Raw genomic sequence first — 47,295 nt, forward strand, 5'->3', positions numbered from 1 at the left:
ATATGCAGAAGCTCGGCGGTCTCGCCGGCTTTCACATCGCCCTTGGAATACATGATGATCCCGCAGGCGACCGAGCAATAGGGGCAGGTGTTGCGTGTTTCCGTGGTCGTGGCCAGCTTGAAGGCGCGCACATGCGCCTGTTCCGCCGCCTCGGCCCCGCCGAAGCCCATGGCCCCAAGCGACGTTGCCGCAACCCCCGCACCCGCAAGCCGTAGGAAGCCGCGGCGCGAAAGGTCGATGTTCATAAGACCCCTCCTGCTGCCTGTCATGAATAAGATAGGTACGAGCGGAGTTTGCTGACCGGGCGGTCAAAAGTCAAGGTGGGCAGGTGTTCCCGCCAGACGCCACCATTGTAGACGGAAGTTAAAGCAAGGTAAAATTATCCTTTAGAAACATAATTATGTCGTGCTTGAGCGCTTACAGCCTTCATGCGACTGAACGATCACTTTCATAATGAGGGACGTGATGTTCAAGCCGACTTTCCTAGCCTGCGCCATCTTGTCGGTCGCAGGATGCGCGACGATTAGCCGTGGATCAAACGACACACTGGTGGTGAATTCCACACCTTCCGGTGCCCAGGTGAAGATGAGCGACGGGCAGACATGCAACAACACGCCCTGTACCTTCAAGGTGCCTCGCAAGTCCGAACTTAACGTCTTGATCACCAAGCAGGGCTGCAAGCATCAGCAGATCCGCGTGACCAACAAGGTCGCGCCCGGCGGAAGTGCGGCCATGGCCGGAAACGTCTTCGTCGGCGGGATCATCGGTGCGGGCGTCGATGCGGACAGCGGCGCGATGCTGGATCTGGTGCCCAACCCGGTCGAGGTGACTCTGGACTGCCGCTGAGGCTGCGGAACAGGCCGCAGCGCGAACGTCTCGTGGTCCGATGCCATTCTGGTGCGCGGCGAGGGACTCGAACCCCCACGCCGAAGCGGTTGGACCTAAACCAACTGCGTCTACCAATTCCGCCAGCCGCGCACGCCGCAAGCCTTACGGCAGGACGGGCGGGGTGGTCAACGGGTCATCGCAATCGCGATCTGCGCCGCCAGGCGGGCGTTGTTCAGCACCAGTTCGATGTTGGATGCCAGCGAGCGCCCTTCGGTGATCTCGAAGATGCGCTGCAAAAGGAAGGGCGTGACCTGCTTGGCGGCGATCTGCCGGGCCTCGGACTCGGCCAGGGCCTGCTCGATCACGGGGGTGATTTCCTCGTGGGCGATCTCGGCCTCGGGCGGGATCGGGTTGGCGACAAGCTGGCCGCCCTTTAGGCCAAGACGCGCGCGCATGGCGGCAGCGGCGGCGATCTGGTCTGCGCTGTCCATGCGCAGGGGCGCCTTGATGCCGCTGGACCGTGACCAGAAGGCGGGCAGTTCGTCCTGGCCGTAGGCGATGACGGGCACGCCCAGGGTTTCAAGCACCTCCCAGGTCTTGGGCAGGTCAAGGATCGCCTTGGCCCCGGCGGCCACGACCGTCACCGGGGTCTGCGCCAGTTCCTGCAGGTCGGCCGAGATGTCGAAGCTGCTTTCCGCGCCGCGATGCACGCCGCCGATGCCGCCGGTGGCAAAGACCCGGATGCCCGCCAGATGCGCGCAGATCATGGTGGCGGCGACGGTGGTGGCGCCGGTGCGGCCGTTGGCCAGGCAGACGGCCAGGTCCGCGCGCGACAGCTTCATGGCTTCGTCGGACGGCGTCTGCGCCAGGATTTCAAGCGCCTGGTCCGTCAGGCCCACATGGATCTGACCGCCCATCACGGCAATCGTGGCAGGCACCGCGCCGTTGTCGCGGATCACCTGTTCCACCTGCCGGGCCATCTCCAGGTTCTGCGGATAAGGCATCCCGTGGGTGATGATCGTCGATTCAAGCGCGACCACGGGGCGGCCCGCCGCAAGAGCGGCTTCGACTTCGGGCGAGAAGGTGAGGGGGGCGGTCATGGCCGGTGTCATGGGACGTCCTTTCCAGAAACATGCGCGGCGGCGGCGTCCACCGCCTGCCGCAGGGCCGCGTCGCGCGGCAGGTGGTTCAGTTCGGCGGCAAGATGCGCCGCAAGAAAGCAGTCGCCCGCGCCGGTGACGCGGGCCACGGTCACGGCGGGGGGCGTGACCGTCAGGGTGGGTGCCCCCGCCATCGCCTCGGCCACGGCATGGGGACCATCGGTCACCAGCACGCGGGCCGCGCCGCGCGCGACCACGGCCTGCGCGGCGGTCGCGGCGTCGGGGCAGGCGCGGCCGGCCAGGATCTCGGCCTCGAGGCGGTTCAGGTAGAAGCAGCCGCGCCGGGCGGCGATCAGGGGCTCCAGCCGCTCGGCCTTGCCGGGGCTGGCGGGGACGACGCGCAGGTCGGCGGCGGCCAGGCGGGGGTCGCGGGCGACGAAGGCCAGCAGATCCTCGGTCAGGTTCCCGTCCAGCACGACCGGCGCGGTCCAACCGGACAGCGCGCCGTCCAGCGGGTCGAGGATCGCGGTGCCGGCGTCCTCCAGGCTGTGGACATCGGCGATGGCGGCGATCAGCCCCTCGCTGTCCTCGATCCCCATATAGGTGTCGGTGGGCAGGCCGGTGTCGCGGGCCAGTTGGTCGGTCAGCACGCCCAGCCGGCGGGCCTGGGCCACCAGGGCCTCGCCCTCGGGGTCGCGGCCGACGGCGGACAGGACGGCAGGGCGCAGGCCCCAGCGGGCCAGGGCCACCGCGACGTTCAGCGCCACGCCGCCGGGAATGTGGCGGATGCGGCCGGGCACGTCGGCGCCCGGCGCCATGCGGCGGGGCGCACGGCCGATCACGTCCCACAGCATCGCGCCGATGCACAGGATGTCGGGGCGCGGGGTATCCGGCACGGTGGTCATTCCTTGGTCCAGTCCTGCATCTCGGCTTCCAGGAAGCGTTCGAAGTCGTCGAGGTCGATCGGGTCGAACTGCCCGAAGCCCTGCATCCAGACCGAGGCCGCGCGCATCCCGTCCGGATCCAGCTTGCACCAGGTGATCCGGCCGCGCCGTTCCTGCCGGATCAGGCCCGCCGCCGCAAGCACCGACAGATGCTTGGAGACGGCGGCAAGGCTCATGTCGAAGGGCGCGGCGACGTCGCTGACGGCCATGTCGTCCTCGAGCAGCATCGACAGGACCCGGCGCCGCGTCGGGTCGGCCAGGGCCGCGAAGATCAGGTCCAGCCGGTCGGGCAAGGGGGCGTTCATCGGGTATCCAGGCTGGGGAAGGGGCCGCAATGGTCAACTGTGCGGTTGAATAATGTCGCGTCGGAACTGCGAACACAACCCGCAACCCGAAAACGGGGAAATCAGATTAGGAAGGTTTTTCAGTCGTTTGGGAGGGCGGGACAGTTGCTTGACTTGGGGGGTGAACCACCCTAGACAGCCGCCAACCGATGACGGGGGCGTGAAACATGGCCGAGGAGCCCCGGAGCGACGCGAACAGAGAGGCGGATGCCGCCCGTTTGCGCGACCTGGAGCGGCGGCTGGCGGAGAAGACCCCCAGGCCCGATGGTCCCGGACCAATGGGCAAGTATGAACAGGCAAACCTTGCCTGGCGCATGGTGATCGAGCTCGTGTCCGGCCTGGGGCTGGGTTTCGGGATCGGATACGGACTGGACTATCTGTTCGGCACGACGCCGGTCCTGATGGTCCTGTTCATCTTCTTTGGCCTGGCGGCCGGCATCAAGACGATGATGCGCACCGCGGGCGAGCTTAACCGAAGCTCTGGCACGCCGCCAGAGAGCGACAAGAGGGACTGATCGTGGCGACCGAAGCGCATGGCGAAGCAACCGGCCTGTCTTTCCACCCGATGGACCAGTTCATCGTCCGCCCGCTGTTCGGCGACGGAGAGGTCCACTGGTACACCCCCACCAACGTCACCCTGTGGATGTTCCTGATCGTCGCCGCCACCCTGGCGCTGCTGGTGATGGGATCGCGCGGCCGGGCGATCGTGCCGACGCGCGGCCAGTCCGTCGCGGAACTGGCCTATGGCATGGTCCACAAGATGATCGCCGACATCGCGGGCAAGGACGGGCTGAAGTACTTCCCCTATGTCATGACGCTGTTCATGTTCATCGTCTTTGCAAACCTGCTGGGCCTGCTGCCTCTGGCCTTCACCGTGACCTCGCATATCGCGGTGACGGGCGTTCTGGCCGCGGCCGTCATCATCGGCGTCACCGTGATCGGCTTTGTCAAGAACGGCGTGCATTTCCTTGACCTGTTCTGGATCCGCTCGGCCCCCTTGGCCGTCCGTCCGATCCTGGCCGTGATCGAGGTCATCAGCTATTTCGTGCGCCCGCTGAGCCTGTCCATCCGACTGGCCGGCAACATGATCGCCGGTCACGCGGTCATCAAGGTCTTCGCCGGTTTCGCGGCCATCGCGGCGGTCGCGCCCGTCGCCGTCGTCGCCGTGGTCGGCATGTACGCCTTCGAGGTGCTGGTCGCCTTCGTGCAGGCCTATGTGTTCACCATCCTGACCTGCGTCTATCTCAAGGATGCGCTGCACCCGTCGCACTAGGCGGCGCGCAGCCTGGGGCGGCGCGTGTTCATGCGCCGCCGTCTTTCAACCCGAATTCCAAACTTCCAACCGCAAGGAGCATCATCATGGAAGGCAATATCGGAGAACTGGGCCAGTACATCGGCGTCGGCCTGACCGCATTCGGCATGGGCTTCGCCGCCCTTGGTGTGGGCAACGTCGCCGGCAACTTCCTGTCGGGCGCCCTGCGCAACCCGTCGGCCGCCGCCGGCCAGACCGCCACGCTGTTCATCGGCATGGCTTTTGCCGAAGCCCTGGGGATCTTCTCGTTCCTGGTCGCGCTTCTGCTGATGTTCGCAGTCTGATCCCTTTCATCCTTGCGGCGGGGTGGGGCTTCGGCCCCATCCCTTCGTGACCTGACAAGGCCAAGGGGTAGGACATGATCAGCCTGTTGCAAGAGGCCGTCACCATCGCGGCCGACGAACATACCGAAAGCGTGGCAAGTTCCGTCGCGCATGGCGAGGTCGAGACGGCGACGGGCCTGCCCCAGCTGGACGTCACGACTTTCGCGAACCAGATTTTCTGGCTCATCATCACCTTGCTGGTGCTGTATTGGGTCGTGGCCAAGATCGCCCTTCCGCGCATCGGCTCGGTCCTGTCGGACCGCCAGGGCGCGATGACGGGCGACCTGATGGCCGCCGAGGAATTCAAGCTGAAGGCCAAGGAGGCCGAGGCTGCCTATGACAAGGCCCTGGCGGATGCCCGGTCCGAGGCGAGCAAGATCGTCGCGGCGAACCGCGCCGAGATCCAGAAGGAACTGGACGCGGCCATCGCCCATGCCGATGCCGAGATCGCGGCGCGCACCGCCGAATCGGAAAAGCGCATCCGCGAGATCCGCGATTCAGCCGACGCCAACGCCCGTGAGGTCGCCCGCGACGTCACGGCCGAACTGGTCCGCAGCTTTGGCGGGACCGTCGATCAGGCTGCGGTCGATCAGGCCGTGGACAGCCGCATGAAAGGGGCCTTGCAATGAAACGTCTTGCCGTCATTGCTGCGGCCGCCGCCCTGGCTGCCGGTCCTGCCGCCGCCGCCACGGGGTCGTTCTTTTCGCTTCGGAACACGAACTTCATCGTTCTGATCGCGTTCCTGGTCTTTGTCGGCGTCCTGGTCTACTTCAAGGTTCCGGCCAAGATCGGCGCCCTGCTGGACCAGCGGGCCGCGGGCATCCGCCGCGACCTGGACGAGGCCAAGCGCCTGCGCGAGGAAGCGCAGGAGATCTATGCCAGCTATGAACGCCGTCAGCGCGACGTGGCGACCCAGGCTGACCAGATCGTCGCCAATGCCAAGCGCGAGGCCGAAGCCCAAGCGGCAAAATCCAAGGCCGACCTGAAGTCGTCGATCGAGCGTCGCCTGAAGGCCGCCGAGGACCAGATCGCCAGTGCCGAAAACGACGCGGTGCGGGCCGTCCGCGACCGCGCGGTGCAGGCGGCCGTCGCCGCGGCATCCGCGCTGCTGGCGCAGCAGGTGGGTGCGGGTCAGCGTTCCGCCGGGATCGACGAAGCCATCGACGAAGTGGCGCGCCGGTTGAACTGACAAGGGCGCGTCTTCAAGGACGCGGCCACATCATCGGACAGTGATAGAAAAGCCCCCGTCGCGTGAAGCGGCGGGGGTTTTTCCTTGGCGTCGGGCGGTTCAGTTGGTCGGGCGGATCAGGATCTCGACCCGGCGGTTCTGCGCGCGGCCGGCGGCGGTGTCGTTCGAGGCAACCGGCTGGTTGAAGCCCGCGCCCGTCGCGACCAAGCGCGAGGACGAGACGCCGGCGGCAGACAGGATGCCCGCGACCGACTGCGCGCGGCGCTGCGACAGGTCCATGTTCAATGCGGCGCTGCCAGTGTTGTCGGTATGGCCCACGACCTCGACCCGGCTGTTCGGATACTGGTTCAGGTTGCGCGCGACCGCGTAAAGGTCGTTCTGCGCGGCGCCCGAGACGGCAGCCGAGCCGGTGGCGAAGAGGATCCCCTCGGGCATCACGACCTGCAGGTAGGAGCCGCGGTTGATGACCTGGATGTTCGGGTTAGACAGCGACTGCTGCAGCGCCTGGGCCTGGCGGTCCAGGATATTGCCCGCGACGGCGCCCGCCGCCGCGCCCAGGATCGCGCCGCGTGCGGCGTCCCGGCCTTCGTTGTTGCTGTCGCTGTCGCGCGTCGCGCCCAAGACGGCGCCCACGGCAGCGCCTGCAAGCGCGCCCTGCTGGGTGCGGCTCATGCCGGAACCCATGCCGGTGCCGTCGGTGGGCGCGCAGGCGCCGAGGGCGACAAGGCCCGACACGGCAAGAATGGTGGTGACGCGAAGGTTCATGGGTTTCCCTTTCCTGGTCTTGCGACATTGATATCGCGGCAGATTCTCGGTTGCCGCTCAACGCGCCGAAGCTGGCCCAGTTCCGCCGGAAAGGAAAGTCACGGCTGCGTGGAAGCTGCTGGACCGGCGGGACAATCGCCTTGCATTGCAGCGGGCTTGCATTGGCGGGCGGGCGCAGTCAAAAGCGGGGCGTCATGGTCCAGCCCCGCCGTCTTGCCCAGCCCTTGCCCTTTGCCCAGCAGGTCGCGATCTTCTCGCGCCTGGCAAGCGCCAATCCGCAGCCGGTGACCGAGCTGGAGTTTTCCAATCCCTTCACGCTGGTCGTGGCCGTCGCCCTGTCGGCGCAGGCGACCGATGTGGGGGTGAACAAGGCCACGCGCGGGCTGTTCGCCATCGCCGACACGCCGGAGAAGATGCTGGATCTGGGCCTTGAGGGCGTGACCGAGCATATCAAGACCATCGGGTTGTTCCGCCAGAAGGCCAAGAACGTCATCGCCCTGTCGCGCATCCTGGTCGAGGAATTCGGCGGCGAGGTGCCCGACAGCCGCGCGGCCCTGATGCGACTGCCAGGCGTGGGTCGCAAGACCGCGAATGTGGTGCTGAACAGCGCCTTCGGCCATCCGGCGCAGGCGGTCGATACCCATATCTTCCGCGTCGGCAACCGCACCCGCATCGCGCCCGGCCGCGACGTGGACGAGGTCGAGCGCGCCATCGAGGACAACGTGCCCGCCCGGTTCCAGGACAACGCCCATCACTGGCTGATCCTGCACGGCCGATACATCTGCCAGGCCCGCCGCCCGCGCTGCGCGGTCTGCCCCATCTACGACCTGTGCCCATACGAGGAGAAGACCGCATGACCACCCCCTATGTGATCGGCATCGGAAATGCGGTGATGGACGTGATCTCGCCGGTGGCCGAGGACCGGCTGGCGGCGCTTGGCGTGCAGAAGGGGATCATGCAGCTGATCGAGCGCGAGCGGTCGGAATACCTGATGGCCGCGCAGGCGGACGATCACGGGCCGGGGCGCGCGCAGTCGAAGCTGGTGCCGGGCGGGTCGGTCGCGAACACGCTGGCGGGCATCGGGATGCTTGGGCTGCGCACGGCCTTCATCGGGCGGGTGGCGAATGACGCGCTGGGCCTGTCCTATGCCGAGCAGACCGAGGCGGCGGGGACGGTCTTCGTCAATCCGCCGGTCGTGGGGGACCAGTTGCCGACGTCCCGCAGCATCATCCTGGTGACGCCCGACGGCGAGCGGTCGATGAACACCTATCTGGGGATCTCGGCCGAACTTGGGCCGGAGGACGTGAACCCGTCGGTTTTCCAGGGTGCGGGCTGGCTGTTCCTGGAAGGATACCTGTTCGACAAGCCCAAGGGGAAAGAGGCTTTCCTGAAGGCCGCGAAATCCTGCCACGAGGCGGGCGGGCAGGCGGGTATCGCATTGTCGGACCCGTTCTGCGTGGACCGTCACCGCGAGGATTTCCGGCGGCTTGTGGCAGGGCCGATGGATTACGTGATCGGGAACGTCCACGAATGGACTTCGCTTTATCAGGTCACGGATCTGGAGGAGGCCTTGCGGCTGGCCCAGGCCGACTGCGGCACGGTGATCTGCACGCGGTCGGGCGAGGATGCGATCCTTAGCCGCAACGGGGAACGTGTGACGGCGCCCGTCCACCGCCTTGTGCCCGTCGACGCGACGGGCGCGGGGGACCAGTTCGCGGCGGGGCTGTTGTATGGCCTTGCCGTTGGGGCGCCGCTGGCGGTGGCGGGCCGGATGGGCTGCATCGCGGCGGCCGAGGTGATCGGCCATGTCGGCCCGCGCCCCGAGCGTGACCTGCGGGCGGATTTCCGGGCCGAGGGGCTGATCTGAGGCTTTGCGTCCCGCGGCGGCCGGGGGACTTCACGTCCCCCGGACCCCCTGTGGGATATGTGGCCCAGGATGAATGGCGCCGGTGTGAAAGCCCCGGCGTTGCGCGGATCTGCTGGCGCGTGTATCAGGGCCGCAACGAATTTGCAGCTTGAAGGACATTGCGGATGCGCAGGGTTGTAGTCACCGGAATGGGCATGGTCACGCCGCTGGCCTGCGGTGTCGAGGCGACGTGGGAGCGTTTGCTGGCCGGGCAGTCCGGCGCCGGGCGGATCACGCGGTTCGATCCAAAGGATGTCGTGACGAAATATGCCTGCGAGATCCCCTTCGGCGACGGCAGCGACGGAACGTTCAACCCCGATGACTGGATGGAGCCGAAGGATCGGCGCAAGGTCGATGACTTCATCCTGTATGGCATGGCCGCAGCCGAGCAGGCGGTGAAGGATTCCGGCTGGGAGCCGCAGACCGAGGAGGATCGCGAACGGACCGGCGTCATGATCGGGTCGGGGATCGGCGGGCTGACCTCGATCGCGGAAACGGCGGTGCTGATCAAGGAACGCGGGCCGAAGCGGGTGTCGCCCTTCTTCATTCCCGGCGCGCTGATCAACCTGGTGTCCGGGCAGGTGTCCATCCGCTTTGGCTACAAGGGGCCGAACCATGCGGTGGTGACGGCCTGTTCCACGGGCGCGCATGCGATCGGCGATGCGGCGCGGCTGATCATGCTGGGTGATGCGGACGTGATGGTCGCGGGCGGCGCGGAAAGCCCCATCAGCGAGATCGGGATCGCGGGCTTCAACGCCTGCAAGGCCCTGTCCACCAAGCGCGACAACGACCCGCAATCGGCCAGCCGCCCTTACGACATCGACCGCGACGGCTTTGTCATGGGCGAGGGCGCGGGTTGCCTGGTGCTGGAGGAATACGAGCACGCAAAGGCGCGGGGTGCGAAGATCTATGCCGAAGTGCTGGGATATGGCCTGTCGGGCGACGCGTATCACATCACGGCGCCCAGCGAGGATGGCGACGGCGGCTTCCGGGCGATGCGGAACGCGCTGAAGAATGCCGGGCTTGAGGCGTCGGACATCGACTATATCAACGCGCACGGCACCAGCACGATGGCCGACACGATCGAACTGGGCGCGGTCGAACGCCTGCTGGGCGATCACGCGCCGAATGCGGTGATGTCATCGACGAAATCCAGCATCGGGCATCTGCTGGGAGCCGCCGGCGCGGTCGAGGCGATCTTCTGCGTGCTGGCGATCCGCGACGGCATCTGCCCGCCAACCATCAACCTGGACAATCCGGCGGTCCAGCCGAGGCTTGACCTGGCGGCCAATGCAGCCGTTCGGCGCAAGGTGGATGTGGCCTTGTCCAACAGCTTCGGCTTTGGCGGCACCAATGCCAGCCTTGTGCTGCGGGCGGTCAAGGAATGATCTGGCGCAACATCGCCTCGAACTTCCTGACGCTGCTGATCGTGCTTTTGATCGCGGCGGCGGCCGCGGTGGCCTGGGGCAAGCACCAGTTCACCGGGCCGGGGCCAAGTGCGGTGGCGCAATGCGTGCAGGTGACGCCGGGCGCTAGCCTGAACGCCGTCAGCCAGCAGCTGGCCGAGCAGGGGGCGATCAGCAATTCCTATGTCTTCCGCGCAGGCGCCGATTACATGGACAAAGCGCGCGACCTGAAGTTCGGCAGCTATCTGGTGCCGCCGGGCGCCAGCATGGAGGAGATCGTCGGCGTCATCACGGCGGGCGGGCCTTCCACCTGCGGGACCGAGGTGATCGTGCGCGTGGGCGTGCGGGAAAACACCGTGCTGCTGCGCGACATGAACCCCGATACCGGCGCCTTCGAGGAGATGGCGCGCTTCAACCCCGCCACCGAAACCGCCCCCGAGGCAATCATCGCCGCTGTCGACAAGCCCGGTGCGCGGCTGCGCGTCGCGATGGCCGAGGGGGTGACAAGCTGGCAGGTGGTCGAGGCGCTTAAGGCCGCGACCTTCATGACCGGTGAGGTCGAGGAAGTGCCCGCCGAGGGCAGCCTGGCCCCCGACACCTATGAGGTCGAGAAGGGCGCCAGCCGCAGCGCGCTGCTGGCCGAGATGGCGCAGCGGCAATCCGCGATCCTTGCCGCCGAATGGGAGGCGCGGCCCTTCGGCCTGCCCTATGAGACGCCCGAGGAGGCGCTGATCATGGCCTCGATCGTCGAGAAGGAGACGGGCGTGGCGGATGAGCGTCCGCAGGTCGCCAGCGTCTTCGTCAACCGGCTGGAACAGGGGATGCGGCTGGAAACCGACCCGACGGTGATCTATGGCATCACCAATGGCGAAGGGGTGCTGGACCGGGGGCTGCGGCGGTCGGAACTGGCCGCGACGACGCCCTATAACACCTATCGCGTCGACGGGCTGCCGCCCACGCCGATTGCCAATCCGGGCCGGGCCGCGATCAGGGCGGCGCTGAACCCGGACACGACCGATTACCTGTTCTTCGTGGCGGACGGGACGGGCGGGCACACCTTCTCTCGGACCCTGGCCGAGCATAATGCGGCCGTGGCCCGCTGGCGCGAGATCGAGCGCCAGCAGGGCGGCGACGTGACCAGCCCGGTCCAGGGCGACGGCTGAGTCGCAAGCCGTTCAAAGGGTTTGACAAAGCCCGTCCCCTTGCGCAGGCTGATCGCAAGGGGCGGGCTTTTTCCATGGCGTGATCCCGCGCCGGCCGTCGCCTTTCAGGAGATTGTGCCATGAAACTGTCCGACATGTTCTCGACCCTGGCGGAGAATGCCCGCACCTATGAAAAGCGCGTGGCGGAATGGCAGGACGAAATGACCTCGCGCAATGACGAGATGATGAACAGCGCCCGCAAGTGGCAGGAAACGGCCATGCAGCGCCAGGACGAGATGAACCGGCAGATGCGCGGCTACTTCGAGGAAGCGGGCGAGAATGTCCGCAACCAGTGGCAGGCGATGCAATCCGCTTGGGAAGACCAGTTCCAGAAGATGCGCGAAAAGGGCGAGGAGATGCGCGCCGCTGCGATGAAATCGGGCAACCTGCCGGAATGGGCCGAGGCCTATGCCGCGCAGATGGTGGGCTTTGCCCAGAAGATGCAGGACGAGGCCGCCAATGCCATCGCCGCCGCCACGGAAGCCCGGGGCAAGAGCAAGGGAAAAGGCAGCCGCGACGCCTGAGAGGCGAATCCTGTTGCATCGATCCCGCCCCTTCGTTGGGCCAGACGACGGGGCCTGATGTCGAGGTGTTGCAGGGGGTGTTGCATCGGTCAACCCTTTGTTCGGGATCGTTAAACGTCCCTGTTGCGTGCGCCCTTGGGTTTAGCGATTGACTTACCGAACGCCCTGAAGTAGAACATTTACATGCTGGGAAAAGTGGGCAAGCGGCCGGGGGGCGACCTCTAGGGCCGCTTTTTCAGTTTTCGGCTCGTGCGGACAGGACACGAGGCGGGACAGTTTGCATGAACGATATGGAATGGCGCGGGATCGCTGATCCCGAAGGACCGTTCGCGGCCGGGGAAGCCCTGCCGCGGGGGGGCGTGAAGCCGGTTGCGAGTGCGGAGGCAGCGATGGATCCACATGAGGCCATCGCCGTCGCTGAAGGGTTGTTCTGGTCCTATGTCAAGGATCTCAAGCGTCACGAGGCCGCATTGGAGGCCCGGCAGAGCGGGGCCGTGGACCCGGCCGAGCTGAAGGAAGCCATGCAAACCGCGAAGGTCGTCCGCGAGGCGGTCGGCCTTCTGATGGCGGAAAGGAACAGGGTTGACAAGTTACGCAAGGATATCGCCGGAGGGGTCGGGGGCGGAAGCCTCGACCTTGGCCAGGCACGAGATGAGATCGGGCGCCGCCTGGCTTGCCTCCGCCGCGCCGGAGGACGTTGACGCATTCCTGGGCGGGCTGTCGGAGAACGCACTGATGGCGCTGCCCTGGCTGTTCGAGTTCTGGGCCCTGCCGCACCAGTTGCCCCCCGAGGGTGACTGGAAGACCTGGGTGATCATGGGCGGGCGCGGCGCGGGCAAGACCCGCGCCGGGTCCGAATGGGTGCGGCGGATGGTCGAGGGGCCGACCGCCGCCGCACCGGGGAAATGCCATCGCGTGGCGCTGGTGGGCGAAACCTTTGACCAGGTGCGCGAGGTGATGGTGTTCGGCGAAAGCGGGATCCTTGCCTGTTCGCCCCCCGACCGGCGGCCTGTCTGGGAAGCCGGGCGCAGGCGGCTGGTCTGGGCCAATGGCGCGACCGCCACGGTTTATTCCGCGCATGAGCCCGAGGCGCTGCGCGGGCCGCAGTTCGACGCGGCCTGGGCGGACGAGCTTGCCAAGTGGAAGAAGTCCGAGGATGTCTGGGACATGCTGCAATTCGCGCTGCGGCTCGGCGAGCATCCCCAGCAGGTCGTGACCACCACCCCGCGAAATGTGGGCGTGCTGAAGCGGATCCTGGGTAACGCCTCGACGGTCACGACCCATGCGCCCACGGATGCGAACCGCGCCTATCTGGCGGAGAGCTTTCTGGCCGAGGTGGCGTCACGCTATGGCGGGACGCGGCTGGGGCGGCAGGAGCTGGACGGGGTGCTGCTGGACGATGTCGAGGGCGCGCTGTGGACCACGGCGATGCTGGAAGGCGCCCGGATGGAACGCGCGCCGAAGCTGTCGCGCGTGGTCGTGGCGGTCGATCCGGCGGTGACGGCGGGCAAGGCCAGCGACGAATGCGGGATCGTGGTCGCGGGTGTCGTGGCCGAGGGCGAGCCGGGAAGCTGGACCGCCTATGTGCTGGAGGATGCCACGGTGAAGGGCGGGCCGCTGGATTGGGCGCGGGCCGCCATTGCCGCGATGGACCGCCACGGCGCCGAGCGACTGGTGGCCGAGGTGAACCAGGGCGGCGACCTGGTGGAAAGCGTGATCCGGCAGGTGGATCCCTTGGTCCCGTTCCGTGCCTTGAGGGCGGGCCGGGGCAAGGGGCTGCGGGCCGAGCCTGTGGCAGCGCTGTACGAGCAGGGGCGGGTCAAGCACCTGCGCGGGCTGGGCGCGCTGGAGGATCAGATGTGCCAGATGACGGTGCGCGGCTTTGAGGGGCGCGGGTCGCCTGACCGGCTGGATGCGTTGGTCTGGGCGATCCACGAATTGATGATCGAGCCGGGGGCAAGCTGGCGGCGGCCGCAGATGCGGCGGCTGTGAGGCAAGGCTGGGGGCTTCGCGCCCCCAGACCCCTGCGGGATATTTGGACCAAGATGAAAGGGCCGCCGTCTGGCGGCCCTTTTTCGTTGGCAAGGAGGCAAATGATGGCGTTTCGATTGTTTTCGCGGGAGGAGAAGCAGGCCCCCGCGCCGGAAAGAAAGGCCAGTGCGACGGGCCGGGTCGTGGCCTTTGCCAGCGGCGGCAGGACCGTCTGGTCGTCGCGGGACACGGCCAGCCTGACGCGCGGGGGCTTTGTCGGCAATCCGGTAGGCTTTCGCTGCGTCAAGCTGATCGCCGAGGCGGCGGCGGCGGTGCCTTTGGTCTGCGAGGATCGCGAGCGGCGCTATGACGTGCATCCGGTGCTGGATCTGCTGCGGCGACCCAATCCGGGGCAGGGCCGGGCGGAGCTGTTCGAGGCGTTGTTCGGGCAGATGCTGCTGTCGGGCAACGGCTATGTCGAGGCTGCGGGACTTGGGGCGCAAGGTCTGCCCGAGGAACTGCACGTCCTGCGGTCGGACCGGATGAGCATCGTTCCCGGCGCGGATGGTTGGCCCGTGGCCTATGACTATTCGGTCGGAGGGCGCAAGCATCGCTTTGACATGACCGGAAGTCCCGATCCGATCTGCCACATCAAGTCCTTCCACCCTCAGGATGACCATTACGGTCTGTCGCCCATGCAGGCGGCGGCGGTGGCGCTGGATGTGCATAACAGCGCGTCGGCCTGGTCCAAGGCGCTGCTGGACAACGCGGCGCGGCCTTCCGGGGCCATTGTCTACAAGGGCGTGGACGGGCAGGGCGTCCTGTCGCCCGAGCAATACGACCGGCTGGTGGGTGAAATCGAGATGAACCACCAGGGCGCGCGCAACGCGGGCCGCCCGATGCTGCTGGAAGGCGGGCTCGACTGGAAGCCGATGGGGTTCAGCCCCAGCGACATGGAGTTTCACGAGACCAAGCTGTCGGCGGCGCGAGAGATCGCCTTGGCCTTCGGCGTGCCGCCGATGCTGCTGGGGATCCCCGGCGACGCGACCTATGCCAATTATGCCGAAGCGCACCGGGCGTTCTATCGGTTGACGGTGTTGCCGCTGGCCACGCGGGTCGCGGCTTCTGTTGCCTGGTGGCTGTCCGAGCATCTGGGCGCCGAGGTCGATCTGCGCCCCGACCCCGACCGCATCCCGGCGCTTGCCGAGGAACGCGACCAGCAATGGAAGCGGATCGGCGAGGCGCTGTTCCTGACGGATGCGGAAAAGCGGGCGCTTCTGGGCCTGCCGCCCCTGGCCGGGGCGTGACCCTATGGAAGGGTCGCGTTTCGTCAAGGACGGCTTTGGCTGGCATGACCAGCGGTTCGAGGTCCAGGAGCGGATCATGGCGCTGCAGTTCGGCACCATGGAGAAGCGGCTGGAGCGGATCGAGGCGCTGATCGAGGGGCTGGAGCGGCGGCTGTGGATGACCGTCTATGGCGTCGTCGCGGTGATCCTGACGCAGGCGGTGCAGGGCATTCTGGAATTTGCGCCCAAAGGAGGCTGATGGATGGTTCCGGGACTTGAGGTGAAATTCGCGGGCGGTGCGCCCGTGCTGTCGGACGGGCAGGTGATCGAAGGCTATGCCAGCCTGTTTGGCCTGACCGATCAGGGCGGCGACGCGGTGGCGCCCGGGGCGTTCCAGGCGTCGCTGGCGCGGCTGGCGGCCAAGGGCGACAAGGTGCGGATGTTATGGCAGCACGACCCCGCCAAGCCCATTGGCGTCTGGGACGAGATCCGCGAAGACGAGAAGGGCCTGTGGGTCAAGGGCAGGCTTCTGCCCGAGGTGGCCCAGGCCCGCGAAGCCGCGGCACTGATCCAGGCGGGGGCCATCGACGGGTTGTCGATCGGCTATCGCACGATCCGCGCGGAACGTGACAAGCAAGGTCGCCGGGTGCTGGCCGAGGTCGAGTTGTGGGAGGTGTCCCTGGTCACCTTCCCGATGCTGCCCGAGGCCAAGGTCGGTTGCAAGGAGGCAGACGACCTACGCGAGGTGGCGGCGCTGTTCACGGCGGCAGCGGAAGCCTTGCGGAATTGAGATCGGCGGGTGCGTGCAGGCACGCATCCCAGGGTTTGGACTGCCAAGGCGGTCCGAAGGCAGGGGCGGCCAGAACGGGCGGCGACCCCGATCATCGTGATGAGGAGAAGATCATGACCGAGGTGAAAGCCGCGGAGGGTGGCGGCACGGCTGCCGACCTGAAGGGGGCCATTCTTGGGTTCGTCAGCGAACTCAAAGGCTTTCGTGACGACATTCAGAAGAAATTCACTGCACAGGAAGAGCGCATGAACATGCTTGATCGCAAGACCGCCATCCGTGGCCGCACCCCTCTGTCCGCCACCGCCGAGGTCGAGGTGCCCCACCAGAAGGCGTTCAACGCCTATCTTCGCAGCGGCGACGATGACGGCCTGCGCGGCCTTGTCATCGAGGAGAAGGGCCTGACGGTTGCCAGCGACGGCGGCTTCCTGGCGGCGCCGCAGGTTGCGGAAACGGTGCAGAACGTGCTGCGGTCGGGCGCGTCGCTGCGCAAGCTGGCAAACGTGGTGACGATCGAATCCGCCAGCTATGAGGTGCTGGTCGAGAAGGGCGAGACCGCCGCAGGCTGGGCCACCGAAACCGGTGCGCCCGAGACGGCGTCCGGCCAGATCGAGCGCATCTCGATCCCGCTGCACGAGCTTTCGGCCATGCCCAAGGCCAGCCAGCGTCTGCTGGACGACGCGGCATTCGATGTCGAGGCCTGGCTGGCCGAGCGTATCGCCGACAAGTTCGCCCGGTCCGAAGCCGCGGCCTTCATCACCGGCGACGGCGTGGCCAAGCCCAAGGGGATCATGGCCTATCCGACCGCGCCCAACGCCTCGGCAGGAGATGGCAAGATCGGCGTGATCGAGACCGGCACGATGGGCGGGTTCGACACGGGGGCCCCTGCGGATGCGCTGATCGACCTGATCTATGCCCTGGGGGCCGAATATCGGGTCAATGCCAGCTTCGTCATGAACTCGAAGACCGCCGCCGCCATCCGCAAGATGAAGGATGCCGACGGGCGCTTCCTGTGGACCGATGCGCTTGCCGCAGGGCAGACCCCGCAGCTGCTGGGCTATCCTGTCCTGATCAGCGAAGACATGCCCGACATCGGGACGGACGCCAAGGCCGTCGCCTTTGGCGACTTCCGCGCCGCCTATACGATTGTCGAACGTCCCGACCTGCGCGTCCTGCGTGACCCGTTCAGCGCCAAGCCGCATGTGCTGTTCTACGCGACCAAGCGCGTCGGCGGCGGCGTGACGGATTTCCGCGCCATCAAGCTGCTGCAGTTCGCCTGATCCCGGATCGCGGGACCAGGTGAGGGAAAGACCGCGCGCGGGTCGCTGGCCATTCCGGCTTTGCAACTGTCCGCGCGCGCTTATGGCCGGCGCGCGGGCGCGGTCTTTCCCGACTTGATGCGACGGCAAGGCCCAAGGGCGGCCTTGTCCCGGTGGATGACAAGCGGACAGCAGGACGGGAGGTTCGCGAGATGATGCTGATCGAGGAAACGGCGCCGGCAGCCGAGGCGCTGCCTGTCGCGGCGCTGCGCGAGCATCTGCGGCTTGGAACAGGGTTCGAGATTGCAGACGACACGGCGGAAGACATGGCCCTGGCAGGGTTCCTGCGGGCCGCGATCGCGACGATCGAGGCGCGGACCGGAAAGGTCCTGCTGACGCGGCGCTTCACGATGCAACTGGACGACTGGCGCGACCGGCTGGGCCAGACGCTGCCCCTGGCGCCCGTGACGCAGGTCGAGAAGGTCGAGATCGACGACGGCATGGGCACAGTGACTGAGGTTCCGCAGGAGAACTGGCGCCTTCTGCCGCACGGGCAGCGGCCGATGATCCTGCCGACCGGGGTGATCCTGCCGCATGTTCCCCGGCGTGGGACAGTCAGCGTGACCTTTGTCGCGGGCTTCGGCGATAGCTGGTCGCAGGTTCCGGCGGATCTGGCGCAGGCGGTTCTGATGCTGGCCGCGCGTTATTACGAGGATCGCGGACATGACGGCACGAAGGGCGGGATGCCCTTCGGGGTCAGCGCGCTGATCGAGCGCTGGCGTCAGGTCCGGACGCTGGCCGGGCGCGGCGGCCGCGAGGCACGGCGATGAGCGTGCCGAACCTGAATGTCCGGCTGGAACTGGAAGGCTCGGTTCGCCAGGGGGACGGAATGGGCGGATATCGCACCGTCTGGCAGCGGATCGGTACCCTGTGGGCCGAGATGAAGGCCGGCGCCGGCCAGGAACGCGGGGCCCAGGTCGCACCGGAAAGCGTGGTGTCCTGGCGGATCACGGTACGGGGCGCGAGGGCCGGTGATCCCCGGCGTCCTGCGGCTGGCCAGAGGATGCGGATGGGACAGCGCCTGTTCGTCATCGAAGCCGTGGCCGAGCGTGATGGGGCGGGCCATTGGCTGACCTGCTTTGCCCGAGAGGAGGCCCAGGCATGAGTTATGCAGCAAGCGTCGCCCTGCAGGGGGCGGTGTATCAGCATCTGCGTGCCGATGCGGCGCTGAGCGACCTGGTAGGCGATGCGATCTTCGACGCGATGCCTGTCGATGCGCCTTCGGGCGTCTTTGTCTCGCTTGGTCCCGAGGATGTGCGGGATGCCGGGGACATGACGGCGGCGGCGTCGCAGCACGATTTCGTCGTGTCGGTCCTGTCGGGCGCGGACCTGGGCGCGGGCTTTGCGGCGGTCAAGGCCGCAGCCGTGGCGGTGGCCGACGCCTTGGACCAGGCCCCCCTGGCGCTGAGCCGGGGGCGGCTGACGGGTTTGTGGTTCCAACGCGCAAGGGCGCGTCGGGTGGAAAACGGTGCTGCGCGGCGGGTCGATCTGACCTTCCGGGCGCGGATAGATCTGGGCTGAGGAGTAGAGCCAATGGCGGCACAGAATGGACGCGATCTTCTGATCAAGATGGACATGACCGGCGACGGGGCGTTCGAGACGATTGCCGGGCTGCGCGCCTCGCGCCTGTCGTTCAACGCCGAGACGGTCGATGTGACCAGCCTGGAAAGCGAAGGCGGCTGGCGCGAGCTTCTGGGCGGGGCCGGGGTCCGCAGCGCATCAATCTCGGGATCGGGCGTTTTCCGCGACGCCAATACCGACGGGCGGGCGCGCCAGATCTTCTTTGACGGAGAAGTGCCGCGCTTCCAGGTGGTGATCCCGGACTTCGGCACGGTGGAAGGCCCGTTCCAGATCACTGCGCTGGAATATGCCGGCAGCTATAACGGCGAGGCGACATATGAGGTGACGATGGCCTCGGCCGGGGCCTTGGCCTTCGTGGCGCTGCCATGACGAACCCGTTGCGCGGTGAGGTCGAGGTTGTGCTGGACGGCACGCCTTACGTCGCACGGCTGACATTGGGCGCCTTGGCCGAACTGGAACACGACCTGGGCGCAGACAGTCTGATGGCCATTGCCGCGCGCTTCGAGGCAGGCCGCTTCAGCAGCCGCGACGTGCTGGCGGTGCTGGTGGCGGGCCTTCGCGGCGGCGGCTGGCGCGGCACGGCGGCGGACCTTCTGACGGTCGAGATCGGCGGCGGTCCGGTCGCGGCGGGCCGTGCCGCGGCCGAGCTTCTGGCGCGGGCGTTCCGGATTGCGGCATGAGCGGGGGCCTGGACTGGCCCGGCCTGATGCGGGCCGGGATGCGCGGGCTGGGGCTGCGCCCGGACCAGTTCTGGGCGCTGACCCCTGCCGAACTGGCGCTGATGCTGGGCGTCGAGGCGGGGCCGCCCGCCATGACACGCGACCGGCTGGCGGAACTGGCCGCGCGCTTTCCCGACCGCCCGCGTGACACTTCTGGATAAGGGGCAAGGCTTATGGCCAACAAGGACGGTTTCACCACGACATTGGACGAGCTTGACCAAGGCTTCGGCCAGACCAGCCGCATGACCGCCTCATTCGAGGCAGAATTGGAGCGGCTGCGGCAATCCATGACGGTCACTGCCCGCGAGGTCGGCTCGCTCAGTTCCGGCATCGAGGGGGGGCTGCGACGGGCCTTCGACAACCTGATCTTCGACGGCGAGAAGCTGTCGGACGCGCTGAAGGGCATCGGGCGGTCGATTGCGGACACGGTCTTTTCCATGGCGATGAAGCCGGTCGAGAATGCGCTTGCCGGTTCCTTGGCCCAGGGGATCGGCGGAATGCTGTCGGGCGCGGTGCCCTTCGCCGATGGCGGGGCCTTCGTGCAGGGGCGCGTCATGCCCTTTGCCAAGGGCGGAGTCGTCAGCCAGCCTACGCATTTCCCGATGCGCGGCGCCACCGGCCTGATGGGCGAGGCTGGCCCCGAGGCGATCATGCCGCTGCGCCGCGGCGCGGACGGTCGGCTGGGCGTGGCGGCCGCAGGTGGCGGGTCGCGGGCGGTCAACGTGACGGTCAACGTCTCGACCCCCGATGTCGCGGGCTTCCAACGCAGCCAGTCGCAGATCGCGGCGCAACTGGGCCGGGTTCTGGCCCGCGGCGAACGCAACAGCTGAAACAGGGACGGCAATGGCATTTCACGAGGTAAGATTTCCCGCGAACCTGTCCTTCGGATCGGTGGGCGGGCCGGAACGACGCACCGAGATCGTCGCGCTTGCCAGCGGGTTCGAGGAACGCAACACGCCTTGGGCCCATGCACGGCGCCGCTATGACGCGGGGATGGGCCTGCGGTCGCTGGACGACCTGTCGGCCTTGGTTGCATTCTTCGAGGCGCGGGCGGGGCAGCTGCATGGGTTCCGCTGGAAGGACTGGTCCGACTACAAAAGCTGCCTTCCGTCGCGTGCGCCGTCCTTCGGCGATCAGGTCATTGCGAAGGGTGACGGCGCGACGAAAGTCTTTCAGCTGACCAAGACCTATTCATCTGGGCCTGGCCACTATACCCGGCCGATCAACAAGCCGGTCAAGGACAGCGTCCGCGCGGGAATCGGTGGCAGCGAAGTGTTCCTCGGCGCCCACTATCAGGTCGATCACGCCAAGGGGCTGATCACCTTCAGCGACGCCCCCGATCCAGGAGCCGAGGTAACAGCCGGCTATGATTTCGACGTTCCTGTCCGCTTCGATACCGACCGGATCGCCGTCTCGGTTGCGTCCTTCCAGGCAGGCGAGATGCCTGCGATCCCGGTGATCGAGGTGCGGGTATGACGGTCACGACAATCGCACGCGCCTGGATGGTGCGCCGTGGCGACGGGATGGTTCTGGGATTTACCGATCATGACGCCGCGCTGACCTTTGGCGGGATAACCTTCCGGCCCGATCACGGCATGTCGGCCCGCGCCCTGGTTCAGGCGACGGGACTGTCGGTCGACAATTCCGAGGCCGAAGGCGCGCTGTCTGATGATTCCATCACGGAGAAAGATGTCCTTGCAGGCCGGTGGGATGGTGCCGAGGTCAAGATGTGGGAAGTCGACTGGGCAGATGTCGCCCGCCGCCGCCTGGTCTTCGCCGGCAGCCTGGGCGAGATTGCTCGCTCGCAGGGCGCCTTCCGCGCCGAACTGCGCGGTCTGTCCGAGCCGCTTAACATGGCGCGCGGGCGTGTTTTCCATCCGCGCTGCTCGGCCCGGTTGGGCGACGGCCGCTGCAAGCTGGCGCTGACGGGTGAGACATTCGTGGCCGAGGCCCGGATCACAACCATCGAGGACGGGCGCATCCTGCGCTTTGCCAATTTTCCGGTCTACGAGGCCGGCTGGTTCGAAAGGGGCAGCCTGAATGTCCTGAGCGGCGAAGCCGATGGGCTGAGAGCCACGATCAAGAACGATACCGCATTGCCGGGCGGGCTGCGCGAGATCGAGTTGTGGCAGGGCCTGGGCATCACGCCGGCGGCAGCGGACCGGGTGCGGCTTGTGGCGGGCTGCGACAAGCGTGCCGCGACTTGCCGCGAGAAGTTCGGCAATTTTGTCAACTTCCGCGGCTTTCCGCATCTTCCGTCCGAGGATTGGATCATGGCGCCGCAAGCGGGATATCGTCATGGTTGAGGATGTGGTGAGCCTCGCGCGCGGGTGGATCGGCACGCCCTATCAGCACCAGGCCAGCACCAAGGGCGTCGCTTGCGACTGCCTGGGCCTGATCCGCGGCATCTGGCGTGAACGATACGGCGCCGAACCGGAGGCGCCGCCATCCTATACGCCTGACTGGGGCGAGGGCGGCGGACATGAAGTCCTGATGGAGGCCGCGCTGCGCCATCTTGTTCCCGTGGCGCGCGAAGATGCGATGCGGCCGGGGGACGTGCTGCTGTTCCGGATGCGCGCCGGAGCGGTTGCCAAGCACCTTGGCATCCTGTGCGAGGCGGGCGAGGCGCCGAGGTTCATCCATGCCTATAACGCGCATGGCGTCATCGACAGCCCGTTGACGACGCCCTGGCAGAACCGGATCGCTGGCCGGTTCCGTTTTCCCTGAATTCAGACTTAGGAGGCCATCATGGCGACCATCGTGCTGTCCGCCGTAGGCGCGTCGATTGGCGGAAGCTTCGGCGGCGCGGTTCTGGGCCTGTCGGGTGCCGTGATCGGCCGCGCGGTTGGTGCGACCGTTGGACGGGTCATCGACCAGCGGCTGCTGGGCAGCGGCTCGAAGGCCGTCGAAACCGGCCGGATCGACCGGCTGCGCCTGCAGACTGCGGGCGAGGGTGCGCCCATTCCTCGCATCTGGGGCCAGATGCGGCTGCCGGGGCACGTCATCTGGGCCTCGCCGCTTGAGGAGATTGCGCGGTCCGAGGATGCGGGCGGTGGCAAGGGAACGCCGCGGTCCACCGTCACCCAGATCAGCTATCGCCTGTCGGTGGCCCTTGCACTGTGCGAGGGCCGGATCCTGGGGGTCGGCCGCGTCTGGGCGGATGGTGAGGAAATCTCGGCGGATGACCTGAACATGCGCGTCTACAACGGCGACGAGGATCAGCGCCCTGACCCTGCAGTCGAAGCGCATGAGGGCGATATGGCGCCGGCCTATCGCGGGCTGGCCTATGTCGTGCTGGAAGACCTGAACCTCGAGGCCTGGGGCAACCGCATGCCGCAGCTAAGCTTTGAGGTCACGTCGCCTGCGCAGGACGGAAGCGGTCTGTGCCGCGATGTGCGGGCAGTGGCGCTGATTCCGGGCACCGGCGAGTATTCCTTGGCGACCACCGCGGTCAATCAGGATCTGGGCCTGGGCGAGTTGCGCACGACGAACGTCAACACGCCAATGGGCGGCACGGATTTCACGGCCTCGATGAACATCCTGGGGCGCGAACTGCCCAATGTCGGTTCGGTGTCGCTTGTTGTGTCCTGGTTCGGAAGCGACTTGCGGATCAACCGCTGCACGGTCCAGCCGAAGGTCGAGCAGAAGGAGATCGACGGGTCCGAGATGCCCTGGTCCGTCGCCGGGATCGACCGACAGGCTGCAGTCCAGGTCGCGCGGGTGAACGACCGGCCGATCTATGGCGGGACGCCTGCTGACCAATCGGTTGTCGAGGCCTTGCGGTCCATCGCCGCATCGGGGCGCAAGGCGGTGTTCTATCCTTTCATCCTGATGGAGCAACTGGCGGGCAATGGCCTGGCCGATCCCTATGGCGCGCAAGAACAGCCGGTCATGCCCTGGCGCGGCCGGGTCACCACGTCGCGTGCGCCGGGTCAGCCTGGATCCGTCGACGGGACGGCCGCTGCCCAGGCGGAGGTAGAGGCGTTCTTCGGAACGGCGGCGATCAGCGACTTCCGGCGAGAGGGTGACAAGGTCTCGTATCATGGCCCCGATCAGTGGTCCTATCGCCGCTTCATCCTGCATTACGCCCATCTTTCTGCGGCGGCCGGGGGCATCGACGCCTTCCTGATCGGGTCCGAAATGGTTGGCATGACCCAGATCCGGGGCGCAGGGAACAGCTATCCTGCCGTTCAGCAACTGTGCCGCCTGGCCGAAGATGTGCGCGCGATCCTGGGGCCTTCGGTCAAGATCGGCTATGCCGCCGACTGGTCCGAGTACTTTGGCCACCACCCCGGCGGCGGAGAGCTGTTCTTCCACCTCGATCCGCTTTGGTCGCATCCGGACATCGATTTCATCGGCATCGACAACTACATGCCGCTGTCCGACTGGCGCGACGGAGAGGATCATCTGGACGCGAAGTGGGGTCGCATCGGCAACCCCGAATACCTGGCGGGGAACGTCTGCGGCGGCGAGGGCTATGACTGGTATTACGCCAGCGATGCGGATCGGGACGCGCAGATCAGGACGCCGATTACCGACGGCGGCTATGACGAGGCCTGGGTCTGGCGCTACAAGGACCTGGCCGGGTGGTGGCAGAACCTGCATTACAACCGTCCGAAAGGCGTCCGCTCTCGTGAAGCGACGGGGTGGGTGCCCGGGTCGAAGCCGATCTGGTTCACCGAATATGGCTGCGCCGCATTGGACAAGGCCACGAACCAGCCGAACAAGTTCCTGGGCGCAATGAGTTCGGAAAGCACGTTGCCCCATTACTCCAATGGGCAGCGGGACGATGCGATCCAGGCGGCCTATATCCAGGCGGTGACCTCTTACTGGTCCAAGCCCGCCAACAATCCCGCACGGGCGGCTGGCGGCCGGATGGTGGTGCTGGACCGGGCGCATGTCTGGTGCTGGGACGCACGTCCTTACCCGGCCTTTCCGGGCAGGCCCGACCTTTGGTCGGACGGTCCGGCCTGGCAGAGGGGTCACTGGCTGAACGGGCGGGCCGGATCGGTCATGCTGGCCGCGGTCATAGCAGATATCTGCCGTGAGGCAGGCGTTTCCAACTTCGACGTAAGCGCCGTCACCGGCGTTGTTCGCGGCTTCCATGTCAACGGGGGTGAAACCGGCCGGGCCGCGCTGCAACCGATCCTGCTGGCGCATGGCATTGATGCGGTCGAACGCGACGGCTGCCTGTGCTTCATCCCGCGCGACGGGACGGTGAAGCGTGCCTTGGGGCGCGAGCATCTGGCGGTTGCAGACGAGGTTCGCGGTCTTGAAACCGTCCGGGCCGCGCAGGCGGAATTGTCGGGGCGGCTTCGGCTGACGCATGTCGAATCGGGCGGCGATTATGCCGCTGCCACAGCCGAAGCCAGCCTGGCCGACGCCCGGGGAGAAACCGTCAGCGACAGCGAGTTTCCGATGTCGCTGACCCGGGCTGAAGGCCGTGCCATCGCCGAGCGCTGGTTGGCCGAGTCAGTCGTGTCGCGTGACACGGCGCGCTTCGTCCTGCCGCCGTCCCAGGCCGATCTTGGCCCCGGCGACGTTGTCCTGATGGATGACGGCCGGGCCGAACCGAAGCGGTGGCGGATCGATCGGGCGGAAAGGGCGGGCGCCATTACGGTTGATGCCGTCCGTGTCGAGCCCGGCGTCTATCGCCAGGCCGCCGCGAACGAGGATGACGCCATTGTCACGCGCTACAGTCCGCCGCTGCCGGTCTGGTCGCTGTTCCTGGACCTTCCGCTTCTGAAAGGGGATGAGCAGCCCCATGCCCCCTATCTGGCGGCGACGGCAAAGCCTTGGCCGGGATCGGTCGTCGCCTATTCCTCGGTCGAGGACGAGGGAGGGTTCGAACTGAACACCACCTTGCGGCGCCGCGCCTTTATCGGCCGGACCGAAACGGTTCTGCATCGTGCCCGCGCTGGCGTGCTTGACCGAGGAGAGCCCTTGCGCATCCGCCTGAAGGACGGCGCCCTGCGGTCGGTCGGTCTGAAGGCTTTGCTGGCAGGAGGAAACGCCTTGGCCATCGGCGACGGGTCGCTGGAGAATTGGGAAGTCATCCAGTTCGCCAAGGCTGTCCCGGTCGAGAGAAACCTGTGGGAGATCAGCGACAGGTTGCGTGGCCAGGCTGGGACGGATGGAACCATGCCGGACGCCTGGCCGGAAGGCAGCATCGTCGTCTTGCTGGACGGAGCCGCGCAGCAGGTGAACCTGCCGCCATCGGCGAGGGGGCAAGACCGCTTCTGGCGGATCGGACCTGCGCGTCGGCCCTTCGACGATCCCAGCTATCGCGCGAAGACGACGCAGGTGCGGGGCATCGGGTTGAGGCCTTATGCGCCCTGTCACCTGCGGCTCGAGGGGCGGGCGGTCAGCTGGATCCGGCGCAGCCGCATCGATGGCGACGGCTGGGACGGGGCCGATATCCTCCTGGGCGAGGTTCAGGAGCGTTACCGGGTCCGCATCCTGCAAGGCGGCATCATCCGGCACGAGGCCGAGGTCGGGCGGCCCGACTATACACTGCCCGAGCAGGTTTGGGCTGATGCCCTTGCGGGTGGTGCTTTCACTGTGGCCGTAGCGCAGCTGTCCGACCAGTTCGGGCCCGGCCCCTTTGCCAGGAGGATTTTCAATGACCAATGAAACCATGCGCCTTCAGTTGCCTTTGCTTCAGCCTGCACAGGCCCAGAAGCATTTCACGGTGAACGAGGCGCTGATGCGCCTTGATGGCCTGACCAATGCGGTTCTGGAAAGCACGGTTGTCGCGTCACCGCCAGCGGCCGTGATCGATGGCCAATGCTGGTGGGTGCCGCAAGGGGCGACCGGCGCCTGGTCCGGCAAGGGGGGGCGAATTGCAGTCGGATCGAACGGCGGCTGGGTTTACGTCGCCCCGGCTCGCGGGATGCGGGCCTTTGTGGCTGATCGCGGGGTCGAGGCGATCTTTGACGGGCAGGGGTGGTTCATGGGCGCGGCCAGCTTTGGCCCGATGGGGTCGGGCCTTTCCTTCGGCATGGCCGAGGGCGAGGTGACGGTCGCGACGGGCGCAAGCTTCAACACCGGGATCGCCATTCCCGCCGGTTCCATGGTCATCGGGGCTGTGGCGCGTGTCACGCAGGCGCTGACCGGGACCCTGGCGACCTGGCGGCTTGGCACGGCTGATTCGACGAACCGCTTTGGCCAGGGCCTTGGCAAAGGGGCCGGATCCTGGGCACGCGGGATGCTGGGCGCGCCCATGACCTATTATGACAGCGCGAACCTGCTGATGACCGGCGAGGGGGGCGGCTTCACCGGCGGCAAGGTCAAGCTGGCCGTCCATTGGCTGCAGCTTCGCCTGCCGGACTGAGCGGCATCCTTTCACCTGCCGACCATTCGCGCTAAGAAGATCCCGAGACTGGTCTGGATCTGTGACATGAACATGCAAAGCAGCGGCAACAAGAACCTGGGACTGGATCGCGACGCGATCTGGTCGCAGCTGCGGGACGAGGCCCGGTCGGCGGTTCAGGACGAGCCGTTGCTGGGCGCGCTGATCCATGCGGGCCTTTTGCATCACCACAGCCTGGAAGGCGCCTTGGCCTATCGCTTTTCGCTCAAGCTCGCCAGCGGCGAGATGAGCGAGCAGATCCTGCGCGAGATCGCGGACCAGGCTTACCGGACTTCGCCCGAACTGGGGGATGCCGCGCGCGCCGATCTGATGGCGGTCTATGACCGCGATCCGGCCACGCATCGGTTGCTTCAGCCGATCCTGTTCTTCAAGGGGTTCCAAGCCCTGCAGGCCTATCGCATGGCGCATTGGCTGTGGCAGCAGGGGCGATGCGACATGGCCTATTTCGTCCAGATGCGCTGTTCGGAATGCTTTGGCGTGGACATCCATCCGGCGGCAATCATTGGCACCGGGGTGATGATCGACCATGCCCATTCCATCGTGATCGGGGAAACAGCGACTGTCGGCAATGACGTGTCGATGCTGCATTCCGTTACCCTTGGCGGGACAGGCAAGGAAGACGGGGATCGTCATCCGAAGATCGGGGACGGCGTGATGATCGGGGCAGGCGCGAAAGTGCTTGGCAATATCCGCGTCGGTCACCATTCGCGCATTGCGGCGGGTTCCGTCGTGCTGCACGAGGTTCCGTCATGCAAGACCGTTGCCGGGGTTCCTGCCCGTGTAATCGGCGACGCAGGCTGCCCCGAACCGTCGCAGAGCATGAACCAGTTGCTGGGCCTGGGGGAAGACTACCTTTGAGCCCAGTCGGCCGCGCCAGTGCCGCACAGGCCGTCCAACGTCGTTCCCGTTTCGCGCAGGCGTTCATCAAGGCCCCTCGCGATCCTGCCCACCAGCGAGAAGCCCTGGTAGATGAGGGCGGAGTAGATTTGGACGGCGCTGGCGCCGGCGCGGATCTTCTCCCACGCGTCATCCACCGAGGATACCCCCCCGACCCCGATGATCGGCACGGTGGCATCCGTGGCGCGGTACAGCTTTGCCAGGACGATGGTCGAGCGTTCGAACAGCGGGCGGCCGGACAATCCGCCGGCTTGGCCCGCATGGGGACCGGCAAGTCCTTCGCGCGAGAGGGTCGTGTTCGTCGCGATGATGCCGTCAACGCGGCAGTCGCTTGCGACCTTGGCAATGTCGCCAATCTCGGCGTCGGACAGGTCTGGCGCGATCTTCAGGAAGACCGGACGGTGAGACGGCAACCTGTCCCGCGCCTCGACGACGCCGCGCAGCAGGGCAGTCAGGGCATCGGCCCCCTGAAGGTCGCGCAGCCGCTCGGTATTCGGCGATGACACGTTGACGGTCAGGAAATCGGCCGAGGCTCCGGCGACGTCCACAACGGCCGCGAAATCTGCCGCCCGGTCCGCGCTGTCCTTGTTCGCCCCGATGTTCAGTCCCACCGGAATGCCCCGGGGTCGCCCGGCCAGCCGGGCGGCAATCACCTGCGCGCCATCGTTGTTGAAGCCGAAGCGATTGATGATCGCCCCGTTCGGCGTCAGGCGGAACAGGCGCGGCCGGGGGTTGCCGGGCTGGGGACGCGGGGTCGCGGCGCCCAGTTCGATGAAGCCGAAACCTGCGCGCATCAGGGGCGCAACGGCCTTGCCATTCTTGTCATACCCGGCGGCCAGCCCGATCGGATTGGCCAGTTCCAGTCCCGCCAGCCTCGTCCGCAGCCTTTCCGAGGTCACCGGCTGCCCCGGCAGAGGCACAAGTCCCGCCGAAAGCGCACGGATCGACAGGTCATGCGCGCGTTCGGGATCCAGGCGATGCAGGGCGGCCAGGCCAAATCTCTCGACTAGTTTCATTCCAGTGGTCCCGTCTCATGCCCGTTCGCACCACGGCGGATGATCCGCCACCAAGTGATGTCCTGCATGGCAAGCTGGCGGTAAAGATGCGGGAACAGGTCGCCGCCGCGCGACGGTTCCCAGCGAAGATCGTCGCCAAAAGCTGAAGCATCGCAGGCAAGCAGCATCAGATCGCCCTCGCACGCGAAGTGCTTGGAGAGCGTCGTGTCAAGCTGCGTAGCGGTCGAGAAATGCACGAAGCCGTCGGCCAAATCGACCGGCGCGCCCGCCGTCGCGCCGGCGGCTTGCAGATCGTCCCATTCCGCCGGGCGGAGAACCTTGTAGATCATCATGCGCGCATTTGCAGCGGGACCGGGTTCCGGGTCAAGCGGCGGCATCGTCATTTGACCCCCGCGGAAGCTTCGGCCAATCTTCCCCTCGTCCGACCCCGGGGAAGAAAGGAATCACCGATGTCTTGTCGTTTTCTGACCGCCGTTTCGGTAGCGGCACTGTTTGCGGGCGCAGCGCAGGCCGAAACGGTGCTGCATATCCTGCACACCAACGACCTGCACAGCCGGATCGAGGCGATCAACGCCTTTGACAGCACCTGCGATGCCGAGACCATCGCCGCCGGCGAGTGCTTTGGCGGCGTGGCCCGGGTTGCGGCCAAGGTCAAGGAACTGCGCGACAGGATCACCGCCGAGGGCGGCAACGTGATCGTCCTGGATGCGGGCGACCAGTACCAGGGGTCGCTGTTCTATACGACCTACAAGGGCAAGGACGTGGTCGAGTTCATGACCGCAATCGGTTATGACGCGATGGCGGTCGGCAACCACGAATTCGACGACGGTCCCGAGGGGCTGGCGATCCTTGCGGATGGGGTGGATTTCCCGGTCCTGTCCGGCAACCTCGACTTGTCGCAGTCTAATGTGCTCAACGGCAAGGTGGACGATGTCCTCACGTTGGACATCGGCGGCGAGAAGATTGGCATCGTCTCGGCCCTTGCAATGGACACGCCGGAAACCGCCTCGCCCGGCCCCAACGTGATCTTCCAGGACGACATCGAGAGCCTGAAGGCCGATGTGCAGGAACTGACCGACCAAGGCGTGAACAAGATCATCGCCCTGACCCATGTCGGCTACCTGCGCGACCAGGACTTCGCCCGCGAGGTGCCGGGTCTGGACGCGATCATCGGCGGGCATTCCCATACGCTTCTTGGTGACATGGAGGATGCCGAAGGTCCCTATCCCACAATGATCGCTGGGCCGGACGGGACCGAGGTTCCGGTCGCAACTGCCTATGCGTATTCGAAATATCTGGGACACCTTACGCTGACCTTTGATGACGAAGGTAAGCTGATCAAGGCCGAAGGTCAGCCGATCCTGCTGGACAACTCGGTCCCCGAGGATGAGGCCATCGCGGCTCGCGTCAAGGAAATGGCCGCCCCCATCGAGGAACTGCGCCAACAGGTCGTGGCCGAAACCTCGGCCCCCATCGACGGCGACCGCAACAGCTGCCGCGCCCGCGAATGCGAGATGGGCAACTTGGTGGCCGACGCCATGCTGGACCGCGTAAAGGACCAGGGCGTCACCATCGCCATCGCCAATGGCGGCGGCCTGCGCGCCTCGATCGATCAGGGGCCGGTGACGATGGGCGAGGTTTATACCGTCCTTCCGTTCCAGAACACGCTGGCGACCTTCCAGCTGAAGGGTGCTGACGTCATCGCTGCGCTTGAGAACGGGGCCAGCCAATACGAGGAAGCGGCAGGTCGCTTTGCGCAGGTTTCGGGCCTGAAATACACCGTCGATCCCGCTGCCGAGGCGGGCAGCCGCATCAGCGACGTGATGGTGATGGGCGATGGCGATTGGCAGCCAATCGATCCGGCGGCCACCTACGGCGTCGTGTCGAACAACTACATGCGCTCGGGCGGCGACGGCTATGACGTGTTCGCGACGAACGCCCAGAATGCTTATGACTTCGGGCCTGACCTGGCCGAGGTCGTCGCCGGCTATCTGGGTGCTCAGGACGGCGCATACGAACCTGCACTTGATGGGCGCATTACCGTCAAGTGAGCAGGAAGGCCGGAATGGCTGCCGCTGTCAGAGCGGCTCGACCAGGCGCCGCTTGCCCAGGTTGCGACGCTGCCGGTCGGCCAATTGCCGCGCCTCTCGCCCGCTAAGGAATCGGCGGGCAGGGGGCGTGGCTGCCCCGGAGGCAAGTTCCGGGAACAGTGCAAAGATCTCGCGCCGGGCCGCGTCGCTGACCGCATCCAGGGTTTGGGGGCCGGTAAACAGGCTTTCGGTCCAGGCGCCGTCGGACATGACGATCTCGTGCCGGTCGAACAGCAGGTGGAAATAGGTGACGCCGCCGGGCGGCACCGTCACCTCGATCCCGGGCAGGCCTACCAGGTGCTTCGCGGCGACCAGGATCTCGCCGTCATTGAATAATCGGTGGGCAATGCGCGAGCGGACCAGAATGCGATGCTGCGGCGATACGGCCAGGTCGCGGCAGGGACATCCCTCGCCAAGCGCGCCGGCGCGGATCAGGATGGGCCGCAGGTTTGGCCGCATTTCCAACCCCTCATCGGTTACATGTGCCCCCCCTTGCCACCGCAAAGACTGGAAGCCGTGGTCCCGTGTCAGGATCCGGTCCTCCGGGCGAAGCGTCTCGACCGGGCGCGGGCCGGTGTCCGTCTCGATCAGCGAGCCCAGGACAAAGCAGGCAACCTTGGGATAGGCGATCGAAGGATAGCTGCTTCCGAAGGACGGGACGCTCACCGCCTGGTAGGAATTGGACAGGCTGAAGCTGGGAGAGGTCCCGTCAGCCCGTGGCACGGGCATCAGCAGGACGGAATAGCGGCCCCCCATTTCGGCTCCGAACCCGCCCGAGACGAGCTTGCGGGGGAAAAGGACCCGGAACTGGTCAAAGGTGCCGTCTGGGTTCCTGGTCTGGCTTTGGATGAGGGTGCTAAGATGGAAGGCAAGCTGCGTTCCTGCCGGCGTCGGTTGCGGATCGTTGCCGAATGTGAAGGCGGCCGTCAGCGTCTGGCCGGTTTCGCCCGGCGTATAGCGCCCGCTTTCGAAACGATCGTCATCGTCGCTGATCGTGATCTTTGAAAGCGTCGCGCCCGGAAGGGGGATGGCCTTGCCTAGCAGGTTGGACCATGGCGCCTGTTCGTTCGCGCCCGAAGAAACCGAGGGAATGCGCTGCGCAAGTGTCAGCACCGTAAACTGGTAATCCATACGCCCGTCGCCCTGGCTTGATGACAGCCCGTCGTTCCGGGCTTTGGACGACCGGAAACACAGCCGTCCCCAAAGGCATAGCGGCCGATGGTTAACGAAGCGTTAACAAGTGTTGCGGGCTTTTCAGGGTTGCCAGGTCAGGAAATTCGCGATCAATCGCAGTCCGACGACCTGCGATTTCTCGGGGTGGAACTGCGTCCCAACGATGTTGTCGCGCCCGATGACTGCGGTGACGTGCCCGCCGTAATCCACATGCGCCAGCAGATGCGCGGGGTCCGCCACCTTGAACTGCCAGCTATGCACGAAATAGGCGTGATCCCCCGTCGCGATCCCTGCAAGCAGGGGGTGCGGCCTGTCGATCACCAGGTCGTTCCAGCCCATATGAGGCACCTTCAGGCCGGGCGAGGCGATGGCCTGGACCTCTCCCTTGATCCAGTCCAGTCCGGCGGTCTCGCGGTATTCGTGCCCGGTCGTCGCCAGCATCTGCATTCCCACGCAAATGCCCATGAAGGGCACGCCGCGCCCAAGCACGGCCTCGCGCAGCGCCTCGGCCATGCCGTCCACCTCTCCAAGCGCGGTGCGGCAGGCGGGGAAGGCGCCGTCGCCCGGCAGGACGATGCGGTCGGCGCGGGCCGCGACCTGCGGGTCCGCCGTCACGACGATCTCGGCCCCCACGTCACGCCCCATCAGCTGGAAGGCCTTTTCGGCGGAATGCAGGTTCCCGCTGTCATAGTCGATCAGCGCGACCCGCATCACAAAGCCCCCTTGGTCGATGGCAGGACGCCCGCCATGCGCGGATCGGGCTCGACCGCCTCGCGCAGGGCGCGGGCGACGGCCTTGAAGGCGGCCTCGGCGATGTGGTGGCTGTTGATGCCGTGGATGCGGTCCACATGCAGCGTGATCCCGCCATGCGTGGACAGGGCTTGGAAGAACTCTCGCACCAACTGGGTGTCGAAGCTGCCGATCTTCTCGGTCGGGAAATCGACGTTCCAGACCAGGAAGGGCCGCGCCGACAGGTCAAGCGCCGCCCGGACCAGCGAATCGTCCATCGCCAGCAGGAAGCTGCCATAACGCCGGATGCCCTTCTTGTCGCCAAGCGCGCGGACCAGGGCCTGGCCGATGGCGATGCCCGTATCTTCGACCGTGTGGTGATCGTCCACGTGCAGGTCGCCCTTGGCGCGGATCGTCAGGTCAATCAGCGAATGCCGCGACAACTGGTCCAGCATGTGGTCGAAGAAGCCAACGCCCGTCTGGTTGTCATAGACGCCGGTGCCGTCAAGGTTCAGCGCGACCTCGATCTGCGTCTCGGCGGTGGTGCGGGTGATGGTGGCTTCGCGCATGAGGGATCCTTTCGTCGCCCGCCTTATAGGGCGCGGCGTGCGGCGCGCCAAGTCGGCAGGCTTGTCATGAGGCAGGCGCAATGCCACAACCAAGGGGACGCCACGAAAGGACCGCCGATGAGCGATATCTCTGTCAGCGAACGCCGCCTCAGTGCCGCCCTGGACCGCATAGACCAGTTCCTTGACCGCGGCGGCGTGGTCGCCGCCGGCTCTGGCTCGGATCTCCGGGCCGAGCTTGAGGCGGCGCAGGCGCAGATCGATGCGCTGACCGAGCGTCTGGGACAGGATGACATGGCCGATCAGGCCGTCCGCCTTGCCGCGGCCAATGACGAGCTTGCGGCCGCCAACCGCGCGCTGATCGAAGCCGCGGCCGAAGGCAACAATGCGGTCGAGGCCGTGAGCCAGGCGCTGGAGGCCGAGATCGAGGCCCTGCGCGCCGCCCGCGCCGCCGAGGCTGCCCAGCTTGGTGCCCTGATGGCCGAGGTCGAGCGCCTGCTGGGCGGAGACTTGGCCACCAGCCCCACCGTCACCACCCCCGAGATCGCGGGCGATGCAGGAGGCGTGCCGGAAACCCGGGACGGCCACATGACCGAGGAGAACCGCTGATGGCCGAGGTCGATTTTACCATCGGGCACAAGGAATACCGTCTGGCCGCACAGGACGGCGAGGAAAGGCTGCTGCAGCGCGCCGCCGCCCTTCTGGACGCCGAGGCCCAGCACATCCTGGCGCAGGCGGGCCGCACGCCCGAGCCGCGCCTGCTGCTGCTCGCCGGGCTGATGCTGGCCGACAAGGTCGCCACATTGGAGGAACGGGCCGAAAAGGCCGAGCGTCACCTGAACCGCCTGCAAGCCAATCCCACGCGGGTCGAGGTTCCGGTGATTCCCTCGGACCTCAAGGAGGCGATGGCCGAACTGGCGGCGCGCGCCGAATCATTGGCCGACCGCCTGGAAGAGCAGGGCGGCTGTTAACTGCTTCTTAAAGACCGGCATGGCAGGATCGCGCCATGCGATGCCTTGTCCTTCTGCTGATCCTTGCCGCCTGCGCCAGCCCCTCGCCCCAGATGGCGGGGGCGGTGCGCCATGACATCCGCCTGCAAGGGATCGACTTCGCCATCTTCCACAAGGAAGACCGGGCCGAGGTGATCCGCATGACATTCGTGCCCCGCCCGAAGACGCGCAACATTCCCGCACTGATGGCCGAGGCAGTTGCCCGGACAACAGGCTGCGAGGTGATCGCCTTCAGCGGAAAGGCGCTGGCGCCTGGCGATACTGGGGTCGCGCGGTTCGACCTGGATTGCTGGAACGTCCTCAGCCCTCGCCCAGGAAGCTGACCAGGATCTGGGCGACCGCTTCCGGTGCGTCGGCGTGCAGCCAGTGGCCCGCGTCCTTCACGCGGATCACACGCGCTTGGGGAAAATGCTCGCGCAGCGCAGCTTGACCGGCCTCGGACAGGTAATCCGACCACTCGCCCGCGATTTCCAGCACGGGTCCGCTGAATCCGGCTTTCGGCAGATCCTCGGGCCAGCCCAGGATCTGCCCCATCTGGTCGCGCAGCGCGGGCAGGTTCAGCCTCCAGGCCTTGGGGTCCGACTTGAGGTCCAGCGATTGCAGCAGGAAAGCCCGCACGCCCGGATCGTCCACCCGTTCGGCCAGCATCGCATCGGCCGTGCTGCGACGATCGACGGCACTCAGATCAAGCGACTCTATCGCGTCGATCAGATGTTCCTGCGTATGGCCATAGGCCACCGGCGCGATGTCCATGATCGCCAGCTTGCGCACCATGTCGGGCCGGGTCAGCGCCAGCGCCATCGCGGCCTTGCCGCCCATCGAATGGCCCACGACATCGGCCTGTCCCCCCAGATCGGCGATGACATCGGCCAGGTCACCCGCCATCGTCACATAATCGTGGACGGCATCGTGGAAGCTGTCGCCGTGGTTGCGCATGTCCACGGTGACGACGGGGCGGGCATCGGACAGCCTGCGGGCCAGGGCGCCTAGGTTGCGCCCCTGGCCGAACAGGCCATGGGCCAGCAGGATGGGCAGGCCGACCTGCGGCCCGGTGATGGTGTGATTCAGTCTCATGCGGGCGATCCTAGATCGTCTGGTGCGCCTCTGCCAGTGCGGCTAGAGTGGCGCCATGACGCGACAAGCCACAAGCCCCGATGACATCCGCGACATGGCCGACGAGGTCGCCCGCCTGATCGCCGCCCGCTTTGGCGGGGCCCGCCGGGGCGAACGGCCTCCGCTGGGCGTGATGCTGCGCCGCCGGGGCGGGGCGCTGCCGCGCCGGTTGCGCAAGCAGGCCTGGATGCTGGCCCAGGCCGACCAGCAATCCGCCCAGCCCAAGATCGCCCGCCAGCTTGACCTGTCCCGCTTGTCGCGCGCCCATCAGGCGCTTATTGCCCATCTCCAGCCATTGGGAGAGTTTTCCCGCTGGCAGGGCCGGGCTCTTGGCTTTGCGGCCTCGGTCGCCTTTGGGCTTCTGGTGCTGGCCGCGGCCGTGATCTGGATCATGCTGCGTCGCGGATACCTATAAGCATTGCATTTTGTGCAACCGAGGGTTACGCGCACCGGGCTTGCATTTGCTGCAACGCAGCATAATGTTAGGGCCAACATCCGGGAGAAAGCGCGTATGACACAGAACGGAAATCTCCGCTATGCCGTTCTGGCCCTGGCGCTTGGTGCCTTCGCCATCGGCACCTCCGAGTTCGCGGCAATGGGTCTCTTGCCCTATTTCGCGGGCGATCTGGGCATTACCGAACCCCAGGCGGGCCATGTGATCAGCGCCTATGCCCTGGGTGTCGTGATCGGTGCGCCGTTGACGTCGGTCATGGGCGCGCGGCTGCCGCGCCGCCGGTATCTTGCTGCGCTTATGGCCTTCTACGGCGTGATGAACCTGCTGGCGGCGGTCCTGCCGGGCCTTGCCGCGCTGACGGGGATGCGCTTTCTGGCAGGCCTTCCGCATGGCGGGTTCCTGGGCGTGGCGATGCTCTATGCCGCCGACGCGCTGCCGCGCGAACATCGGGCGCGGGGGGCAGCGCAGGTGGCAATGGGCCTGACCATCGCCAATGTGGTGGGCGTCCCCCTGGCCGGCTGGATGGGCCAAAGCATCGGCTGGCGTTGGGGCTTTGCCTTGCCGGGCGTGATCGCGCTGTTGTCGGCCTGGCTGATCCTGAAGGTCGCGCCCCGTGTCGGCGGCGACCCGAATGCGCGGCCCTGGGACGAGCTTCAAGCCCTGCGCAACCCGCGCGTCTTGTGGCTGCTGGCCGTGGGCGCGATCGGCTTTGGCGGGTTCTTCGCCGTTTATGCCTTCCTGACCGCCGCGATGATCGCCACCACCCAGGCCCCTTCCTATGCGATCCCCCTGGCGCTTTGCGTCTTTGGCGTCGGCGGCACGCTTGGCACATGGGTCGCGGGCCGCATGACCGAACGGCTGGGCCAGATCCGCGCAGCCTATGTCAGCCTGGCGGCGATGGCCGTCACCCAGGGCTTTGCGTCCCTGGCCGTCGGGACTTGGCAGCTGATGGTGCTGTCCTCGTTCCTGCTGGCGGCGGGCGCGGGGCTGGTGATCCCGTTGCAGACGCGGCTGATGGATGTCGCGGGCCGGGCGCAGAACATGGCCGCGGCCATGAACCACGCGGCCTTCAACGCGGCCAATGCGCTGGGGCCGTTCCTGGCCGGCATGGCGCTGACGGCGGGTTGGGGCTGGGCCTCCAGCGGCTATGTCGGCATAGGGCTTACGGCTGCGGGGGCGGTGGTGCTGACGCTGGCAGTCTGGCATGATCGGGCAAGCGCGGCGGTGGCAGACTGCGCATGATCACCTGGCGCGAGGTCGAGGCGAACTCGCGCCGCCAGGTCACGAACAGCACGACCGCCGTTCCCAGCATCAGCGCCCATGATCCGGCCAGCCAGGTCAGCGATCCAAGCGCGAAGTAAACGCTGCGCAGGCCCGCGTTGAAGCTGCGCGCGGCGGTGATGTTCAGATCCGCCGCCTGCATGGCCCGGTCGCGCGTCATCGGATCGCCCGGATCGTTCGGAACCGCCGCCATCATGATCGCGCAATACCCGAACAGGCGATGCGCCCAGACGAATTTCAGGAAGGCGTTGACGACGAAGAACATCGTCACCAGCAGCTTCAATTCCCACAGGATGCCGCCCGCGCCCTCCAGGGCCAGCTCCTCGGCCAAGCCGCGCAACTGATCCGTGTTGCCGATCAGGGCAAGGATGCCGCCGGTGGCGATCATGCAGGCCGATGCGAAGAAGGCCGTCCCTTCGCGCAGGCTGGCAAGGATGTTGCCGTCGAAGATGCGCGGATCGCGGGTGATGAAATGCAGCATCCATTCCCGGCGGAACCGCATCATCAGCACCGAGACGGACGGCTTTCCTGCTGGCGGACGCTCGGTGAACCAGCCGATCCCGAACCAGATTGCGAACAGCAGGACAAGCGCCGCAAGATCGGGCAGCGACAGCGAGGCGGGCAGGGACAAAAGCAGATCCATGCCCTGTTCTAGCCCCGATCACAGGTGGTTGAAAAGGCCGGGGCAGGGGTCTTGAACGGCCCTGTTGCGGCCCTAAATCAACCTTGCCGACGGCCAGACAGGCGTCGGCGGACCGCCCGCCCGGTTACCGGGGGGCACAGACTACATCGCTTGTGAAGGATGTGACCAATGCGCAACTTTGACCTGACCCCGCTTTATCGTGCCTCGGTCGGCTTTGACCGTCTGGCCGACGTGATGGACCGCGCCCTGTCGTCCGATGTCTCGGCGCCGACCTATCCGCCCTACAACATCGAGAAGACCGGCGACGACGCTTATCGCATCTCGATCGCCGTGGCCGGCTTTGCCGCCGACGACCTGAACGTCGAGGTTCGTGACGGCGCCGTGATCGTTTCGGCCCGCAAGGCCGAGGAAAACGACGGCCGCACCTACCTGCATCGCGGCATCGCGACCCGCGCGTTCGAACGCAAATTTACCCTTGCCGATCACGTGCGCGTAGACGGCGCCAGCCATGTCGACGGGATGCTGCATATCGACCTGGTCCGCGAGATCCCCGAGGCGCTGAAGCCCCGCCGGATCGAGATCGCGAAATCCGCGGCCAAGGTCGAGCACCTGGACGCCTGAGGCACCCGGAAGGCTTCCGCTCCGTGAAGCCGAATGCCCGTCGGTCACCCGGCGGGCATTTCCTTTGCGTCCGCCCCTTGGCTGGCAGCGGATGCCAGCGGGAAAAACCGCTTGCCCTTGGCAGCATTTCAACCGTTATATCCGAACGGACATAACCGTCGGAGTTCGCCATGCCGTCCTTGCACGCGACATTGGTCACCTGCCTTGCCCTGGCGGTTTCGCCGCTTCCGGCGATTGCCGACGATGTGACGGTCTTCGCCGCCGCCAGCCTGACCGATGCCCTTGACCGCGTGGCTCGGGAATGGTCGGCCGAGACAGGGCAGACGGCCGTCATCTCCTATGCAGGCTCGCCGGTCTTGGCCAAGCAGATCGGGGAAGGCGCCCCTGCCGACATCTTCATCTCGGCCAGTCCAGACTGGATGGACGAACTCGAGGCCTCGGGCGACATCCGGCCCGACACCCGTCGCGACCTGCTGGGCAACAGCCTGGTGCTGATCGCGCACGGAGCAGCCAGGCCGGTGACGGTGGACAAGACGCTTGACCTGCCCGCGATGCTGGACGGCGGAAAGCTGTCCATGGCCATGGTCGACAGCGTTCCTGCGGGCATCTATGGCAAGGCGGCGCTGATCCAACTGGGCCTGTGGGACAAGGTCGCACCGATGGTCGCCCAGTCGGACAACGTGCGCACCGCCCTGGCCTTCGTCGCGCGGAACGAGGCGCCGTTGGGGATCGTCTATGCAACCGATGCGGCTGCCCAGGAGAACGTGACCGTCATTGGCACCTTTCCCGCAGGCAGCCACGACCCCATCATCTATCCGGCCGCGATCACGGCGCAATCGGACAGCGATCAGGCGGAGGCTTTCCTGGACTACCTGTCCTCGGCCCCCGCGCAGGCGATCTGGCGCGACTTCGGCTTCACCGTGCCTGAATGATCGAGGGCTTGGCGACCTCCCTCGGGCCTGCCGAATGGCAGGCGGTGCGGCTGTCCCTGCAGGTCGGGCTGGTCGCGACGCTTGGCAGCCTGCCGCTGGGCATCCTTGTCGCCTATGCCCTGGCCCGCTGGTCCTTCCCGGGCAGGCAGATGCTGAACGGGATCGTGCACCTGCCGCTGATCCTGCCTCCGGTCGTGACGGGCTATCTGCTGCTGGTGTTCTTCGGGCGGCGCGGGCCGGTGGGGCAGTTCCTGGACCAGTGGTTCGGGATCGTGCTGTCCTTCCGCTGGACCGGCGCCGCCCTGGCGGCCGCGATCATGGCCTTTCCGCTGATGGTGCGCGCCATCCGCCTTGCCGTCGAGGCCGTCGATCCCAAGCTGGAACAGGCCGCCGCGACACTTGGCGCCAACCCTGTCATGGTCTTCCTGACCGTCACCTTCCCGCTGATCCTGCCGGGCGTCGTCGCCGGTGCGATCCTTGCCTTTGCAAAGGCCATCGGAGAGTTCGGCGCGACGATCACCTTCGTGTCGAACATCCCGGGGCAGACGCAGACGCTGCCCTCGGCCATCTACGCCTTTCTTCAGGTGCCGGGGGGCGAGGAGGCGGCGGCGCGGCTGGTCATGATCTCGATCGGCATCGCCATGGCGGCGCTGCTGCTGTCGGAATACGTGGCGCGGCGGGTGGCGCGGCGGATGTCGGGCGCATGACGCTGCAAGTCCGTCTGTCGCACCGGTTTGTCGGCTTTGCCTTGGATGTTGACTTCCAGACGCCGCCGGGGCTGACGGTGCTGTTCGGCCCGTCGGGATCGGGCAAGACCACTGTCGTCAACGCCGTGGCGGGCTTGCTGCGTCCCGACAGCGGGCGGATCAGGGTGGGGGATTGGCTGCTGCTGGACAGCGCCGCCCGCCATGCCTTGCCGCCACACCGCCGCCGCCTGGGTTATGTCTTCCAGGAAGGGCGGCTGTTTCCCCACCTTTCGGTGCGCCAGAACCTGCTTTACGGCCGCTGGTTCGCCCCGCGCGGCGCGTCCGGTCCCGACCTGTCCCGCGTGGTCGATCTGCTGGGCATCGGCCCGCTTCTGGACCGCCGCCCCGGCGCCCTGTCGGGGGGAGAGAGGAGCCGCGTCGCCATTGGCCGCGCCCTTCTGGCCGCGCCGCGCCTGATCTTGGCCGACGAGCCACTGGCCGCCCTGGACGAAGCACGCAAGGCCGAGATCCTGCCCTATTTCGAGCGCCTGCGCGATGAAGGGGGCGTGCCGATCCTTTATGTCAGCCATGCCACGACCGAGGTCGCGCGCCTTGCCACGACGGTCGTCGCCCTGCGCGCGGGCCGGGTGGTCGCGGTCGGTCCGCCCGGGCAGGTGCTGGGCGATGCGGGGGCCATGGGGTCCGAGACGGCCTCGGTCCTGTCGGCAAGGGTGGCCGTGCATGACGACGACGGCCTGACGCGGCTGGAGACCGCGGGCGGGGCGGTTTTCGTGGCCCGCCTGGACGCCCTGGCCGGCACAAGGCTGCGCCTGCGGGTCGGGTCGCGCGACGTGATCCTGTCGCGCACCCGCCCCGAAGGGATCTCGGCCCTGAATGTCCTGCAAGGCCATATCGTGGATATCGCGCCCGAGGACGGCCCGAACGTCCAGGTATCGCTTGCCCTGGGTCCGGATCGCCTGACAGCCCGCATCACCCGCCGCTCGGCCACGCATATGTCCTTGGCTCCGGGTCAACCGTGTCACGCGATCCTCAAGGCCGTTGCCGTCGCGCCAGAGGATATGGGGCTGGCCTTGCCATCGGGGCAGGGGACTGGCCCATGAGGCAGCCATTGCAAGGCAGGATCGTCCGGCTGCGGTGGTAGGCCCGGAGGGACTCGAACCCCCAACCAAGGCGTTATGAGCGCCCTGCTCTAACCATTGAGCTACAGGCCCAGCAGCCCGTCCGGGTTAATCGCAGGCCGGCCCTCGGTCAAGCGCCGATCACCGTTGCCCCGGTGGGCGGGCTGCGCTATCGGGTCAGCAGCATTCAGCCGGGGGTCGCCATGACGAAGAACGGGATCAGCTATCGCGATGCGGGCGTCGACATCGACGCGGGCAATGCGCTTGTGGAACGCATCAAGCCCGCTGCCGCAGCGACTGCGCGTCCCGGCGTGATGGACGCGCTTGGCGGGTTCGGTGCGCTGTTCGACCTTCGTGCGGCGGGCTTTGACGACCCGGTTCTGGTCGCGGCCACGGACGGCGTCGGCACCAAGCTGCGCATCGCCATCGACACCGGCCACCTGGACGGCATCGGCCAGGATCTGGTCGCGATGTGCGTCAATGACCTGGTCTGCCAAGGGGCCGAGCCCCTGTTCTTCCTGGACTATTTCGCGACCGGCAAGCTTTCGGTGGACGAAGGCGCCCGCGTGGTGGAAAGCATCGCACGGGGCTGCAAGGCCGCGGGCTGCGCCCTGGTCGGGGGCGAGACGGCCGAGATGCCGGGCATGTATCACGACGGCGACTTCGACCTGGCCGGCTTCGCGGTCGGCGCCATGCAGCGCGGCACTGCCCTGCCTGCGGGCGTGATGGAAGGGGATGTGCTGCTGGGCCTGGCCTCGGACGGGGTGCATTCCAACGGCTATTCGCTTGTCCGCAAGGTCGCGGATCACGCGGGCCTCGGCTGGGACGCGGCCTCGCCTTTTGGTGACGGCACCCTGGGCGCGGCGCTGCTGGTGCCCACGCGGCTTTACGTCAAGTCCGCGCTTGCGGCGATCCGGGCGGGGGGCGTCCATGCCCTGGCCCATATCACCGGCGGCGGCATCACGGAAAACCTGCCGCGCGTTCTGCCCAAGGATCTGGGCGCGGACATCGACCTGTCGTCCTGGACCCTGCCGCCGGTCTTTCGCTGGCTGGCCCAGGCCGGCGGGATCGACCAGGCGGAAATGCTCAAGACCTTCAACAGCGGCATCGGCATGATCCTGTCGGTCGCGGCCGACCGCGCCGACGCGCTGGCCGGCCTGCTGTCCGGGCATGGCGAAACGGTTCATCGCCTTGGCCGCGTGACGGCAGGGCCGGGCGTTCGCTACAGCGGGCAGCTTGCGTGAAACGCGTTGCCATTCTGATCTCGGGCGGCGGGTCGAACATGGTCCGCCTGGTTCAGGACATGGGGGCGGGCGACCATCCGGCGCAGCCGGTCCTTGTCGCGTCGAACGATCCGGCGGCCGGTGGTCTTGCCAAGGCCGCGGCCCTGGGCGTTCCGACTGCCGCCGTGGATCACCGCGCATATCCGGGCGACCGCGCCGCCTTTGAAGCCGCGCTGCTGGAACCACTGCTGGATGCGCGCCCCGACATCATCTGCCTTGCGGGTTTCATGCGCATCCTGACGCCCGCCTTCATTGACCGTTTCGAGGGGCGGATGATCAACATCCATCCTTCTCTGTTGCCCAAATACCCAGGCCTGCACACCCACAAGCGCGCCATCGAGGCAGGGGATGCCGAGGCGGGCTGCACGGTCCACGAAGTCACCGGCGATCTGGACGCGGGCCCGATCCTAGGCCAGGCTCGCGTGGCTGTCGAACCCGGCGACACGCCGGAAAAGCTGGCGGCCCGCGTCCTGGAACGCGAACACCAGCTTTACCCGCTGATCCTGCGCCGCTTCGCGTCCGGCGCGCGCGAACGCTTCGACATCTAGCCCCAAAGCGCGGTCAGCGCCGCCACGGGATCCTCGGCCGTCCAGATCTCGGGTCCGATGGCGATGAAGTCGCTGACGGGCGACAATTGCTCCAGCAATTCGCGCGTGATCGCGCCTTCGGACACGACCGGCACCTCGATCATCTCGGACCACCACTGGAGCAGCTCCAGTTCCACCGGCTCGCCCCGATACAGCGCCGAGGCGCCAACCGGGCCGAAGCTGACGTAATCCGCGCCGGCCTCGCCTGCGTTCATCCCCTCGTGGCGCGAATTGCCGCAGAAGCAGCCGACGATGGCGTCCGCGCCCAGTTCCTTGCGGGCATAGCGAACGGCCTTCGCACCGTCGGTCAGATGCACCCCGTCCAGCCCGTGCCGCTGGGCCAGGGCCACATGATCGTCGATCACCACCGCCACGTCGCGCGCATGGGCGATTTCGCGCGCCAGATCGGCAAGGCGGCCCAACTCGTCCTCCTCGGCCCCGGCGCGGATGCGCAGGCAGGCCACCGGAAAGGCATCCATGACCGCCGCCAGTTGCGGGCCCAGTGTCGACGCCTGCGCACCGGCGGGCGTCATCAGGTAAAGCTGCGGGGCGTCGGGGGTGGCGTCGGGCATGGCGGAACTCCTTTATGTCGCAGATAGCGCAGCTTGCCGCCCGCCGCCATACGGACTATCTGCGCCCCATGCAAACCGAACGCCTGCCCGTCATCATCCTGGTCCGCCCGCAGATGGGCGAGAATATCGGCGCCGCCGCCCGCGCCATGCTCAATTTCGGTCTGACCGAGATGCGCATCGTCGATCCCCGCGACGGCTGGCCCAACCCGCGCGCCGTTGCCATGGCATCCGGTGCGGCGGGGCAGGTGCTGGATCGCGCCCGGATCTATCCGACCCTGGCCGAGGCGATGGAAGGCGTGGATTTCGCCTTTGCCACGACCGCGCGGGGCCGCGAACTGTCCAAGCCCGTGCATACCCCGGCAACGGCGATGGAGATGGCGCGCGCCCATGAAGGGCGCTGCGCGATCATCTTCGGACCCGAGCGCACCGGGCTGGAAAACGACGACGTTGCCCGCGCCAACGCCATCGTGACGGTGCCGGTGAACCCCGACTTTCCGTCGCTGAACCTGGCCCAGGCCGTCTTGCTGATGGGCTATGAATACGGGCGCGAGCTGCTGCCCGCCGAGCCTTCCCCCCATCACGGCCGCCCCGAGGCGATCCAGCCTGCCGACCGCCTCGAGATCGAGAAGCTGGGCGATCACTTCGAGGAAAGGCTGACCGAGGCGGGCTTCTTCTTTCCCGACACCAAGGCCGCGTCCATGCGGCTGAACCTGCGCAACATGTGGTCGCGGCTGGCGCTGACCCGGGGCGACGTGCGTGTCCTGCACGGGATCCTGCGGCAGTTGACCCGGCGCTGACCCCAACCTACCCTCCGCCCCACCTGAAGGAGCAAGCGATGGCCAAGCGCCCCGTCTTCGAGGAAGTCCTTGACCCCCACGCCAGCAGCCGCCCCGTGACAACGACCGGCATGATCGACGCGGCCCCCCGCGGCGCGCGGCGGGCGATCCGGGTCTGGCTGATGATCCTGTTCGTGATGGTCCTGGCGATGATCGCGCTTGGCGGCGCCACGCGCCTGACCGGATCGGGCCTGTCCATCACCGAATGGGCGCCCGTCACCGGCACGATCCCGCCCCTGAACGAGGCGGACTGGCAGGCAGAATTCGAGGCCTACAAGCAGATCCCCCAATATTCCCAGGTCAACCCGGACATGGATCTGGCAGGCTTCAAGGAAATCTATCTTTGGGAATGGGCGCACCGCTTGCTGGGCCGGCTGATCGGGCTGGTCTGGGCTGCAGGCTTCGTCTTCTTCCTGGCGACCCGGCGCATCCCCGTCGGCTGGACGCCGCGCCTGCTGGGCCTGGGGGCTCTTGGCGGGCTGCAGGGCGCCATCGGCTGGTGGATGGTCAGTTCCGGCCTGGTCGAGGGGATGACCCGCGTGGCATCCTATCGGCTGGCGACCCATCTGGGCCTGGCCTTCGTGATCCTGGGCCTGATCACCTGGTATGTCCTGCTGCTGGGCCGGTCCGAGGCCGATCTGCTGCGCGCCCGCCGCGCGGGGGAACCCAAGCTGTTTTCCATGTCAACCGGCCTGATGCACCTGGCCTTCGTGCAGATCCTGATCGGCGCGCTTGTCGCGGGCATCGACGCGGGCCGCACCTATACCGGATGGCCCACCATGGGCGGCGAATGGATCCCCGCGTTGATCTGGGATCCGGTGCTTGGCTGGCGCAACTTCTTCGAAAATCCCGCCCTTGTGCAATTCGTCCACCGGATGGTGGGCTATCTGCTGGCGATCTTCGCGGTCGTGGTCTGGCTGCGCGCGCGGCGTTCGCCCCATCCGGTCACGCGAGGCGCCTTCACGGCGATGATCGTGGCGGTGGCGGTGCAGGTGGCGCTTGGCATCATGAACGTGATCCATGCCTCGCCCTTGGGTCTGGCGCTGACGCACCAGTTGGGCGCGGTCGTCCTGTTCGCGCTGATCATCCGGGCGCGCCACCACGCGCGCTTTCCGCATGAAACTTCGGTCAGGGGGACCATCCGATGACGGCGATCAACGACCTGCTTGCCTTCCAGCGCCAGACCGAAGCGCTGTCCTCGGTCGCCGAACGCCTTGGCTGGGACCAGGAAACCGTGATGCCGCGCGGCGCGGTCGAGCAGCGGGCCGAGGAGATGGCCGCGATGGAATCCGTGCTGCACGAACGCCGCACCGATCCCCGCATCGGCGAATGGCTGGACCTGGCCGAACCCCGGACCGAGGCCGAGGCGCGGTCGGTCGAACTGATCGCGCGCGATTTCAGCCGCGCGAACCGCATCCCCGCCAAGCTGGCGCAGGAACTGGCGCGGCTGACATCCTTGTCCCAGGGCATCTGGGCCGAAGCACGCGCCAAGGACGCGCCCGAGGATTTCCTGCCCACGCTGGATCAGGTCCTGGTCCTGAAGCGGGACGAGGCCGCGGCCCTGGCCGATGGCGGCGATCCCTATGACGCGCTCTTGGACGATTACGAACAGGGGATGACGGGGGCCGAGATCGCGGCCTTGTTCGATTCCATGCGCCCGCGCCTTGTCGCCCTGCGCGAGGAAGTGCTGGGGGCCGCTTTCCAGCCCAAGCCGCTTTCCGGCCATTTCCCGCAGGAAACCCAGATCCGGCTGGCCCGCATCTGCGCCACCGCCTTCGGGTATGACTGGACGCGCGGGCGGATGGACATCGCGGTCCATCCCTTCAGCAGCGGCCGGTGGCAGGACAGCCGCATCACGACGCGCGTCGTGGAAACCGACCCCTTCAACTGCATCTATTCCACCATCCACGAGGTCGGCCATTCCAGCTATGAACTGGGCATCGACCCGGATTACGCCTTCACGCCCTTGGGGCGGGGCGTGTCGATGGGCGTCCACGAAAGCCAGAGCCGCATCTACGAAAACCAGATGGGCCGGGGCCGGGCCTTTACCGGCTGGCTGTTTGGCCGCATGTCGGACGCCTTCGACGGGCTGAACATCACCGACGCGGATGCCTTCTATGCCACCGTGAACCGCGTCACCCCTGGCTTCATCCGCACCGAGGCGGACGAGGTTCAGTACAACCTGCACATCATGATGCGCTTCGATCTTGAACGCGACCTGATCGCGGGTCGGCTGTCCTCCGACGATCTGGTCGAGGCCTGGAACGACCGCTTCCTGCGCGACTTCGGCGTGGTGGTTGACCGCCCGGCGAATGGCGTCTTGCAGGACGTGCATTGGGCGGTGGGGCTGTTCGGTTATTTCCCCACCTATGCCCTGGGCAACGTCTTCGCGGGCTGCCTGAACCAGGCGATGCGCGATGCCGTGCCCGACCTGGACGCCTCGCTGGCCGGGGGCGACGCCGCGCCCGCCGTGGAATGGCTGCGCGAGAACGTGCAGCGTCATGGCGGGTTGAAGCGCCCGCGCGCGCTGATCGAGGAGGCGACGGGCGCCGACGTCTCGCCCGAGCCGCTGCTGTCCTATCTGGAGGCGAAGTTCGGCCAAATCTACGGGCTGTAACGGAAACGGCCGGGCGATCTGCCCGGCCTTTCGCTTACCTGTTGGGCCACAAGGGCGCGTGGCGGTTCACGTCCTTGTAGAGCAGGTATCGGAACGGCCCCGGCCCGCCCGCATAGCAGGCCTGCGGGCAGAAGGCGCGCAGCCACATGTAGTCGCCGGGCCCCACCTCGAC

General features: G+C 66.9%; 58 protein-coding genes, 2 tRNA genes and 1 pseudogene (1 of these 61 cut by a window edge). 45 read left to right on the top strand and 16 right to left on the bottom strand.

Going from position 1 to position 47,295, the window contains the following annotated elements; all coding sequences use genetic code 11:
- On the bottom strand, positions 1-245 hold the start of the coding sequence (locus tag IE224_RS21545; protein ID WP_202380189.1) for a twin-arginine translocation signal domain-containing protein. It extends 355 nt beyond the left edge of the window; 245 of the gene's 600 nt are visible here — the first part of the coding sequence; it begins with the start codon at positions 243-245; its stop codon lies beyond the left edge, outside the window.
- A gap of 220 nt (positions 246-465) precedes the next feature.
- Between IE224_RS21545 and IE224_RS14640 the strand changes: the two genes are divergently transcribed.
- Positions 466-846, top strand: a complete 381-nt coding sequence (locus IE224_RS14640; RefSeq protein WP_191311475.1) for a translation initiation factor 2 — start codon at positions 466-468, stop codon at positions 844-846.
- Positions 847-895: 49 nt separating this feature from the next.
- Here the strand turns inward: IE224_RS14640 and IE224_RS14645 are convergent.
- From IE224_RS14645 to IE224_RS14660, 4 genes are all read right to left on the bottom strand, one after another.
- A tRNA-Leu gene (locus IE224_RS14645) sits at positions 896-978 on the bottom strand.
- A gap of 35 nt (positions 979-1,013) precedes the next feature.
- On the bottom strand, positions 1,014-1,928 hold the full coding sequence (locus IE224_RS14650; RefSeq protein ID WP_191311477.1) for a pseudouridine-5'-phosphate glycosidase: 915 nt from the start codon (positions 1,926-1,928) through the stop codon (positions 1,014-1,016).
- 8 nt (positions 1,929-1,936) lie between these two features.
- The gene (locus IE224_RS14655) at positions 1,937-2,833 is read right to left on the bottom strand and encodes a PfkB family carbohydrate kinase (RefSeq protein WP_191311393.1); all 897 of its coding nucleotides are present in this window, start codon (positions 2,831-2,833) and stop codon (positions 1,937-1,939) included.
- Entirely contained in the window at positions 2,830-3,177 is a 348-nt protein-coding gene (locus IE224_RS14660; RefSeq protein WP_229849397.1) for an ArsR/SmtB family transcription factor, read from the bottom strand. The genes IE224_RS14655 and IE224_RS14660 overlap by 4 nt, the downstream gene beginning before the upstream one ends.
- 206 nt (positions 3,178-3,383) lie before the next feature.
- Between IE224_RS14660 and IE224_RS14665 the strand changes: the two genes are divergently transcribed.
- The 5 genes from IE224_RS14665 (at position 3,384) to IE224_RS14685 (ending at position 6,040) form a co-directional block, all read left to right on the top strand.
- A complete protein-coding gene (locus IE224_RS14665) occupies positions 3,384-3,731 on the top strand; it encodes an AtpZ/AtpI family protein (RefSeq protein ID WP_167621730.1) in 348 nt (115 codons plus the stop codon).
- A gap of 2 nt (positions 3,732-3,733) precedes the next feature.
- Positions 3,734-4,489 carry a F0F1 ATP synthase subunit A gene (locus IE224_RS14670; protein WP_167621731.1) on the top strand — a complete coding sequence of 252 codons (756 nt, stop codon included), beginning with the start codon at positions 3,734-3,736 and terminating at the stop codon, positions 4,487-4,489.
- Between the two features lie 86 nt (positions 4,490-4,575).
- Positions 4,576-4,812 (top strand): F0F1 ATP synthase subunit C, encoded by a 237-nt coding sequence (locus tag IE224_RS14675; RefSeq protein WP_167621732.1) that lies wholly within the window; start codon positions 4,576-4,578, stop codon positions 4,810-4,812.
- Positions 4,813-4,886: 74 nt separating this feature from the next.
- Positions 4,887-5,480, top strand: a complete 594-nt coding sequence (locus IE224_RS14680; RefSeq protein ID WP_191311395.1) for a F0F1 ATP synthase subunit B' — start codon at positions 4,887-4,889, stop codon at positions 5,478-5,480.
- On the top strand, positions 5,477-6,040 hold the full coding sequence (locus IE224_RS14685; RefSeq protein ID WP_167621734.1) for a F0F1 ATP synthase subunit B: 564 nt from the start codon (positions 5,477-5,479) through the stop codon (positions 6,038-6,040). The genes IE224_RS14680 and IE224_RS14685 overlap by 4 nt, the downstream gene beginning before the upstream one ends.
- Before the next feature lie 99 nt (positions 6,041-6,139).
- Here IE224_RS14685 and IE224_RS14690 read toward each other — a convergent pair whose 3' ends face one another.
- On the bottom strand, positions 6,140-6,805 hold the full coding sequence (locus IE224_RS14690) for a YiaD family glycine zipper/OmpA-like lipoprotein (RefSeq protein WP_167621735.1): 666 nt from the start codon (positions 6,803-6,805) through the stop codon (positions 6,140-6,142).
- 194 nt (positions 6,806-6,999) lie between these two features.
- Here IE224_RS14690 and nth point away from each other — a divergent pair, with 194 nt between their 5' ends.
- The 24 genes from nth (at position 7,000) to cysE (ending at position 27,736) form a co-directional block, all read left to right on the top strand.
- Positions 7,000-7,662 carry an endonuclease III gene (gene nth, locus IE224_RS14695; protein ID WP_191311397.1) on the top strand — a complete coding sequence of 221 codons (663 nt, stop codon included), beginning with the start codon at positions 7,000-7,002 and terminating at the stop codon, positions 7,660-7,662.
- The gene (locus tag IE224_RS14700; RefSeq protein ID WP_191311399.1) at positions 7,659-8,672 is read left to right on the top strand and encodes an adenosine kinase; all 1,014 of its coding nucleotides are present in this window, start codon (positions 7,659-7,661) and stop codon (positions 8,670-8,672) included. Before nth ends, IE224_RS14700 begins: the two co-directional genes overlap by 4 nt.
- A 164-nt stretch (positions 8,673-8,836) precedes the next feature.
- A complete protein-coding gene (fabF, locus tag IE224_RS14705) occupies positions 8,837-10,099 on the top strand; it encodes a beta-ketoacyl-ACP synthase II (RefSeq protein ID WP_191311401.1) in 1,263 nt (420 codons plus the stop codon).
- Positions 10,096-11,280, top strand: a complete 1,185-nt coding sequence (gene mltG, locus IE224_RS14710) for an endolytic transglycosylase MltG (protein ID WP_167621739.1) — start codon at positions 10,096-10,098, stop codon at positions 11,278-11,280. Before fabF ends, mltG begins: the two co-directional genes overlap by 4 nt.
- Before the next feature lie 119 nt (positions 11,281-11,399).
- Positions 11,400-11,843, top strand: coding sequence for a hypothetical protein (locus tag IE224_RS14715; RefSeq protein WP_167621740.1), 444 nt, complete (start codon positions 11,400-11,402; stop codon positions 11,841-11,843).
- 281 nt (positions 11,844-12,124) lie between these two features.
- Positions 12,125-12,544: a permease gene (locus tag IE224_RS14720; protein WP_191311403.1), complete on the top strand. Its 420-nt coding sequence runs from the start codon at positions 12,125-12,127 to the stop codon at positions 12,542-12,544.
- Positions 12,495-13,835 (top strand): DNA-packaging protein, encoded by a 1,341-nt coding sequence (locus tag IE224_RS14725; RefSeq protein WP_191311405.1) that lies wholly within the window; start codon positions 12,495-12,497, stop codon positions 13,833-13,835. Before IE224_RS14720 ends, IE224_RS14725 begins: the two co-directional genes overlap by 50 nt.
- 104 nt (positions 13,836-13,939) lie before the next feature.
- The gene (locus IE224_RS14730) at positions 13,940-15,121 is read left to right on the top strand and encodes a phage portal protein (RefSeq protein ID WP_191311479.1); all 1,182 of its coding nucleotides are present in this window, start codon (positions 13,940-13,942) and stop codon (positions 15,119-15,121) included.
- Between the two features lie 4 nt (positions 15,122-15,125).
- A complete protein-coding gene (locus tag IE224_RS14735; RefSeq protein WP_167621743.1) occupies positions 15,126-15,359 on the top strand; it encodes a GTA head formation protein, RCAP_rcc01685 family in 234 nt (77 codons plus the stop codon).
- Positions 15,360-15,362: 3 nt separating this feature from the next.
- Positions 15,363-15,890, top strand: coding sequence for an HK97 family phage prohead protease (locus IE224_RS14740; protein WP_191311407.1), 528 nt, complete (start codon positions 15,363-15,365; stop codon positions 15,888-15,890).
- A gap of 113 nt (positions 15,891-16,003) precedes the next feature.
- Complete coding sequence (locus IE224_RS14745; protein ID WP_191311409.1) at positions 16,004-17,167, top strand: phage major capsid protein; 1,164 nt, start codon at positions 16,004-16,006, stop codon at positions 17,165-17,167.
- 191 nt (positions 17,168-17,358) lie between these two features.
- Positions 17,359-17,976, top strand: a complete 618-nt coding sequence (locus tag IE224_RS14750) for a head-tail connector protein (protein ID WP_191311411.1) — start codon at positions 17,359-17,361, stop codon at positions 17,974-17,976.
- Positions 17,973-18,311 carry a head-tail adaptor protein gene (locus IE224_RS14755; protein WP_191311413.1) on the top strand — a complete coding sequence of 113 codons (339 nt, stop codon included), beginning with the start codon at positions 17,973-17,975 and terminating at the stop codon, positions 18,309-18,311. The genes IE224_RS14750 and IE224_RS14755 overlap by 4 nt, the downstream gene beginning before the upstream one ends.
- On the top strand, positions 18,308-18,727 hold the full coding sequence (locus tag IE224_RS14760) for a DUF3168 domain-containing protein (RefSeq protein ID WP_167621748.1): 420 nt from the start codon (positions 18,308-18,310) through the stop codon (positions 18,725-18,727). Before IE224_RS14755 ends, IE224_RS14760 begins: the two co-directional genes overlap by 4 nt.
- Before the next feature lie 12 nt (positions 18,728-18,739).
- Positions 18,740-19,156 (top strand): phage major tail protein, TP901-1 family, encoded by a 417-nt coding sequence (locus IE224_RS14765; RefSeq protein WP_167621749.1) that lies wholly within the window; start codon positions 18,740-18,742, stop codon positions 19,154-19,156.
- Positions 19,153-19,467: a gene transfer agent family protein gene (locus IE224_RS14770; protein ID WP_191311415.1), complete on the top strand. Its 315-nt coding sequence runs from the start codon at positions 19,153-19,155 to the stop codon at positions 19,465-19,467. The genes IE224_RS14765 and IE224_RS14770 overlap by 4 nt, the downstream gene beginning before the upstream one ends.
- Positions 19,464-19,667 carry a rcc01693 family protein gene (locus tag IE224_RS14775; protein ID WP_167621751.1) on the top strand — a complete coding sequence of 68 codons (204 nt, stop codon included), beginning with the start codon at positions 19,464-19,466 and terminating at the stop codon, positions 19,665-19,667. The genes IE224_RS14770 and IE224_RS14775 overlap by 4 nt, the downstream gene beginning before the upstream one ends.
- A 12-nt stretch (positions 19,668-19,679) precedes the next feature.
- Positions 19,680-20,336: an RcGTA-type gene transfer agent tail tape measure protein gene (locus tag IE224_RS14780; RefSeq protein WP_191311417.1), complete on the top strand. Its 657-nt coding sequence runs from the start codon at positions 19,680-19,682 to the stop codon at positions 20,334-20,336.
- A 13-nt stretch (positions 20,337-20,349) separates the two neighbouring features.
- Complete coding sequence (locus IE224_RS14785) at positions 20,350-20,982, top strand: DUF2460 domain-containing protein (protein WP_191311419.1); 633 nt, start codon at positions 20,350-20,352, stop codon at positions 20,980-20,982.
- Positions 20,979-21,812: a phage/gene transfer agent baseplate hub protein gene (locus tag IE224_RS14790; RefSeq protein ID WP_191311421.1), complete on the top strand. Its 834-nt coding sequence runs from the start codon at positions 20,979-20,981 to the stop codon at positions 21,810-21,812. The genes IE224_RS14785 and IE224_RS14790 overlap by 4 nt, the downstream gene beginning before the upstream one ends.
- Positions 21,805-22,233, top strand: coding sequence for an NlpC/P60 family protein (locus IE224_RS14795; RefSeq protein WP_191311423.1), 429 nt, complete (start codon positions 21,805-21,807; stop codon positions 22,231-22,233). Before IE224_RS14790 ends, IE224_RS14795 begins: the two co-directional genes overlap by 8 nt.
- A gap of 21 nt (positions 22,234-22,254) precedes the next feature.
- Positions 22,255-26,139, top strand: a complete 3,885-nt coding sequence (locus tag IE224_RS14800) for a baseplate multidomain protein megatron (protein ID WP_191311425.1) — start codon at positions 22,255-22,257, stop codon at positions 26,137-26,139.
- Positions 26,129-26,839 carry a DUF2793 domain-containing protein gene (locus tag IE224_RS14805; RefSeq protein WP_191311427.1) on the top strand — a complete coding sequence of 237 codons (711 nt, stop codon included), beginning with the start codon at positions 26,129-26,131 and terminating at the stop codon, positions 26,837-26,839. The genes IE224_RS14800 and IE224_RS14805 overlap by 11 nt, the downstream gene beginning before the upstream one ends.
- A 66-nt stretch (positions 26,840-26,905) precedes the next feature.
- Positions 26,906-27,736: a serine O-acetyltransferase gene (cysE, locus tag IE224_RS14810; protein ID WP_167621758.1), complete on the top strand. Its 831-nt coding sequence runs from the start codon at positions 26,906-26,908 to the stop codon at positions 27,734-27,736.
- Here cysE and IE224_RS14815 read toward each other — a convergent pair.
- Together IE224_RS14815 and IE224_RS14820 are read right to left on the bottom strand one after the other, a co-directional pair.
- Positions 27,727-28,791, bottom strand: coding sequence for a quinone-dependent dihydroorotate dehydrogenase (locus tag IE224_RS14815; RefSeq protein ID WP_191311429.1), 1,065 nt, complete (start codon positions 28,789-28,791; stop codon positions 27,727-27,729). The genes cysE and IE224_RS14815 overlap by 10 nt on opposite strands.
- Positions 28,788-29,123, bottom strand: a complete 336-nt coding sequence (locus IE224_RS14820) for a DUF952 domain-containing protein (protein ID WP_191311483.1) — start codon at positions 29,121-29,123, stop codon at positions 28,788-28,790. The genes IE224_RS14815 and IE224_RS14820 overlap by 4 nt, the downstream gene beginning before the upstream one ends.
- Positions 29,124-29,240: 117 nt before the next feature.
- Here IE224_RS14820 and IE224_RS14825 point away from each other — a divergent pair, with 117 nt between their 5' ends.
- On the top strand, positions 29,241-30,842 hold the full coding sequence (locus tag IE224_RS14825; protein ID WP_191311432.1) for a bifunctional metallophosphatase/5'-nucleotidase: 1,602 nt from the start codon (positions 29,241-29,243) through the stop codon (positions 30,840-30,842).
- 27 nt (positions 30,843-30,869) lie between these two features.
- Here IE224_RS14825 and IE224_RS14830 read toward each other — a convergent pair whose 3' ends face one another.
- From IE224_RS14830 to hisB, 3 genes are all read right to left on the bottom strand, one after another.
- Positions 30,870-32,012, bottom strand: a complete 1,143-nt coding sequence (locus IE224_RS14830; RefSeq protein ID WP_191311434.1) for a Hint domain-containing protein — start codon at positions 32,010-32,012, stop codon at positions 30,870-30,872.
- A gap of 123 nt (positions 32,013-32,135) precedes the next feature.
- Positions 32,136-32,765, bottom strand: a complete 630-nt coding sequence (gene hisH / locus IE224_RS14835; RefSeq protein ID WP_191311436.1) for an imidazole glycerol phosphate synthase subunit HisH — start codon at positions 32,763-32,765, stop codon at positions 32,136-32,138.
- A complete protein-coding gene (gene hisB / locus IE224_RS14840; RefSeq protein WP_191311438.1) occupies positions 32,765-33,352 on the bottom strand; it encodes an imidazoleglycerol-phosphate dehydratase HisB in 588 nt (195 codons plus the stop codon). Before hisB ends, hisH begins: the two co-directional genes overlap by 1 nt.
- Before the next feature lie 117 nt (positions 33,353-33,469).
- Here hisB and IE224_RS14845 point away from each other — a divergent pair, with 117 nt between their 5' ends.
- The 3 genes from IE224_RS14845 to IE224_RS14855 are packed head-to-tail and all read left to right on the top strand — an operon-like array spanning position 33,470 to position 34,682.
- A complete protein-coding gene (locus IE224_RS14845) occupies positions 33,470-33,958 on the top strand; it encodes a hypothetical protein (protein WP_191311440.1) in 489 nt (162 codons plus the stop codon).
- Positions 33,958-34,320, top strand: a complete 363-nt coding sequence (locus tag IE224_RS14850; RefSeq protein ID WP_191311442.1) for a cell division protein ZapA — start codon at positions 33,958-33,960, stop codon at positions 34,318-34,320. The genes IE224_RS14845 and IE224_RS14850 overlap by 1 nt, the downstream gene beginning before the upstream one ends.
- A gap of 35 nt (positions 34,321-34,355) precedes the next feature.
- A complete protein-coding gene (locus IE224_RS14855; RefSeq protein ID WP_191311444.1) occupies positions 34,356-34,682 on the top strand; it encodes a hypothetical protein in 327 nt (108 codons plus the stop codon).
- On the opposite strand, the gene IE224_RS14860 is transcribed toward IE224_RS14855, so the two are convergent.
- A complete protein-coding gene (locus tag IE224_RS14860) occupies positions 34,660-35,433 on the bottom strand; it encodes an alpha/beta fold hydrolase (RefSeq protein ID WP_191311446.1) in 774 nt (257 codons plus the stop codon). The two genes, IE224_RS14855 and IE224_RS14860, sit on opposite strands and share 23 nt — an antisense overlap.
- Before the next feature lie 55 nt (positions 35,434-35,488).
- Between IE224_RS14860 and IE224_RS14865 the strand changes: the two genes are divergently transcribed.
- Entirely contained in the window at positions 35,489-35,887 is a 399-nt protein-coding gene (locus tag IE224_RS14865) for a hypothetical protein (RefSeq protein ID WP_191311448.1), read from the top strand.
- Positions 35,888-35,983: 96 nt separating this feature from the next.
- Complete coding sequence (locus tag IE224_RS14870; RefSeq protein ID WP_191311450.1) at positions 35,984-37,168, top strand: MFS transporter; 1,185 nt, start codon at positions 35,984-35,986, stop codon at positions 37,166-37,168.
- On the opposite strand, the gene IE224_RS14875 is transcribed toward IE224_RS14870, so the two are convergent.
- Entirely contained in the window at positions 37,089-37,850 is a 762-nt protein-coding gene (locus tag IE224_RS14875; RefSeq protein WP_167621770.1) for a DUF599 domain-containing protein, read from the bottom strand. The genes IE224_RS14870 and IE224_RS14875 overlap by 80 nt on opposite strands.
- A gap of 168 nt (positions 37,851-38,018) precedes the next feature.
- Between IE224_RS14875 and IE224_RS14880 the strand changes: the two genes are divergently transcribed.
- The 4 genes from IE224_RS14880 to modC all read left to right on the top strand — a co-directional run bounded on the left by IE224_RS14880 (position 38,019) and on the right by modC (position 41,210).
- Entirely contained in the window at positions 38,019-38,471 is a 453-nt protein-coding gene (locus tag IE224_RS14880; protein WP_191311452.1) for an Hsp20 family protein, read from the top strand.
- Between the two features lie 170 nt (positions 38,472-38,641).
- Positions 38,642-39,403, top strand: coding sequence for a molybdate ABC transporter substrate-binding protein (modA, locus tag IE224_RS14885; protein ID WP_191311454.1), 762 nt, complete (start codon positions 38,642-38,644; stop codon positions 39,401-39,403).
- An 8-nt stretch (positions 39,404-39,411) separates the two neighbouring features.
- Positions 39,412-40,110, top strand: coding sequence for a molybdate ABC transporter permease subunit (gene modB, locus IE224_RS14890; RefSeq protein ID WP_229849398.1), 699 nt, complete (start codon positions 39,412-39,414; stop codon positions 40,108-40,110).
- Positions 40,107-41,210 (top strand): molybdenum ABC transporter ATP-binding protein, encoded by a 1,104-nt coding sequence (modC, locus tag IE224_RS14895; RefSeq protein WP_191311458.1) that lies wholly within the window; start codon positions 40,107-40,109, stop codon positions 41,208-41,210. The genes modB and modC overlap by 4 nt, the downstream gene beginning before the upstream one ends.
- Positions 41,211-41,245: 35 nt before the next feature.
- On the opposite strand, the gene IE224_RS14900 is transcribed toward modC, so the two are convergent.
- Positions 41,246-41,321: transfer RNA gene (locus IE224_RS14900), tRNA-Ile, on the bottom strand.
- Positions 41,322-41,431: 110 nt separating this feature from the next.
- On the opposite strand from IE224_RS14900, the gene purM reads away from it, so the two are divergent.
- Positions 41,432-42,472: a phosphoribosylformylglycinamidine cyclo-ligase gene (gene purM / locus IE224_RS14905; protein WP_191311460.1), complete on the top strand. Its 1,041-nt coding sequence runs from the start codon at positions 41,432-41,434 to the stop codon at positions 42,470-42,472.
- The gene (gene purN / locus IE224_RS14910; RefSeq protein WP_167621776.1) at positions 42,469-43,059 is read left to right on the top strand and encodes a phosphoribosylglycinamide formyltransferase; all 591 of its coding nucleotides are present in this window, start codon (positions 42,469-42,471) and stop codon (positions 43,057-43,059) included. Before purM ends, purN begins: the two co-directional genes overlap by 4 nt.
- On the opposite strand, the gene IE224_RS14915 is transcribed toward purN, so the two are convergent.
- Positions 43,056-43,670 carry a thiamine phosphate synthase gene (locus tag IE224_RS14915; protein ID WP_167621777.1) on the bottom strand — a complete coding sequence of 205 codons (615 nt, stop codon included), beginning with the start codon at positions 43,668-43,670 and terminating at the stop codon, positions 43,056-43,058. The two genes, purN and IE224_RS14915, sit on opposite strands and share 4 nt — an antisense overlap.
- A gap of 68 nt (positions 43,671-43,738) precedes the next feature.
- Here IE224_RS14915 and IE224_RS14920 point away from each other — a divergent pair, with 68 nt between their 5' ends.
- From IE224_RS14920 to IE224_RS14930, 3 genes are read left to right on the top strand one after another with little or no spacing between them, the layout of a single operon-like run.
- Positions 43,739-44,467 (top strand): RNA methyltransferase, encoded by a 729-nt coding sequence (locus IE224_RS14920; RefSeq protein WP_191311485.1) that lies wholly within the window; start codon positions 43,739-43,741, stop codon positions 44,465-44,467.
- 38 nt (positions 44,468-44,505) lie between these two features.
- Positions 44,506-45,654: a heme A synthase gene (gene ctaA / locus IE224_RS14925; RefSeq protein ID WP_167621778.1), complete on the top strand. Its 1,149-nt coding sequence runs from the start codon at positions 44,506-44,508 to the stop codon at positions 45,652-45,654.
- Positions 45,651-47,123, top strand: a complete 1,473-nt coding sequence (locus IE224_RS14930; RefSeq protein WP_191311462.1) for a carboxypeptidase M32 — start codon at positions 45,651-45,653, stop codon at positions 47,121-47,123. Before ctaA ends, IE224_RS14930 begins: the two co-directional genes overlap by 4 nt.
- Positions 47,124-47,157: 34 nt before the next feature.
- Here IE224_RS14930 and IE224_RS14935 read toward each other — a convergent pair.
- Positions 47,158-47,295, bottom strand: a pseudogene (locus IE224_RS14935) ((S)-ureidoglycine aminohydrolase); the annotation flags it as partial.

It is taken from the genome of Paracoccus aerius, from assembly GCF_014656455.1.
Taxonomy (GTDB): domain Bacteria; phylum Pseudomonadota; class Alphaproteobacteria; order Rhodobacterales; family Rhodobacteraceae; genus Paracoccus; species Paracoccus aerius.

Coding starts and splice junctions, on each gene's coding strand:
- IE224_RS14675 (WP_167621732.1), top strand. CDS start 4,576: ATGGAAGGCAATATCGGAGAACTGGGCCAGTACATCGGCGTCGGCCTG.
- IE224_RS14655 (WP_191311393.1), bottom strand. CDS start 2,833: ATGACCACCGTGCCGGATACCCCGCGCCCCGACATCCTGTGCATCGGC.
- IE224_RS14825 (WP_191311432.1), top strand. CDS start 29,241: ATGTCTTGTCGTTTTCTGACCGCCGTTTCGGTAGCGGCACTGTTTGCG.
- hisB (WP_191311438.1), bottom strand. CDS start 33,352: ATGCGCGAAGCCACCATCACCCGCACCACCGCCGAGACGCAGATCGAG.
- IE224_RS14760 (WP_167621748.1), top strand. CDS start 18,308: ATGAGTTATGCAGCAAGCGTCGCCCTGCAGGGGGCGGTGTATCAGCAT.
- IE224_RS14660 (WP_229849397.1), bottom strand. CDS start 3,177: ATGAACGCCCCCTTGCCCGACCGGCTGGACCTGATCTTCGCGGCCCTG.
- modA (WP_191311454.1), top strand. CDS start 38,642: ATGCCGTCCTTGCACGCGACATTGGTCACCTGCCTTGCCCTGGCGGTT.
- IE224_RS14765 (WP_167621749.1), top strand. CDS start 18,740: ATGGCGGCACAGAATGGACGCGATCTTCTGATCAAGATGGACATGACC.
- IE224_RS14685 (WP_167621734.1), top strand. CDS start 5,477: ATGAAACGTCTTGCCGTCATTGCTGCGGCCGCCGCCCTGGCTGCCGGT.
- IE224_RS14730 (WP_191311479.1), top strand. CDS start 13,940: ATGGCGTTTCGATTGTTTTCGCGGGAGGAGAAGCAGGCCCCCGCGCCG.
- IE224_RS14870 (WP_191311450.1), top strand. CDS start 35,984: ATGACACAGAACGGAAATCTCCGCTATGCCGTTCTGGCCCTGGCGCTT.
- modC (WP_191311458.1), top strand. CDS start 40,107: ATGACGCTGCAAGTCCGTCTGTCGCACCGGTTTGTCGGCTTTGCCTTG.
- IE224_RS14755 (WP_191311413.1), top strand. CDS start 17,973: ATGAGCGTGCCGAACCTGAATGTCCGGCTGGAACTGGAAGGCTCGGTT.
- IE224_RS14740 (WP_191311407.1), top strand. CDS start 15,363: ATGGTTCCGGGACTTGAGGTGAAATTCGCGGGCGGTGCGCCCGTGCTG.
- IE224_RS14680 (WP_191311395.1), top strand. CDS start 4,887: ATGATCAGCCTGTTGCAAGAGGCCGTCACCATCGCGGCCGACGAACAT.
- IE224_RS14880 (WP_191311452.1), top strand. CDS start 38,019: ATGCGCAACTTTGACCTGACCCCGCTTTATCGTGCCTCGGTCGGCTTT.
- IE224_RS14915 (WP_167621777.1), bottom strand. CDS start 43,670: ATGCCCGACGCCACCCCCGACGCCCCGCAGCTTTACCTGATGACGCCC.
- IE224_RS14715 (WP_167621740.1), top strand. CDS start 11,400: ATGAAACTGTCCGACATGTTCTCGACCCTGGCGGAGAATGCCCGCACC.
- IE224_RS14865 (WP_191311448.1), top strand. CDS start 35,489: ATGACGCGACAAGCCACAAGCCCCGATGACATCCGCGACATGGCCGAC.
- fabF (WP_191311401.1), top strand. CDS start 8,837: ATGCGCAGGGTTGTAGTCACCGGAATGGGCATGGTCACGCCGCTGGCC.
- IE224_RS14795 (WP_191311423.1), top strand. CDS start 21,805: ATGGTTGAGGATGTGGTGAGCCTCGCGCGCGGGTGGATCGGCACGCCC.
- mltG (WP_167621739.1), top strand. CDS start 10,096: ATGATCTGGCGCAACATCGCCTCGAACTTCCTGACGCTGCTGATCGTG.
- IE224_RS14830 (WP_191311434.1), bottom strand. CDS start 32,012: ATGGATTACCAGTTTACGGTGCTGACACTTGCGCAGCGCATTCCCTCG.
- IE224_RS14800 (WP_191311425.1), top strand. CDS start 22,255: ATGGCGACCATCGTGCTGTCCGCCGTAGGCGCGTCGATTGGCGGAAGC.
- IE224_RS14855 (WP_191311444.1), top strand. CDS start 34,356: ATGCGATGCCTTGTCCTTCTGCTGATCCTTGCCGCCTGCGCCAGCCCC.
- IE224_RS14850 (WP_191311442.1), top strand. CDS start 33,958: ATGGCCGAGGTCGATTTTACCATCGGGCACAAGGAATACCGTCTGGCC.
- IE224_RS14780 (WP_191311417.1), top strand. CDS start 19,680: ATGGCCAACAAGGACGGTTTCACCACGACATTGGACGAGCTTGACCAA.
- IE224_RS14785 (WP_191311419.1), top strand. CDS start 20,350: ATGGCATTTCACGAGGTAAGATTTCCCGCGAACCTGTCCTTCGGATCG.
- IE224_RS14930 (WP_191311462.1), top strand. CDS start 45,651: ATGACGGCGATCAACGACCTGCTTGCCTTCCAGCGCCAGACCGAAGCG.
- IE224_RS14860 (WP_191311446.1), bottom strand. CDS start 35,433: ATGAGACTGAATCACACCATCACCGGGCCGCAGGTCGGCCTGCCCATC.
- IE224_RS14845 (WP_191311440.1), top strand. CDS start 33,470: ATGAGCGATATCTCTGTCAGCGAACGCCGCCTCAGTGCCGCCCTGGAC.
- IE224_RS14700 (WP_191311399.1), top strand. CDS start 7,659: ATGACCACCCCCTATGTGATCGGCATCGGAAATGCGGTGATGGACGTG.
- IE224_RS14820 (WP_191311483.1), bottom strand. CDS start 29,123: ATGATGATCTACAAGGTTCTCCGCCCGGCGGAATGGGACGATCTGCAA.
- IE224_RS14665 (WP_167621730.1), top strand. CDS start 3,384: ATGGCCGAGGAGCCCCGGAGCGACGCGAACAGAGAGGCGGATGCCGCC.
- IE224_RS14640 (WP_191311475.1), top strand. CDS start 466: ATGTTCAAGCCGACTTTCCTAGCCTGCGCCATCTTGTCGGTCGCAGGA.
- IE224_RS14790 (WP_191311421.1), top strand. CDS start 20,979: ATGACGGTCACGACAATCGCACGCGCCTGGATGGTGCGCCGTGGCGAC.
- IE224_RS14775 (WP_167621751.1), top strand. CDS start 19,464: ATGAGCGGGGGCCTGGACTGGCCCGGCCTGATGCGGGCCGGGATGCGC.
- IE224_RS14875 (WP_167621770.1), bottom strand. CDS start 37,850: ATGGATCTGCTTTTGTCCCTGCCCGCCTCGCTGTCGCTGCCCGATCTT.
- purM (WP_191311460.1), top strand. CDS start 41,432: ATGACGAAGAACGGGATCAGCTATCGCGATGCGGGCGTCGACATCGAC.
- IE224_RS14805 (WP_191311427.1), top strand. CDS start 26,129: ATGACCAATGAAACCATGCGCCTTCAGTTGCCTTTGCTTCAGCCTGCA.
- IE224_RS14745 (WP_191311409.1), top strand. CDS start 16,004: ATGACCGAGGTGAAAGCCGCGGAGGGTGGCGGCACGGCTGCCGACCTG.
- IE224_RS14720 (WP_191311403.1), top strand. CDS start 12,125: ATGAACGATATGGAATGGCGCGGGATCGCTGATCCCGAAGGACCGTTC.
- IE224_RS14770 (WP_191311415.1), top strand. CDS start 19,153: ATGACGAACCCGTTGCGCGGTGAGGTCGAGGTTGTGCTGGACGGCACG.
- IE224_RS14735 (WP_167621743.1), top strand. CDS start 15,126: ATGGAAGGGTCGCGTTTCGTCAAGGACGGCTTTGGCTGGCATGACCAG.
- IE224_RS14750 (WP_191311411.1), top strand. CDS start 17,359: ATGATGCTGATCGAGGAAACGGCGCCGGCAGCCGAGGCGCTGCCTGTC.
- IE224_RS14690 (WP_167621735.1), bottom strand. CDS start 6,805: ATGAACCTTCGCGTCACCACCATTCTTGCCGTGTCGGGCCTTGTCGCC.
- cysE (WP_167621758.1), top strand. CDS start 26,906: ATGAACATGCAAAGCAGCGGCAACAAGAACCTGGGACTGGATCGCGAC.
- hisH (WP_191311436.1), bottom strand. CDS start 32,765: ATGCGGGTCGCGCTGATCGACTATGACAGCGGGAACCTGCATTCCGCC.
- IE224_RS14650 (WP_191311477.1), bottom strand. CDS start 1,928: ATGACCGCCCCCCTCACCTTCTCGCCCGAAGTCGAAGCCGCTCTTGCG.
- IE224_RS14815 (WP_191311429.1), bottom strand. CDS start 28,791: ATGAAACTAGTCGAGAGATTTGGCCTGGCCGCCCTGCATCGCCTGGAT.
- nth (WP_191311397.1), top strand. CDS start 7,000: ATGGTCCAGCCCCGCCGTCTTGCCCAGCCCTTGCCCTTTGCCCAGCAG.
- IE224_RS14725 (WP_191311405.1), top strand. CDS start 12,495: ATGAGATCGGGCGCCGCCTGGCTTGCCTCCGCCGCGCCGGAGGACGTT.
- IE224_RS14920 (WP_191311485.1), top strand. CDS start 43,739: ATGCAAACCGAACGCCTGCCCGTCATCATCCTGGTCCGCCCGCAGATG.
- ctaA (WP_167621778.1), top strand. CDS start 44,506: ATGGCCAAGCGCCCCGTCTTCGAGGAAGTCCTTGACCCCCACGCCAGC.